This window comes from Paenibacillus lentus (genome assembly GCF_003931855.1).
GTDB lineage: Bacteria > Bacillota > Bacilli > Paenibacillales > Paenibacillaceae > Fontibacillus > Fontibacillus lentus.
On record NZ_CP034248.1, the window covers coordinates 5,075,093 to 5,132,763 of the forward strand.

At 47.0% G+C, this 57,671-nt stretch carries 12 protein-coding genes (2 of these 12 running past the window's edge); 2 read left to right on the forward strand and 10 right to left on the reverse strand.

What is annotated here, in order from left to right; all coding sequences use genetic code 11:
• A protein-coding gene (gene guaD / locus EIM92_RS22820; protein ID WP_246021136.1) for a guanine deaminase crosses the window boundary here: on the forward strand, positions 1 to 403 show its final stretch. It extends 815 nt beyond the left edge of the window; the window shows 403 of its 1,218 coding nt (coding positions 816-1,218); its start codon lies beyond the left edge, outside the window; it ends in the stop codon at positions 401 to 403.
• Between the two features lie 148 nt (positions 404 to 551).
• Positions 552 to 1,994, forward strand: a complete 1,443-nt coding sequence (locus EIM92_RS22825; RefSeq protein ID WP_164515195.1) for a serine hydrolase — start codon at positions 552 to 554, stop codon at positions 1,992 to 1,994.
• 103 nt (positions 1,995 to 2,097) lie between these two features.
• Here EIM92_RS22825 and EIM92_RS22830 read toward each other — a convergent pair whose 3' ends face one another.
• The 10 genes in view from EIM92_RS22830 to EIM92_RS22875 are tightly spaced (at most 59 nt apart) and all read right to left on the reverse strand, a layout consistent with a single transcriptional unit that may run on beyond the window.
• Entirely contained in the window at positions 2,098 to 7,362 is a 5,265-nt protein-coding gene (locus EIM92_RS22830; protein ID WP_125084814.1) for an SDR family NAD(P)-dependent oxidoreductase, read from the reverse strand.
• Positions 7,363 to 7,421: 59 nt separating this feature from the next.
• Positions 7,422 to 8,435: an aldo/keto reductase gene (locus tag EIM92_RS22835; RefSeq protein WP_125084815.1), complete on the reverse strand. Its 1,014-nt coding sequence runs from the start codon at positions 8,433 to 8,435 to the stop codon at positions 7,422 to 7,424.
• A gap of 49 nt (positions 8,436 to 8,484) precedes the next feature.
• Complete coding sequence (locus tag EIM92_RS22840) at positions 8,485 to 9,966, reverse strand: hypothetical protein (RefSeq protein ID WP_125084816.1); 1,482 nt, start codon at positions 9,964 to 9,966, stop codon at positions 8,485 to 8,487.
• A 15-nt stretch (positions 9,967 to 9,981) separates the two neighbouring features.
• The gene (locus tag EIM92_RS22845; protein WP_125084817.1) at positions 9,982 to 10,704 is read right to left on the reverse strand and encodes an ABC transporter ATP-binding protein; all 723 of its coding nucleotides are present in this window, start codon (positions 10,702 to 10,704) and stop codon (positions 9,982 to 9,984) included.
• Positions 10,705 to 10,758: 54 nt separating this feature from the next.
• Positions 10,759 to 18,243 carry a non-ribosomal peptide synthetase gene (locus tag EIM92_RS22850; protein ID WP_125084818.1) on the reverse strand — a complete coding sequence of 2,495 codons (7,485 nt, stop codon included), beginning with the start codon at positions 18,241 to 18,243 and terminating at the stop codon, positions 10,759 to 10,761.
• 27 nt (positions 18,244 to 18,270) lie between these two features.
• Positions 18,271 to 25,848 (reverse strand): non-ribosomal peptide synthetase, encoded by a 7,578-nt coding sequence (locus EIM92_RS22855; protein ID WP_125084819.1) that lies wholly within the window; start codon positions 25,846 to 25,848, stop codon positions 18,271 to 18,273.
• A gap of 27 nt (positions 25,849 to 25,875) precedes the next feature.
• On the reverse strand, positions 25,876 to 33,528 hold the full coding sequence (locus EIM92_RS22860; protein WP_125084820.1) for a non-ribosomal peptide synthetase: 7,653 nt from the start codon (positions 33,526 to 33,528) through the stop codon (positions 25,876 to 25,878).
• A 28-nt stretch (positions 33,529 to 33,556) separates the two neighbouring features.
• Positions 33,557 to 48,859, reverse strand: a complete 15,303-nt coding sequence (locus tag EIM92_RS22865; protein WP_125084821.1) for a non-ribosomal peptide synthase/polyketide synthase — start codon at positions 48,857 to 48,859, stop codon at positions 33,557 to 33,559.
• 17 nt (positions 48,860 to 48,876) lie between these two features.
• Positions 48,877 to 56,475, reverse strand: coding sequence for a non-ribosomal peptide synthetase (locus EIM92_RS22870; RefSeq protein WP_125084822.1), 7,599 nt, complete (start codon positions 56,473 to 56,475; stop codon positions 48,877 to 48,879).
• Positions 56,472 to 57,671 carry the 3' portion of a non-ribosomal peptide synthetase gene (locus EIM92_RS22875; RefSeq protein ID WP_125084823.1) on the reverse strand. It continues 717 nt past the right edge of the window, so 1,200 of the gene's 1,917 nt are visible here — the last part of the coding sequence; its start codon lies off the right edge, out of view; it ends in the stop codon at positions 56,472 to 56,474. Before EIM92_RS22875 ends, EIM92_RS22870 begins: the two co-directional genes overlap by 4 nt.

Below are 57,671 nucleotides of genomic sequence, written 5' to 3' on the forward strand. Positions count from 1 at the left end.
GATCGGTCTAGGCTCCGATATTTCGGGAGGCTTCTCACCTAGCCTGTACGATAACATCCGACAAGCGGTTATCTCTTCCAGAATGCTGGAGGATGGCGTGAATACCTCCCTTCCGGCAAATGAGCGTGGTGTGCCCGGATCACGTATTACAATCCATGAGGCATTCTATCTGGCTACCGCCGGCGGTGGTGAAAGCTTAAGCTTGCCTATCGGCCGTATTCAAGAAAACTATGCCTGGGATGTACAGATCATCGATACGAAATTACCTTCTGCCAAACTGCCGATCTTTAATGAAGACGAGAATTTGGACGATGTTTTTCAGAAAATGATGTACTTGGTTAGACCTGAACATATCCGCGAAGTTTGGGTACAGGGGGAGAAGGTACATTTGCGTCAGGAGTAAAACACCCAAGGCAATTTGAGGATGTATCTCCGTAATAACGAGCTGCCAAGTCATATGTCAGCTTAACCTTAATTATGATAAATTTGACATATTGTAAATGAATGTATATTTTTATAATAAAGAGCATTTTGCGATGGGAGAGGTGCGTATGAATTCAGCTGTATTCAAATTGATAAGCTTTTGGATTGATAAGTTAAGAAAAGAATGGCAAATCCCGGGGATTGCTATATCCGTGGTACAAAAAAATCAGGTTCTGTTTTCATCAGGTTTTGGTGAAAGAAACATCAAAGAGAAGCTTCCTGTAAATACGGAAACATTATTTCCCATTGCCTCTTCGACAAAACCATTTACAACGATGGCTCTCTCGATTTTGTTAAATGAACAGAATATGGATTGGGATACCCCCATTAAGCAGTACTGGCCTTCATTCCAAATGAAAGATTCTTATGCTACGGACCATTTAACCTTACGCGATATTGCCTGTCATCGTTCTGGACTGCCGAGGCATGATATGGTCCTTAACAATACTACCCTCACGCGAGAAGAAATTGCCGAAAGCATTCGATTTCTCGATCCCAATCTTCCCGCCCGCTATGTTTGGCAATACTCCAACATCATGTATATATTAATAGGCTTTTTTATCGAACAGCAGACGGGTATGACGTGGGAGGAATGGGTAAAGAAAAAGATCTTTGAACCGCTTGACATGAACTCCAGTCTCTTCTCCATCAAGGATTTGCAGCAACTAGACAATTACGCAACCCCCTATACTGCAGTTGGTGATGATATCATCGAGATTCCATTCAGCAATTTAGATATACAAGGTCCAGCCGGGTCTATTATCTCCAATGTAAAAGATTTATCTGCCTGGCTTTCTTTACTTTTAAACCATGGACAGATCCATGGAAATTCAGTTGTTTCAGAAGCACAGCTCAATGAAATGCTATTTCCTCAAATTGTAGTTGGCCCTGGAGAATTCCCGGAGATCCCGTATTCTCTTTATGGCCTAGGCTGGTTCGTTGAAGTGTACCGTGGCCGCAAACTGATTAGTCATGGAGGGAATACAACCGGCTTCAGTACCCATATTTCATTTATGCCAGATGACGATATCGGCATCGTTATTTTAGCTAACAAAGAAGTGACCCAGCTTCCGGAATGCATGGCTTATCATATGTATGATCAAATATTAGGTTTAGGTCCGATTGATTGGAATACAAGATTTAAAATCAAGAACGAGCAGCTTCACCAAGCTCTAGCCAGCATGCGCAATTCCGATTACTCTATCACAGATATTGATGATCCAGCACCTTCACATCCCACATCCTGTTATTTAGGGGAATTTAACCACCCAGCCTACGGAGGGGCCGTGATTTGCGAGCGAGAAGGCTCATTATTCCTAAAATACAAAGATGCCGAGTTGCCGTTATATCACTATAATCAGAATGTATTCAAAGTAGTCGACGAACAAAATGATGCCCAGTTTCTGATTGAATTTAACGTCAATGAAAATGGAAGATGCGAATGCTTGAACATGCCATTGGAGCCTACACCCGGTGTCAAGGACATTTCATTCCAGCCGGTAAAAAAGTAATACTTCGTTAAGAGAGGCACCTCCCGAAAGAATTTAGGAACAACATTTTGTTGCTCCCAATTCAATTGAGAGGTGCCTCTTGGCATGGCCGAATCAATCTTGTTTAGTTGCTTTGTGGAACTGAACGGCAATAATCCGCCGCTGACTCCGCCATATTGATATAATGCTCTAAGAACGCCTGCATCGTTTGTTCTGTAAATAAATCCGTATTATACTCCAACCTTAGTTGAAGATCTTCCTCTGTTTCATATACATGCAGGCTTAAATCATATTTAGATGTCATATTAGCTTCAATATGCAGCCGTGCTGTCCCTTGCTTCATGTTATAAATGGATTGCTGTGCATTTTGTACCGTAAATACTACCTGGAAAAGCGGAGAGCGAGCTGCATCAGGCTTAATTTTTAATTCACGCAGGATGATTTCCAGTGGAATACTCTGATGCTCATGCGCTTCCAAAACCACATTCTTAACCTGAGTCAGCAGTTCATCAAAAGTTGGTGCCCCGGTAAAGCCTATATCTAAAGCAAGCGTGTTGGCCAGGTAGCCGATCCATTCATCGGAGTACGGCCAATTTCTATTCGCCATGACTGTGCCTATTCGCAACCTGTCTTGACCCGAGTATCTGTATAGCAATGTCGCAAATATGGTTAACAAAAACATGTACTTCGATGTCTTCGTACAGCGGCAGGCATCGCTTATTTTTGAAGCAAGCTTTTCCCCGGTTTCATATTCGAGAATTGTCCCATTGTAGGTTTGTACCGGTGGGCGTGTATAGTTTAGAGGCAATGAAATAGGAGGTACATCTATTGCAAGTGCCTTCTTCCAGTAACCAAGCTGTTCCGTATACGGAGCATTACTATTTTCAAACCAAGATCTCTGGCCCTCGATAAAATCACCGTATGACATGATCTGCCCTTTCGGTTCAGGGATGTTCCCCTCGTTGAGTTCCGTATAATAACGAATGATTTCCTCGGTAAGGACATGAACGGACCAACCATCAGAAATAATATGATGCATAGAACCAAGCAGGACATGCCGATAATCGCTAAGTTTGATCATAGTAAAACGGGATAAGGCATCCTGAGTCAAGTTAAATGGCTTGTTCGCTTCCGCACGAATCAGTTCAGCTAAATGCTCCTCCTGAATTCCTGGATCTAAGGCTGAGAGATCCGTAACAGGGATCCCAATCACAACGTTATTCTCGATGCTGATCCTTGGATGATCGCCCTCTAATTTAATCAGCATACGCAGCGCATCTTGGTTTTTCACCAAGGCTTCAACGCTTTTTAATAAGGTTGAAATATCCAGCATCCCATCGAATCTTAGTGTAAAGGTGATGTTGTAACAAGGGCTGCTCGGATTCGCTTGATGAAGAATCCATTGTCCTAGCTGGGACGGGGTCAGTTCAAGATGCCTGTCATTATGTTTCGTTCGAGCTGGCGAATCAGGATGTGCAGATGAATTCTGTTCCGTAACCAAATGATTTCCTGCCGTCCGTATTCGACTTGCTAGGCCGCTCATCGTTGGGTTCTCCATAAAGTCTCTTAGTGATATGGATACACCGTAACTGGATTGTATGTTAGACAACAGCCGGGCAGCCTTCAGAGAGTTCCCCCCCACATCAAAAAAATTGTCATGAGCATTTACATGTTCCTGTTGAACAAGAGCACTTAACAGATGAACCAATTGCTTCTCTATTCCCTGTCCTTCCTCTTTAGTCTCGGATATTGCCAATTGTCTGCCTTCATCGAGACTCCCCAAGTGTCGCAGCTTCAACGTAATATCCTCTTCCGCCATATATCCACGGGACATACGTATAGAATCATACAACTCAGAAAGAGAGGAGTCAGAATCATGCGTAGTGAACTCCACTGTAATTAATATTTCCGTCTCTACGGCCTCTTTGCTCAACAAAACAATATCCGGTGAAGCTTGGTCAAGTCCTATATAGACTAATGGCTCGCCTAAGGAAAGACTAAACTCAAAGGAATACATCCCTTTTGAAGATGTTATCGGAATATGACCTCGTTTGTGCAGCATCTCCTGCATATTATTAAATTGTTTACCAAGACCGATTTGACTCCATAAACTCCATGCTAAGCAATATACATGCTTATATTTATCAGCCAAGTATTCTGTAAACCATTCGACGAACGTATTTGCAGAACTATACGCACTGATGCCATATCCAGAAGCAATACTACTTGTGGAAGAGCTTGTTACAAGCATGGCGTCCGGGTACTGTTCTAAAAGACGTGCCATATTATATGTTCCCCATACTTTTGTTTCATACATGAAATCCAAGAACTCTACCGATTGCTCGGTCATCAGCCTCTCCTCATAGATCCCAGCCAAATGAATCATTCCATTGATTTGATCCGTATTCATCATCACAAAGGCTTGTTGGAGAACAGCATTTAAATTGCTCCATGACGATACATCTGCTTGTGCGTAAATTACCTGATTCGTCCTAGTTCCTAGTTCTTGAAGCCTCTCCAGTGTTCGCCGGCGATCTGCATAATGCTCATTCGCTTGATGCTTTTCGTCAAGGCTGGTTTTGCCAATGATCACTATATTTGCGTCGTGGTGTTCTATAAGATATTGCGCTATTAACGCACCAACCCCGCCTAAACCACCAGTAATCAGATACATTCCCCCGCGTATCAATGGCATTTGGCCCGTATACTGTTGATTTGCCTTTAATTTGCGGAGCTTTGGAACATATCTCTGATCCTGACGATACATTACAATGCTTGAATCCAACTGCTGCCATTCCTTACTTATGATCTCCACCAATTGTGCAAGGGGCGATGATCCATCTATATCAATGAAGGTGGAAGTCATTTGAGGGTATTCATACCCCAAAGTTTTCACTAATCCGGGAAGCGTCGCATTCTCAAAAAACGGTTCATCGCCATGACGGAACCAGCTTGCATTAGGGGCAATGACTGTCATCGTAGACGGAAGTACTCCATGTTCATTCAGAGCCTGCATCAAATTCAGCAAGCTGTAGCTCCCCTTAAACTGAGCTTCTTTTAAATTCTCCAGTTCATTTCGCTTTTGCTGGTTATCCTGTTGGAATGCCCACAGATGAAATACGTGGTCAATATGTAGATGATCCAAAGAAAGATGTTCCATCAGCATATTATAATCCTGTGACAATTTTGGATTTATAATGTAATGATGGGGAGCCTTCTTTTCAAACCTCTGTCCTTCATCCACAATGATAACGTCACTGATCCTCTTAATCTGGGAAGCCCACGCCAGCCCCAATCCGAAGCTGTCGTTGAAAATAAGACAGGTGCCAGATGGCAAGCTGTTCTCAGGAGATGGACTAGCTGACCATTCCCGAGTATAAAACCATTCAGGCAGAGTCATATCCTCTTCTCGTTTCACTTCCAGAAGTCTCAGAATATCCTCGAATTCTCCGCGGTTGAACCGTTCCGCGAAGGCATTCCGCTGTATTTTGCCTGATTCAGTTCTCGAAAAATTCTCTCTCTTCACCGGAATAATATACTTCGGATTAATACCTAGACTCGTGCTTACAACTCTTCTGATTTGCATAATAATGTTTGAGATATAATCCAAATCCTTGTCATCCGCCGGGCTAAAAAACAAAATCAGCTCTTCCATGCCAGTCATAGGGTCCGTAAGTGGAACAGCGGCCGCATAAGTGGGAAGCACGCCATAAACATCCCCGACAATAGCCTCGATTTCGTAATTATAGAAATTGTTCCCATTTACGATGATGATGTCTTTCTGACGGCCTGTAATGGTCAATTTTCCATCTTTAATAAAACCAAGATCTCCCGTATCAAACCAGCCATCCTTCGTGAAGGCCTCCTCATTAGCTTCGGGATTCTGATCATAACCCGCCATAATCGTAGGACCTGATACTTGGACTCTGCCGATATGCTGCTCCTTCACTAGTTGACACATATCGTCTGTAATCCGAATGCTGACTCCCGGTAACGGCCCTCCCACCTCAGTAAAGCACATAACCCCGGTCTCTTCCTGTTCGCCAAATCGCAATCTTTTATGAAAGGATAACTTATCGACATAATGAACTCCATCCTTGGGGGCACTCCGAAAACGATGGGAATACACAATCCCTGAAGATGTTTCGGACATACCGAATGATGGGAAAATACAATCATCACGCAGCTTAAATTTTCTCAATAAGTTTAGAAACTGCTTCGCTGTTTTGGGTACAATCGCTTCTCCACCGTTCAAAATATGTCTGACACTAGACAAATCCCATTGACCTTGCTTCAAATCAGCTTCCAGTTCGTTAATTAATGAAAATGCAAAGTTAGGTGCCCAAGTCAATGTAACTTGATAGGCATCCATCCATTTCAACCAGTTTAACGGCTGAGAGATGAAAGAATCGATCCTCGGCAACAATTGTTTACAGCCAAGATTTACCCCTAGAATATGATACATGACTAGACCGCCTACATGCTCTAAAGGCATCCAGTTTAGTAACACCTCTTCAGACTGAAACGCATGCATCTGTACGGTTGCTATTGTACGCGAAACAATGCTGCGGTTTTTATGACGGACGCACTTCGGCTTCCCGGTACTGCCTGAGGTAAACAGAAACAATACATAATCATCTTCATCATATACATACAGATCCTGTTCCTCGCCGTGCTCCCTTAAATTTTCAGCCGCTGCAATTACTAATTCATCGACCGACCATAATTTCTTTAAATTCGTCACATCATCCACACTAGACGCATCCGTTAAAATCACAGGACGGTTGAGCATCTTCCAAATGTTGAGCAGCTTTGCAGTGTCCGCATTGTGTTCTTGATAGGACAACGCCGTACCAACCGGTACGGAGATAAAACCACCCAATACACATGCCCAAAAAGCAGGAACAAAATTCTCATTTTTGTTAAATTGAAAGATGACTTTATCCTGAGGCTTCAAGCCTAATTCCCTGAGACCACGAAGGATCCGTTTGGCGTCTGCCAGCAGCTCGGGGTAACTGATGTATTGCTCTGACCCATCTTCTAAAATATACATAATCCCAGTATCCGACTGTGCGGCTGCTTGAATAAGCATGTCAGATAAATTTATAGGAACGGTGGTGTCATTGCTGCCTTTGATGGGTTCACCATGACTGATTGCCCACGGCAAAGAATCATCTAATCTATCGATCGGGTTCTTCTGCTTGGCACTCTGAAAATTGGCCTCGCCCCTTTCAAGATGACTAGCCGTGGGGAGCCAGTCCTTAACATGAAGGACCTGGTTCCCCTTAAGATTTTCTTCTGCAGTAACTCGGAATTCTTTGATGAATTTTGTTTTTTTCAATGTTTTTTCAATATCAGAAATCAGGCGTATATGTTTTTTTGAATGCATAACGCTTCCCTCTTTCCTCAATCTTGTAATACCTCTCAAAATTCAGATGCCTGCAGCTCTTACTCTAAGTAACCCATCTCTTGAAGTTCCTTTTTAGTTGGTGGTGCTAACGAGGGATCAACAAACGGATCATGAATGGCTTTTTTTAGGATACGATCAATTTCATTCATGTCTTCCTTCGATAAATTCCAATCCATCACGCCGGATATATCATCCAATTGGTATTCATCTCTTGCCCCCCACAGAGCAACAGATACGCCCGGCTGATCGAGCACCCATCGAACCGCTAATTGAGCCACATTTTTGCCTTTGGAATGAGCTAATTGCTTCAAGTCATGAACAGCCTTTAAATACTGAGGGAAATATTCGCCTGTAAACAGCGGATACATATGGCGCAGATCATCTTCAGGGAAAGTGGATGATTCATCAAATTTTCCAGTCAATAAACCTTGTGCCAATGTTCCCCATGTTAATGTACCGATTCCTTGATTACCGCAATATTCAAAACTAGGTAGCCATTCGGATTGAAGAACGTTGAGTCGATTTTGACTGCTGTGGAGCGGAGCAACCTGACGCCATGCTTCAATCTGTTCAATCGAAAAATTACTAACGCCGATTGCGCGGATTTTTCCTTCCTGGAGCAATTGGGCAAAAGCTTCCGCGGCCGTTTCTACAGGTAAATTTGCCTCAGGATAGTGTAATTGATAAAGATCAATATAATCGGTTTGCAAGCGACGGAGACTATCTTCGCATTCAGCAATAATCCGTTGTTTGGAAGCATTGCACCAATACAAACCATGCTCACCCCACTCCACTCCAGCTTTGTCAGCAATAATGATTTGATCTCTCTTACCATACTGTTGGATCGCTTTACCGCAAATTTCTTCGGATAACCCAAAGCCGTAAATTGGTGCTGTATCCACAAGATTAATGCCCTCATCAAAAGCACGATGAATGGCCTTAATTGATTTGGCCTCATCGGTTCCTCCCCAGCCAAAGCCGCCAATAGCCCACGTTCCCAACCCAATACGAGAAGAAGTTAAATCAGAATTCCCCAGTTTGGTATATTCCATTTTAAATACCTCCATTAATTTAGTTTCGTTATTTTTTCTAAGGACTGTCCTACCTCTTACTGTATCGCAGCCCTGCAAATCCCAACGTCATCGTACCCAGAAATACTAACAAAATTACGAGGAGGCTCCCCTCCATAAAACTCACCCAATTCAAAAGCAGAATGTACAGCAATCCAGCTATAGCCGATAGAATTGGAATTGGTTTGCGCGGGGATTGCTCAAGCATCTTTTCTTCCTTGGATCCCTCCTGCAGATTAGTTCCCTTGGTCCAGGTCCGATCCATGGAGGCCAGTAGCAGTTGGACGATGATCGATCCAAAGGAAATGATAAATGCCAGCCCGCCTCCTGTGAAATAGTCTACAAAAGGCAGTTGGAGTATCGCTGCTGTTATCCAAACACCCAATATAGAGGGAACAACAAGCAGTAAAGAAGCTACAAATAGCTTAGCGCCAAATATCGTTTTACCCCGCACAGCCGTAACATAATACAAGATGTAGTTCTGTCCTTCCATCTGATATAGAGTAGATACCACCTCCCCAAAAATGAGACTTGATAGTAAGGTAACAAATAGAATTGAATAACCTGCCGAATTACTGCTATTAATAAAGGAATCAAAAACGCCATACCTTGTAATAAATGCTCCACCAATTATTGCAATCAGCCACAAGCCAAGCCTTATTCTTGTAAGTGGATTGCGGAACAGAAGGGTGATATCTTTTAGCACAATGGCATCATAAGCATTATGGACCAAGGTAGAAAGGGTTTGTTCCTCATGGCGCTGCTCACGCTGCTCGGACTCCAAATAATTCAACCAACTCTCGTAATATTGCTGGCCGATCCGCTCAGCGAACATCAATAGCACCAGGAACGATAGAGCAAACAAAATGGCAAAAGCATAAAGGAATATAACAAGCTTGTCCCATGTTTCTGCCGAGACAGAGTCGATACTCACAAGACACCAAATTAGCAAACCGATAAGTACGGCATAAGCGGCCGTAGAAATCCCTGCAAACGTTTTGGCAACGCTCGGAATATGTTTCATCGTAATAATTAGTAAAAAGCGGCTTAATATATCGGTTAACCAGATCATAATCATCGAGATAATTATGAACACACAGCCATACAACAACCTCAGTGGTATGGAGTACCCAATCGTTAACGGGATACTGACCATTAATGAAGACCAGGCGTACATAGGCAGGCTAGAAATCGATTGACCCAAGATCATTCGAACAGGAGATATACCCGATACATGGAACAAAGTAAGCAACCGATCTCCATACATTTGCTGCGGCAATGTGTTCATTCCTCTTAACAGGCCAACAAAAATACATTCTGTAATGATGAGCATCAGCCGCGTTCCCCAGTTGGCATTCCTCAGAATATCTCCGAAAAATTCGGACATATATCCAGCCACCAGCACGCTTGCCACCACGGCATAAATCAACCATTTCGTTTTACTGTGAAGGATAAATTTATTAACCAGAGGTCTGGTATAAAAAAAGCCAATACCCTGAATTTGTTTCCACATGGTGTCTCCCTTCTTCTACTCAACTGCGGATAGAAAAATGTCTTCTAGGCGGCTCTCGTTTCGCCCTCTCATTTCTCTCAGTTCATCCAAACTTCCAGACATTTTAATAACGCCTTTGTCCAAAATAATGATCTGATCCGCTAGTTCTTCGACAATACTTAGGACATGTGTTGTTAAAAAGACCGTTCCCCCATCACGTTTGGCAAATGAAAGAATATAATCCTTTACTTCACGAGTTGCCTTTGGATCAAGACCATTGGTTACTTCATCAAGCAGCAATATTTTAGGTTGATGAATTAACGAACAGCCAATTGAAATCTTCCGTTTCATGCCGAGGGAATATTCTTTAATCAACTGGTCAGCTTTATCCTCCAGTTCAAGCTGGTTAAGTATTTTATCAACCTGCTGTTGTAAATCTGTGGTCTTTCCATATAATGCTCCGACAAAACGAAGCATCTCTCTCCCCGTTAATCCTTCGTGCAAAAGCGGGACGTCCGGCACATAGCCTGCTAGCTTCCGAGCTTCGCGGTCGCTCCAAATGTCACGGCCGTAAAATAAGACTTTTCCCTCCGTCGGTTTCATTTGTCCAGTCATCATTTTCATGGTCGTTGTTTTTCCTGCTCCATTACTCCCGAGGAACGCAAAAACTTGTCCCTCGGGAACTACAAGATTCAACTGCTTGACAGCAGGAACGCCATTATAATTTTTAGTCAGATTATTTAGTTCAATGATATTCACACGCATGCTCCTTTACACGCTCTTACCGCCACTCGAGTACTCTGCCCCAGTTCATCAAGTCGCTGTCCCCTGCTCTTGTTTGATAAACCCTGTCTTGATGGTGTATGCCGCAAACATATTCAAATATCTGCTATCTGGCACAGGATATTCGAATCCGATTTCCTCCAACAATCGTAGAGTAGAACTATTGTCTACATAGACATTGGGCTTTGACTGCTGATCCCCTTGATCAAGCAGTGTCGTAATAATACCCGCCAGTAATTGCTTTTCCTCGTCAAGTGATTGAAATTGAAGAAGCTTCTCCCTCAGCTGTTCATATGTATTCTCATGTTGTTTGAAGCCGAATTTCTCGAAAGCTTTATAAATGTCACCATAGGTCACCAGATGAGGATTGGACAGATGAAACACCCGATCCGTGATTTTCTCTGATTGCATAATCGTGATGATCGCTTTCGCACAAATATCAATTTGCGTAAGATCGACAAGGCCTTGCAAAAATTCTGCATCACCGCCTTCGAGGGCTATAAGAGCTTTCAGTGTGAGATAAAACATGTTTTCAGCGATATTTTTCTGGAACCATCCGTCTACGTAACGTCCCGATAAATTACCAACCCGGTATATGAATACATCCAAATTCTGCTCAAGGCCTTCCATCAGTACGGCCTCAGCTTCAAACTTACTCCGTAAGTACACATTGGATCGGTAATCCTGTCCGATATAGAAGTCTTTCTCCGTAAAGATTTGAAGCTCTTCCTTGCCCATTACCGTAGTTCCCGCAACACTCAAGGTAGATACATAGTGAAGCGGTATATCATAAGCTTTACAAAATTCCGCGACTCTCCGCGTGCCATGAACATTGATTTGTTCAAACTCATCATAAAATCCGTAATGTTTAACTAGTGCAGCGGTATGAATCACTGTGTCTACCTTTGCACCCAGAGCAATAATCTCTGAATCTTCCAATCCAAATTGATCCTGCGTAATGTCGCCCTTCTGAACAATGACACGGTTAAACCATTCTTCTGAAAAAGACAGGCTGGACGACCCAGCGAAATAAAATTTCAGCTTATCCTTTACACGTCCCAAAGCATCTTCTTCATCGGATCCGCGCACAAGACAGGTCACCGCAGCTGTAGTCGAGGACAAAAGCTCATAAAGCATGTGAATTCCAAGGAAGCCAGTAACACCAATTAACAGTACATGTTGTAACTGGTGATCTTTCTTGACGACAGGAACAACTGGAACCTTTACGGGTTCCGAGAACTGGAAAGAATCCGTTTCGAGCCTCATAGCCTGCTTAGCCGCTGCATCATCTTGTTCACGAATTTTTTGCGCTATTTCACCAAGACTGCTATACGTATAGAAATCTTTCATTTCCAATTCCCAGTTCATAGCATAGGATTTACCAAGAATTTTCAAAATAGTGAGCGAGTGCGCACCTAATTCGAATAAATTATCTGTCATGCTTAGCTTCTTGGAATCAATACCCATGGCATCAGCAACCATGTCCAGCAAAGCAGCTTCCGTTTCATCGCTTGGTGCAACACGATCTCTCTGAATTTGCACCCCAACTTCCGGCTCAGGCAAGGCCCGCTTGTCCACCTTGCCGTTCGATGTCAGCGGCAGCTGCGGTAAACCAGTAAACGAGCTCGGGATCATATATTCCGGTAAGCTTGAGGCCAAATGACGATGCAGCTCCGCCGCGGTCCAGTCCCCGTCGGTCACGACATAGGCGCATAGACTCGAATGGCCCTGACCGTCCTGCCGCGCAATCAATACCGTCTCCCGCACGACCGGATGCTCCAGCAGCTTGGCCTCGATCTCGCCCAGTTCGATACGATGACCCCGAATCTTCACCTGCTGATCCATGCGCCCCAGGTACTCGATCGTTCCCCCCGGCAGCCAGCGCGCCAGATCTCCCGTCCGGTACATCATCGTGCCGGGCTCCCAAGGATTTGGCACGAACCGTTCTGCCGTCAATTCGGGACGATTCAGGTAGCCACGAGCTACCCCATCGCCGCTCACACATAACTCGCCGGCCACACCGATCGGCTGCAAGCGTCCCGCCGCATCCACGATGTGAATCACCGTATTGTTCAACGGCCAGCCGATCGGAACTATGCCGCTCTCATGCACACTTTGATCCACTGTCCAGGTCGCCGCAAACACTGTCGTTTCCGTTGGTCCATATCCGTTGACCAGCCGCCCTTCTCCCAGCTTGTCCAGCGCCTTCTGTACATGCTTAACCGAGGCCTGCTCTCCCCCAAATACCAGCTTGCGCAGACGCTCCAGTCCCTCTAGATCCAAATCGACCAGCGTATTAAATAACGCGGTGGTCATAAAGGTCACCGTAATCCCTTCCTTACGGATGAGATGAACCAGCTTCGATGGATCCAGCATTTCTTCACGGGAAACCAGCACGAGGGTTGCTCCATGGATGAGCGCTCCGTAAATATCAAAAGTCGATCCGTCAAAGGCGTAATTGGACAATTGCAGTAAACGATCCTCCGGCGTAATGTCCAGATAACCGTTATTTACAACCGTTCTAACGACATTCCGATGCGTCGTCATCACGCCCTTCGGCTGCCCTGTAGATCCCGAGGTGTACATGACATAAGCCAGATTGTCCGCTTTGGCGACCGGTCTCAGGTTCTGCCCTGATTCACCCTCCGCCTGAACTTCGGACAGGATGAGTATTTCGCCCGCATGGTCGAGCTCAGCCCGGAGCAGCCCGGAATGCTGAACGAGCAATAACGGCGCATGGCTGTCCTCCAGCATGTAATTTATCCGTTCATCCGGGTAGGACGGATCGATCGGCATATAGGCACCACCCGCTTTGAATATAGCTAGAATAGCGACAATCATATCGAAGGATCGCTCTGTCATTAAGCCCACAACTTGATCCGGCTGTACCCCCTTGCGCCGAAGTATGCGGGCCAGCTGGTTTGCACGCTCATTCAGCTCATGGTAGGTTAACTGTTGATCTCCCATAATCAGAGCTACGCTATCCGGCCGCTTCTTTACTTGCGACTCGAAAAGACTGTGCAGCGTTCTCCTCCGGGGGTAGCTGGAATAATCCCCAGAAATCTCGCGAATGCTACGTTGATCCTCAACTGTGGCCAGCTCAATGCTTTCCAAGGATCGATTAGGCTGGGCAATCACTTGAGAAATAAGGTGAGCAAAATGTACGCCCATCCGCTTAATAGTCTCCTCTTTAAAAAGGCTGGTACTGTATTCAATGGTAAAATGGAGACTCTCTTCCCCTTCGGCAATCATCCAATTTAAATCAAACTTGGCTTGGCACCAGCCCATATCAAACGATGAAATTTCTAGATTAGGAATACGTAAGGCCGATACCTCCATATTTTGCAAGGATAGCATCGTATCAAACAGCGGATGCCGACCTAAATTCCTGCTCAAGTTCAGTTTTTCAACGATCTGTTCAAACGGATACTCTGAGTTCGCATATGCTTCGAGTACCACATCTTTCATCTGGGAAAGGTAAGCCGTAAACGATTGACCTGGTTCTAGCTTGCCTCGCAAAGCCAGCGTATTTACAAACATGCCCACGACTCGTTCCAGATCTGCATGCGGTCGGCCGGCAATCGGCGATCCAACCACAATATCTTTCTGACCAGTATATTTCGATAACAACAATTGATAGGTTGCTAGCAAAAACATATATAGTGTAATTCCCTGATCATGACAAAAGGTCCTGATTTGGCGAAGCAACTCCGCGTCCAATTGGAATGTCCATTGATCACCCGCGAAATCCTGTATACTTGGTCGCGGATAATCCGTAAACAGATCCAGCGTTGGCAAATTATCAGCAAACTGGTTCTGCCAGTACTGCTCCTGCTGCTGCAATTGAGCTTGTTTCTCTGGCGCCTGTTGCCATACCGCATAATCTTTATATTGAAGCCGTTGGAAGGGAAGCTCCTCGTTCTGATAGAGTAGGAAAAGCTCACTCAACAATACGTTCGTCGATACACCATCCGAAATAATATGATGCATGTCCAATACGAATATTTTCCGATCCATTTCCGTTTCTACAAGACCTACTCTGAACAATGGGGCTTCTGTAAGCTTGAATGGGCGAATAAAGCCTTCCAATTCAGCTTTAAGATGCTGCTCAGTAGTATGGATGATTTCCAGCGGTGTCCGTACTTCTGAATGTATCTCTTGAACTAAATTCCCATCTTTCATATGAAATGAAGTCCGTAAAACCTCGTGCCGCTGCACTAGCTTCTCCAAGGAAGACTGGAGTTGCTGAACATCCAATTCCCCTTTTATTTCAAATAGAAGCGGAATATTGTAACTCGTCATCTCCGTATCCGTCATTTGTTGAACAACGTACATTCTTCGCTGTGCAAAGGATACCGGGTAGTATTTTTGGATAGGCGCTAGAGGAATGCTCTGGAAACCGGAGCTCTCTGCCTGACTCAGCAAATCAGCCATTTCTCTCACCGTCGCGTGCAGAAACACATCGTTTAACGGTATTTCTACATCCATTTCCTTATGAATCCTAGACACCAATGTCATCGCCTTTAAGGAATGTCCGCCCAATTCAAAAAAATGATCATCGATCCCCACTGCCGGTACTCCCAAGACCTCAGCAAATAAAGCGGCCAGCTTCTCCTCCGTCTCCGTTCGTGGAGCCATATAGACTCTCTCGCTCTGTATCATCGGTTGAGGCAGAGCCCTGCGATCGACTTTACCATTCGCTGTTAACGGCAGTTCCGCAAGCTCCATGAAGTGAGCAGGGACCATATATTCCGGCAAAGTTTGAATTAAATGCTTACGCAGCTCTGGTATCGTCCATTTCTCGGAAACAACGATATAAGAGCATAGATAGGTGTCTCCCTTGGCGTCATTCTGCGCAATCGTCAACGCCTCGCGAACAGCCGGGTGTTGAAGCAATTTAAAATCAATTTCCGCAGGTTCAATTCGATACCCGCGAATTTTCACTTGTTCATCAGATCGTCCCAAATATTCGATCGTTCCATCAGGCAGCCAACGAGCCAGGTCTCCAGTACGATACATTCGTTCACCGGGTAAAAGCGGATGCTGGATAAATCGCTCTGCCGTCAAGGCGGGCTGGTTCAGATAGCCTCTGGCTAGCCCTTCTCCAGAAACACATAGCTCACCCGGAACACCGACAGGCTGTAAGTGACCGGACAAGTCCAAAATGCATACCCGATGGTTTGCCACAGGCTTTCCGATCGGCAGTCTACGATCTTCTGCATCCAATACACCGCTTGTGGTCACCACGGTATTTTCGGTGGGCCCGTAGTTATTGACAACAAGGTACCGCTGTGAAGTCATATGATTTGCCCTGTCGCCACCGATTAGAAGAAGTCGCAATGATCGGTTATCCAGCTCCATAAATTGGGCAGCTAGCTGTGTAGGCAAAAAGCTAACCGTAATTCCATTGGTTTCAAAGTAATTCTGTAAAGCATAGATATCGCCTCGAATGGATTCATCCAAAATATGCAAGGCTGCTCCCCGAGTTAAGCTTGGGAAGGTCTCCCATACGGATGCATCAAAGCCGAATCCCGCCAGCTTTGTACAACGATCATCGGAAGTCATGTTAAACGCCTGATTATGCCAAACGCATAAATTAACCAGTGCACGATGTTCAATCATGACCCCTTTGGGTTGTCCTGTTGATCCCGAAGTGTATATTACATAAGCCAAATCCTCAGACTGGTGGACAGGTTCTACGTTCTCCTCCGAATATCCGTCCCAAGCTGCTTTCTCGAGCATAATCGCTGTCCCTCCAAATGAGACGGGAGCACGAAGCTGAGGGGTCATCAGCAGATATGCAGTACGACTGTCTTCCAGCATGTATTCAACTCTCTGCACAGGGTATGACGGATCAATTGGCATATAAGCTGCACCAGCCTTCAAAATGCCGAGAACCCCGATAATCATTTCCAAGCAATGCTCCACCATGAGAGCAACAATTTCATTAGGGAGAACCCCATGACTTCTAATCATCCGTGCCACTTTGTTTGCTTCTTGGTTTAACTCCCCATAAGTAAGACTGTTCCCGTTGAATACCACCGCCTGCTTCTCTGGAGTTGACAGCACTTGCTGCTCAAATAGTTCATGAACCGTCTGTCCCTCAGGCAGCTCTATATGGAAATCGTTAAATTCAAATAACAGCTGCTGCCGTTCTTCCGCTGTCACAATGGATATATCCTGAATTAAAATATCAGGATCATTAATGATTTGTTGAGCGATTGTAACTAAATGCCCGAATACAAGCGCAATACTTTCAGCCGTATACACTGCCGAATTGTAGGATAGTTTAACCATCAATTTTTCAACTAATTGTACCTGAACACTAAGATCATAATGAGTTTGCTCATGGTCATCCTCCAGACTTTGGATACTGATTTCACCAGTATCATCGGCCTGCCCCGTTTCTATGGATTCCACTACAGGCGAATCGGCCGAAGTAGGAACATTCTCAAAAGCAACAATATGCTCAACCAAACGTTTACTGGAGCCAGTCAATTCCTGCAGGTCTGCCAAAGTAAGATAGCCATACTTGTCCGTCAGCACCGAAAATTCCTGTACCTGACCCAGCAGCTGCCTGACAGTCATACCTCTGGTTGCTTGAATGCGCACAGGCACGGTATTAATGAAAATACCGACTATTTTCTCAACCTCCGGAATTTCCGGAGATCGGCCAGAGATGACCGCTCCGAACAAAGCTTCATTACAATTCGTGTATTTTTGGAGGAGCACGCCCCACATCGTCTGAAAAAGAGTGCTTAATGTGACTTGACAGCTTTTGGCTAAATTTTGCAGGGAATCCGTCAGCTCTTTGTCAAAAGAAAATGTGCTTTTCACGATGTCCTGCCGATCTGTAGCCTCTGCTAGCCGCTGAGGCAGGATCGAAGCTTCGCCTACATTCTCAAGATAGACTTGCCAAAACTGCCTGGCTTCCTCCTCATCTTGTTCCTCCAGCCACTGTATATATCTGCTATAAGGTACAGCAGGTTCTGTGGGATAAGGACTGCCAGTAATCTGAAGATGATATAGATCAAATAACTCTTTAAACAATATCCCGAGGCACCAGCCGTCCATAATAATATGATGAGTACTGATGAGGAGGTGGTAACGCACGGATGATAATTGAAAAACAGACAATCGCATCAAAACATCGCGTGAGAGCTCAAAGCCTCTATTCCGGTCGGTTTCTTTATAGTTTTGTAGATAGGCCTCCTGAGCTGCAGGCTCCAAATTTGAAATATCCTCGAAGTGAATGGCGGCCTCCCGTTCTTTCAAAACCACCTGCATCGGTTCCTTCACCTTCGTATATACAAATACAGTGCGGAGTATATCGTATTTACGGATGATTTCTTTGAAGCTTAGTTCCAAGGCTTTGTTATCCAAGGCTCCAGTAATTTGAAAACTAGTTTGATCAAAATAAGCCCTGCTAGCATGATCTTTCATATAATGAAATAACATTCCCCGCTGCATCGGCGACAAGCTGTAAATGTCTTTTACATTTGAAGGATTAAACATCGACTAGAACCTCCCTTCTTAATCAACTTATAGATTTCTCAAGGTTGCAAACACATCGTCCAAGTCATCGGAAGATAACTTTTTAGTACTGAAGTCACTCGGAGTCATTTCCGAGTTATCCCTTTGGTTGCAATGATTAATGATAACCACTAAATAATGGGAATAACTGTCGAACAAATGCTTAATCTCTTCTTCTTCGCAGAGATGAGGATTGTAAGTTAGATTGACTTGTAATTCTCCTCCCGAAACGATACAGGTCCACTCCATCGGGTATGGGCTATGATTGTGGAGACTAATTTGTTCACCCGCTTTTATAGGAGCAGCGATTTTTTCTTCACTTCCATCCCCGAGCTGTCCCAAATAGTTAAAGCAGATTGAAGGCTCATCCAAGCTGTTAAATATATCTGTGTTAGGTGACAAGTACTTTAAGATCCCATATCCTATGCCGTTAGAAGGGACTTTACGCAAAGTTTCCTTGACAAGTTTGATGACATCCGAGAGCGATACACTTTCAAGACGAAAAATAATCGGAAATTGGGTAGTAAACCAGCCCACAGTACGGGACAAATCGATCCCTTCCATAATCGTCTCGCGTCCGTGACCTTCCAGATTGATGCTGAAAACATATTCTTGCGTCCATTCCTGCAAAGCCATGACTAATGCAGCTAGCAGGAGATCGTCGGATTTTGTCTTATACGCATGATTTGCCCTAGTCAATAAATCTTCTGTCTCTTGCTTTCCAAGAGAGAAATTGAATTCCCGGTAATCCTTATTCGGACAAAGCGCTGCGTTCTTCTCTGTAGCCATCGGTAGAGGTGGTACCCGGACATTGGCTGCCTCTTGCCAATAGACAAGCTCTTTTTTCATTTTTTTGTGATTAGCAAACTCATTAAGGCGATACGCCCACTCATAAAATGATGTTGTTTTGGCAGGAAGCTCTCCCTGTTGGTTATATAACGTATTGAAATCCTCCAGTAAAATTCGCCAGGATACCCCATCGATCACCAAGTGATGAACGACGATCAAGAGGTAATCTCCTTTCGATGTATGGAATAAACCGAGCTTGATTAACGGACCCGTCGATAAATTCATGCTTTCCTGAAGCGCATTGGCTTCCCGTTCCAAAATGAGCTGAGCCTCATCCTTCTGCGACAAATCATACTCCGCTAGAGTGAACAATGCTTCCTTATCATCTCGGTTATATTGTTTGATGGAGTTTCCATGACCAACCTCTGGGTATACCATACGCAATGCATCATGATGAATGGCCAAATCCGTGAACACTTGCTCTAACCGCGAACGTTCCCAGCCTTGTTCGTTATGCAGCATCATCGATTGGTTAAAATGGTGCTGATGAACGAATTCCTGCTCGAAGAACCAGTGTTGAATCGGCGTAAGCGGCAATTCTCCTTCCACCATGCTTTGATCCGCCAAGGCGGTCGTAGACTCGATAAATGGGGCAACTGCGGCGATCGTCGGATTTTTGAACATATGCCTCGTATCTAATTTATAGCCTTCTTTACTCAATCGGGCGGCAATTTGCAACGCTTTGATAGAGTCTCCACCTAACTCAAAAAAGTTATGATGTACTCCGATCGGCTCAATCTGCAGCACTTCCTCCCAAACCTGAACGAGCATTTTTTCCTGCGGATTAGAGGCAGGGATAACCGAAGAGAAGCTGTTCTTACGGATGTACTCCAGCGGATCAGGCAGTGCTTTCTTGTCCACTTTTCCATTCGCCGTTAGAGGAATGAAATCTACCTCGATAAAATGAGCAGGAATCATGAATTCCGGAAGATATTCACCTAAATGCCTCCGTAATTCAGATATGCTCCAAGAACCTTCAACCGTTATATATCCGCAGAGTATGGTTTGCGCTTGTTCATCTTGGACAGGAATCACAACCGCATCCTTCACAGGCTCACAGTCAACCAAGCAGTTCGTTATTTCTCCAAGCTCGACACGGTTCCCGCGCACCTTCACTTGATCATCCATCCGGCCCAAGTATTCAACACGCCCGTCCGGCAGCCATCGTGCCAGATCTCCGGTTTTATACAAACGATCTTCTGGAGAAAACGGATGTTCAATAAACCTCTCATTTGTTAGCTCCGGCCTGTTCAAATATCCCCTACTAAGGCCCCGGCCGCCAATACATAGTTCTCCTGGAACCCCGATAGGCTGAAGCTGCTGTTGAGCATTTATGATATACAATTGTTGATTCTTAAACGGTTTGCCAATCGTCACCTTTAGAGAGTCTGGTGTAATCACCTCATAGCTCGCACAGACCGTTGCTTCAGTTGGACCATAAGCATTGATAAAGGTGCGATTCTCGCCCCATGTTCGGGCAATATCTACGGAGCAGGCCTCTCCAGCACTAATAACATATTGTAATTGTGGCAGCTCCTCTGCAGGCAATGCTCTTAAAAGCGAAGGTGAAAGTGTAACCGTAGTAATTTCATGTTGCTTCATGTACGTTAGGAGACCGGACAATAACTCATCCTTCTCCTCCATATATAATGTTGCTCCTGTTAGCAAGGACGGGAAGATTTCAGCCACAGATGAATCAAAACTAATGGATGCGAATTGCAATACTCGGCTGCCCGCTCTAATTCCGTATGGTTCACCAAGATAAAGCAAGTTGTGCAACGAACGGTGCTCGATCATTACTCCCTTTGGCTTGCCGGTGGAACCGGAAGTATAGATGACATAAGCCAGATCCTCAGGCCGATTAATCGGTTTAAGGTTAGAGATATCTTCATGCCGATATATATCCGCATCATCCATATATAGAATCGAGCCGTCATACTCATCTGGAATGTGAACACCCGTCTGGGTGAGCAGGCAGATTGCTCCGCTATCGGTCAGCATATGAGCAATACGGTCTTCCGGATATTGAGGATCAATAGGCAGGTAAGCCGCCCCTGCTTTGAGCGTTGCTAATATACCGATTAGCAAATCCGGTGATCGGTCTAGCATAATCGCAATGATTCGATCCCGGTCGGCCGCTTGTTCTCTTAGCAGCCGCGCTATTCGGTTCGCTTGGTTATTAAGCTCCTCATAAGTAAGCTTCTCGTCCTTATATACTACGGCGATGCTATCTGGAGTTTTTTGCACCTGTTCTTCAAACAATTCCTGAATCGTCTCATTAAACTCTTCAATTTGGGCAGGCTTATGGTTGAACTGTTCTAATATTTGCAGCTTTTCCGCCGCGGTTATCAGTTCAATATCCTCAATCAGGACATCTTCCTTCGTCAGTATTTGCTCTACGATCCGCTCAAAATGCCCCAGCATTCTTCGAATGGTCTCTTCGGAGAATATGGACGTGTTGTATTCCACACCGATCATTAAGCGCTCTGAATCAAATACCATCCAGGACATGTCAAACTTGGAATTTCTCCAGTTCAGCTCCAAGGGTTCAATATCCAGCCCCTGAAAAGTGAATTCAGGCATTTCTAGATTTTGAACGCCAAACATCGTATCAAACAATGGATGTCGACTAACGTCGCGGGTTACGCTAAGCTTCTCGCTCAATTCTTCAAACGGGAAATTCTGATGCTTGTACATATTGAGCACCTGATTCTTCACGCGTCTCGCGAAAGCACCGAACGGCTCTCCTGCATCAAATTGATTACGGATAGCTAGCGTATTAACAAACATTCCGACGGTATTCCGTAAATCCGGATGCGGGCGATCCGTAATGGGCACACCCACGATAATATCGCTCTGATTCGTATACTTATGCAGCAAAATATCATATACAGCTAATAAAACCATGTACAGCGTCATACGCTCTTTCTGGGCGTATTTCTTTAATCCTTTGCCAGCCTCTTCGTTGATCATATGGGTTATATATGCCCCGTCGAATGAACGAACAGGCGGCCGCGGGTAGTCTGTTGGCAATTCCAGTACAGGCAATTCTCCCGAATACTGCTCTAACCAGTATGCCTCATCCTCTTGATGTTGTTTGGATTCAGCTTGCTGCCACCACACATAATCCTTGTATTGCGCTGAAACCTCTTCCAGTGTCTCATTTCGATATAGACGGGCTAATTCATCAAACAAAATTCCTGATGAAATACCGTCCCCTACAATATGGTGCAGATCCATCATTAGGACATGTTCATCCTTGCCCAAGGAAACAATACTTGCGCGAAATAGTGGTGCCTGGCTGAGATCAAACGACTGAATAAATTCATTTTTGATGTCCTCTAGGGACTCTTCCCCAATAACTGCATAACTCAGGACCCAATCTACTTGCTGATGGACGCGCTGAACAATTTCTCCCCCGATCATATGAAATGATGTCCGTAAGGATTCATGCCTGTTGATAATTGTGAGCAATACTTCTTCGAGCTTCTTAATATCGATACCTCCCCGAAGTCGATAGAAAGAAGGCATATTATAACTTGTACCCGAATCCGTATCTTCAATTTTCTGGATGATGTAAAGACGTTTTTGGGCAGAAGACACAGGATAGTATTGCTGATTCGGCGCGCGCTCGATAGCAGAATATATCGTATTCTCGATACCATCGATATAACCGGCCATCTGCTTAATCGTAGTAAGCGCAAATATCTCCCGCAGCGGAACTTCTACCTGCAACTCCTTATGAATCTGCGTCGCAAGCATCATAGCCTTAATCGAATGCCCTCCCAGATCGAAGAAATTATCCTCGACACCTATGCGTTCGACCCCTAATACCTTTTGCCAAATACTTACCAGGGCCGTTTCCGTGGGATTGGATGGCGCCTCGTAATGCTGCTGGCCAAATCCAGAGTTTTCAGGCTCTGGCAGGGCTGCCCTGTCTATTTTTCCGTTCACATTCAACGGTATGCTCTCAACCTGCATAAAGAAGGACGGTACCATGTATTCTGGTAATGTCTCTCTTGCAAACTGCCTCAGTGCAGAAATATCTAATTCTCCTTCACTGACAATATAAGCGCATAAGTAGTCCTGAGCGTCACGCTGATGTGCGGCCACAACCGCTTGTATGACAGACGGCGCCTGATTTAAACAGGCCTCTATTTCACCAAGCTCTATGCGGAATCCGCGAATTTTGACTTGATCATCTATCCGGCCTAGAAATTCGATATTTCCATCAGCCAGCCAACGTGCCAGGTCACCCGTCTTATATAGAAGTGTGCCTGGCTCAAAGGGATTAGCTACAAATTTATCAGCCGTCAGTTCTGGGCGATGCAAGTAACCCCGGGCCAGTCCTTCACCACCAATGTACATTTCTCCCGGTACGCCTATCGGTTGAAGTGCACCAGCAGCATCTAAAATGTAAATTTTTTTATTAATCGTTGGTTTTCCGATCGTAGGCTTATTCATGCTCGGCAAGCATAAACCAATGGCGGCATCGACCGTTGTTTCCGTTGGGCCGTAAGCATTCAAAAAGCGGCGCCCTACTCCCCATGTGCGAACCACATCCGCTGGCAAAACCTCTCCACCCGTAGAGATTGTCGTCAATTTAGGCAATTCTCTGTAAGGCAGATGCTTGATCACTGAGGGAGTCAGAAAAGGAATGCTTGTGATTTCCTGCTCGTTCAGCCATTCGATAAAGCTTAGACCAGATAACAGCTGCTCCTTGCGGGATAAGACTAGTGTTGCCCCTGTCAGCAGCGTATGAAAAATATCTCCGACTGACGCATCAAAGCTTAAAGAGGCGAATTGCAGAACCTTGCTTCCCTCTTGAATTCCATATACACCCGCCGATAGAGTCAGGTTATGAAGTGCTTGATGCTCTATCATGACACCTTTAGGTGCTCCTGTTGAGCCTGAAGTATAGATCACATAGGCCAAATCAGTAGATGAGTTGACCATTTCAAGATTGGAATCATCCTCTGCATAAGAGGCCTCATCTTCCAAATTTATAATATGATCCATATCCTCCAAGGTCTTTCCCGCCTGTGAGCAGGTAAGTAATACGCGGGTTCCGCTGTCTTCGAGTAAATACCGCACTCGCTCTGGTGGATAGTCATAATCAATAGGAACGTAAGCTCCGCCAGCTTTGAGAATAGCGAGCACTCCAACTATCATTTCCATTGAACGTTCAGCCATGATGCCTACAATCTGCTCGCGCTGCACTCCTATCTCTCGTAGTCTCCTTGCGAGACGATTTACCCGCGCATTCAATTGAGCATAGGTCATCGATTTATCTTCAAATGTTACAGCTGCCAAATGCGGCGTTCGCTCAACCTGTTCTTCGAACAACTGTGGTATATTTTTTTGCTTATCGTAAGGTACGGTTTCTCCTTGAAAATCAAAGAACAACTGTCTCTCCTCTGCGTCCGTAAGCATCGTGTAAGAATGTACTGATTCATCGGGACTGGAGGTAATGGAATGAGCTAACTGACCGATATGTCCGCCAAGGCGTGAAATTTCTTCGATTGAGTAAATAGAGGAATCAAATTCAATTTTGATACTAATTTCTTCGCCAGGCCGAATGACTACATTAAGAGGAAATGTCGTCTGCTCAAACGTACTGATATTGTCAATCGTAAAATCCTGCTGGGCCATACCTTTCTGGCCAATCGGATAATTTTCAAAAACAAGAATATGATCAAACAACGCCCCCGAGAATCCAGTATCGGCCTGAATATCAGCTAGCAGCGTATATTCATATGACTTGGCTGCTAGGGAAGACTGATGAATTCTGGTCAGCAAACTCCCAAAGTTATCTTCCTCTTGAATCTGGACACGAACAGGCACGGTGTTAATAAATAGACCAACCATATTTTCGACCTGAGGAATTTCCGAGGGACGGCCAGATACAACTGAACCAAATACGATATCTCCTTTATTGTTGTATTTGGACAACAGAATCCCCCAAAGAGTTTGAAAGACGGTATTTAATGTGACGCGCCATTCCTTCGCAAGCAAAGATAATTTCTGCGTAAGCTCTCGATCCAAAGTAACCAGATGCTCCGCAGGTTCACCAGGTATATCATTATCTTTACGTTGCATAGGATGAATCCCCGTCAACTCCGAATACCCGGCCAAATACTGCTTCCAATATGCCCGTGCTTTTTCTTTGTCTTGCTTCTCCAGCCATCGAATATACTCACTGTATGGAGGAACTTTTTCCATAACCACGGGCAACCCAGCTTGATACTTGTGATATTTATCAAAGAAATCATTAAATATAAGTCCTAAACACCAACCATCCATCAAAATGTGATGCATGCTCCAAACGAGATGATACACATCTCCTTCCCGCAGCACAGATAAGCGGATAAGAAGATCTTTGGAGAGGTCAAAGCCCCTCTCCTGATCCTCCTTTTTGAAACGCTGAACATAGCGAGAGGCTTCTTCCTGATCTAGATGTGAAATTTCCTGAAACTCGACATTTGCATATCTTTCTTTGAGAACAACTTGCATAGGCTGGCTTAAATTTTTATGCAAAAATACTGTACGCAGCACATCATACTTCTGCAAAATATAGTTAAAAGCTTCCTCCACGTGCTCGCGATGAAGGGTTCCAGTAATCATAAAATGCATTTGTTCAAAATATGCCGCCGTTTTTTCTTTAAGGCTATGGAAATACATGCCTTTCTGCATCGGGGATAATGTATAAATATCTTTGAGATTTTCTTTATTCAGCATAACGGCCTCCTTCTTGAATGCCTAGGTTCACTCATCTAACAGTGCAAATACTGCGTTCAAGTCTTCAGTAGTCAATTCCTGAGTCGTAAAATCGCTTGGAGTCAGCTCTTTTTTATCCCGGTTTATACAGTGGCTGATAATATCCAGCAAATATTGACGATAACGCTGAATAAGCCGCTCGATGGTGTTATGCTCATATGATCGCCGATCATAAAACAATTGAATCGTGAGCTTTCCTTCCGTGACCATTCCGCTTACGTTAAGCGGGAAAATCCCTTCATTAGCCTGATTTATTTCATACCCCATCGGCATTTCCGACATTTCGTAATCCCCACCCGCACCGGAAGCTTCTATTTGTCCAAAATAGTTGAAACCGATCTCCGGCTGCAAAGGCAGTCCAATATTCTGTTGATCCGTTTGACGCAGGATTTTCTCTGCAATCAACCAGCCTGCCCCCTTATTAGGTAAGCGTCTGGTTTGTTCCTTAACTTGCTTAATTGCATGTGCAATTTCGTTGCTTTGAAGCTCATAAATGATAGGGAACATAGAGGTAAACCATCCGACAGTGCGAGAGATGTCCACCCCGGTTCCAAAATCCTCACGTCCATGTCCTTCCTGTGTAATGACGATACGATTCACTCCCGCCCACTCCTGAATCGCCAACACTAACCCGGACAACAAAAGGTCGTTAATCTGTGTGCTGTAAGCGAAATGAGCATCCGTGAGTAAATGATGGGTCTGTTCTTCCGTCAGCTGTATACTTGCATAACTTGTATCTTTAAGCTGATACCGGCTGTCCAAGTAACGATCCTTCGGTAATTCTGGCACATGAGAATCTATCATTTCTCTCCAATAAGACAACTCATTCTTCATCGATTCACTTTCCGCAAATTCAGTCACAGTTCGCGTCCAGAGTTGATAGGAATCCGTCTTAGCTGGAAACTTAATCTCTTCATTCCGCAGCACTTGCAGATAGCCAGACATTAAATCCTCGGTAAGAATTCTCCATGACACGCCATCTACGACAAGGTGGTGAATTGTAATTAGCAAATGATCGCCCTGAGCCGTCCGGAAAATGCCTATCTGTACAAGAGGGCCATTCTCAATATTGAGCATGCCTTGTAATGCATTTGCCTCCTCCTCCACCCGTCTCTCCACGTCTGTCTCTGCGGTTAAATCAAAACATTTTATACCGAACAACACGTCCGACATCCCGCGAGTCACCGCAACAACACGATCGCCCTCTTGCCTGAATAGCATCCTTAGTGCATCATGATGTTCCATGATGGCCGTGAACACACGCGCCACAGCTTGTTCTTCCCAGCCCTCCTGGCGGAAGAGCATCATCGATTGATTCCAATGATCCGAAATACTAAATTTCTGGTCAAAGAACCATTGCTGGACAGGGCTCAAGGAAGTCATTCCAGTAATCAAGCCTTGTTCTGCTGTATTCGTTTTTACCTGTATATGAGAAACTAACTCAGAAATCGTCTGAAGATGGAATATATCTTTCACATCGAGTTTCAAATTATGCTCGTTCAGTCGTGCAGATATTTGAATGGCTTTAATGGAATCTCCGCCTAATTCAAAGAAATTATCATGAATGCCGACGCGCGGCACATCTAATAATTCCATCCATAATTCAACCAATAACTTCTCCATTGGTTCCGAAGGAGCAACATAATCGGCAGTCGTTGAAGCCCGGTCATCCATGCTCATTTGAAGCAGAGCCTTCTTGTCCACTTTTCCATTGGCAGTCAACGGTAATTCGTTAAGCTCAACAAAGAAAGAAGGAACCATATAATGAGGCAGCTTTTGAATCAAGAACTGACGCAATGACGCAGCGTCATACCCTTGCTCGACTACTAAATACGCACATAAATAAGTTTGCTCCTGATGGTCTGTTCGGGAGAGAACAACCGCTTCGCTAACAAGCCCACTCGCTAATATCGCAGCCTCTACCTCGCCTGTCTCCACCCGATATCCACGGATTTTCACTTGATCATCCATCCGACCTATGTATTCTATGTTGCCGTCAGCCTTCCAGCGCACGATATCCCCTGTTCTATACATCCGATTTCCCGGTACAAAGGGATCCTCAACAAAACGCTCATTTGTTAAATCAGTACGATTGCAATAACCACGAGCAACACCCGCCCCGCCAATGCACAGCTCACCGGCTACTCCGATCGGCTGTAATTGAGATTGTGCATTCAAAATATAAGCACGATTATTTGCAATCGGTCGGCCAATAGGAATACGTTGATCACCAGGTTGAACTGTGTAGCTAGTAGCAACAACGGTATTTTCCGTTGGACCATAGTTATTTGTAATCCGATAACTCTTATTTTGAATAAACTGCGCTTTGTCCCCGCCGATTAACAACCAACGTAATGAAGGACACTCCAGCTTCATAAACTGCTCCGCAAACTGTGTAGGTAAAAAGCTGATCGTTATTTCATGATTGTTGAAAAACGAACGAACTTCCTCTATTTCATATCTAATCGCCTGATCAATGATATAAATGGTTGACCCTGCAACAAGATACGGGAATATCTCCCATACAGAAGCATCGAATCCTGAACCAGCATACTTCGTACTTCGATCTTTAGCCGTAACTTCATAATGCTGAATATGCCACAAGCTCAAATTAACCAATGATCTGTGCTCAACCATAACCCCTTTAGGCTGACCTGTAGAGCCAGATGTGTAAATGATATACGCCAAATCGGATGCTTCACTCACAAGTACTGGATTAGAATCATCCTTCAATTCAGCCCCTGCATCATCAGGAGTCGTTCCTAATACAAGTATTTCACCGCGGTAATGAGGACTCAGTTCCATGCCTTGCTGTACAATGACGAGCTTTGCCCCGCTATCCTCTAACATATATTCAACCCGTTCGGAGGAATAATCGGGATCTATCGGCAAATACGCACTGCCCGCTTTAAGAATCGCGAGTATACCTACAAACATATCCAGTGACGGCTCGCACATAATTCCAACCATTTGATTTTTCCCGATCCCTTTTCGCATGAGTATATGAGCGAGAACATTCGCCTTCCGGTTTAATTGGTCGTAAGTAAGGTGCTCGTTGCCGAATACAACTGCGGTTTGCTCTGGAGCCTGCATGACCTGCTTCTCAAATAGTTCATGGATCGTTACATGATCGGGAAAGTCAGCCTCCGTTGCATTAAACTGCTTCAAGATCTGTGTTTTTTCCTCATCGGTGGCTAGTTCGATCTCCTCTATTAAACCTTGGGGATTATTGCAGACTTGCTGCAAAAGATGTTCGAAATGCTTCCCCATTCGCTTCACGCTATCGCGTTGGAATAACTGCGTGCTGTACTCCACCGTTATTCTTAAACTCGAGTCCTCCACTAGCATCCACGTCAGGTCAAACTTAGCGTTTTTCCAATCTAGCTCACGAGGACTAAAAGTCAATCCGGCTATGCGGCTATCCGACATGTCGATATTCTGCAGCGCGAACATCGTATCGAATAGCGGATGCCTGCTTAGGTTGCGCGGCAAGCTCAGCTGTTCAACCAGCTCCTCAAACGGGTAATCCGCATGCGCGTAGGCTTGCAATACCTGCTCCTTGACCTGAGCTAAATACTCTTCAAACGTCAGCTCGCTTGCCGGCTGAGTACGGATCGCCAAGGTGTTAACGAACATCCCCACGATGCCTTCCAGATCCGCATGCGGTCTGCCGGCAATCGGTGTTCCCGTTATAATATCTTCTTGTCCCGTATATTTAGATAGCAGCACCTGATAGACAGCCAGCAGGGTCATATACAGTGTCGTTCCACGCTCGGCAGATAACCGCTTGGCGGATTCTAATAGATCCGCATCGATCTCCATATGCCAGGCGTCTCCCTCAGACTGTTGCACTGCAGGTCTCGGTTCGTCCGTCGGCAGCTCCAGCACTGGCAGCTCTCCTGCATAGCGATTCAGCCAGTACTCCTCCTGCTGTTGGAGACGGGCCGCCTGCTCCCCGCTTTGCTGCCATATGGCGTAATCCTTGTATTGGATGCGAAGCGGCGGCAGCTCGGCTCCTTCGTAAAGGGCGCTCAAGTCCTGGAACAACACGCCAGTGGATACTCCATCTGAAATAATATGATGCATATCCAGCATCAGCACATGACGCTCCGCCTCCACCTGCACAAGCTCCGCACGGAACAGCGGCGCGATTTCCAAGTCAAACGGAGCTATGAACAACCGTGCCTTCTCATCCACCGCTGATTCCGCCGCTTCCGATCGTTCCATATCCCATGCGATCTCATCATACTCATGCACCCGCTGCATGAGCTGATCCCCGATCATATGGAACGAGGTGCGCAATGACTCATGGCGCGATACCAGGCCCTGCAACGCGGCACGAAGCCGTTCCGCATCCAGTGCTCCCTCAATATTCAGCATAAACGGCATATTGTACGCCGTCGTATGCTTGTCGCGGATTTGCTGAACCGCGTACATCCGCCGCTGCGCATACGATGCCGGATAGAACTCCTGCTCTGGCGCACGTTCAATGGCCGTATACGCCGCCGAATCACCACCCTGCCCTTGCATGTCCTGTAGCCTTTGCCCCAGCTCCTGCACGGTCGGATGGGTAAAAATATCCCGCAGCGGGATTTCCACGCCCAGCTCTTTGTGGATACGCGCTGCCAGCGTCATCGCTTTGAGCGAATGGCCGCCGTGTTCGAAGAAGGAGTCCTGCGTACCGACTACTTCTACCCCAAGCACCTCGCCAAACAGAGCCGCCAGCTGCTCCTCCAGCTCATTGGCTGGCGCCACATACACCCCGTCCAATTGCTGCTCCGGTTCAGGCAAGGCCCGCTTGTCCACCTTGCCGTTCGATGTCAGCGGCAGCTGCGCCAAGCCGGTAAACGAGGTCGGAATCATATATTCCGGTAAGCTTGTGGCTAGATGACGACGCAGCTCCGCCGCGGTCCAGGCCCCGTCGGTCACGACATAAGCGCATAGACTCGAATGGCCCTGATCGTCCTGCCGCGCAATCAATACCGTCTCCCGCACGACCGGATGCTCCAGCAGCTTCGCCTCGATCTCGCCCAGTTCGATACGATGACCCCGAATCTTCACCTGCTGATCGATGCGTCCCAGATACTCGATCGTTCCCTCCGGCAGCCAGCGCGCCAAATCTCCCGTCCGGTACATCATCGTGCCGGGCTCCCAAGGATTTGGCACGAACCGCTCCGCCGTCAACTCAGGTTGGTTCAGGTAGCCTCGCGCTACCCCATCGCCGCCAAGCCACAGCTCTCCGGCCACACCCAAGGGCTGCAGAGCCCCCTCCTGGTTGAGAATGTAAGCCGTCGTATTGTGAATCGGCCGGCCGATCGGCAGCGTATAGCTGTCCTCCTCCAGCTGTCCCACCTCATAAGACGTGGCGAATACCGTCGTCTCCGTTGGGCCGTAAACATGAATAATGCGTTCTGGGCCTAAACGCTTTACAGCCCGCTGAACATGACGAACCGATACGAGTTCGCCGCCGAACAAAATTTTGCGTGTATGTTCCAGACAGCTCAAATCCAGATCCACCAACGTGTTGAACAGAGCTGTCGTCATGAAGACTACACTCACACTCTCTTCCCGCAGCAGCTGACCGAGCTTCCGAATATCCAGCACCGTTTCCCGGTCAGCCAGAATCAAGGTCGCTCCGTGCAGCAGCGCACCGAAGATGTCAAAGACAGAGCCGTCAAAGGCATAGTTGGATAATTGCAGCAGCCGGTCCTCCGGCGTAAGTTCCAAATAGCCGTTGTTCATGATCGTCTTGACGACGTTCTGGTGGGTGGTCATCACGCCCTTCGGCTGCCCGGTTGAGCCCGAGGTATAGATGACATACGCCAGATTGCCAGGCTGTGCAGCCGGGTCCGGATTGTGCTCCAGCTCGCCCAGCAGCGGCTCTTCACCCATGATGAGCGTCTCGCCTGTATAGCTGTATTCCTCCCGCAAAAGCCCGGGATGCTGAGCGATTAAAAGCGAGGCTTCGCTATCCCGCAGCATATGGGCTACACGTTCAGCCGGATAGGAGGGGTCGATCGGCAGATAAGCGCCGCCCGCCTTCAGAATCGCCAGAATAGCTAGGATCATCTCCGGCGAGCGCTCGGTAATCAGGCCGACGGCCTGATCCGGCTTTACGCCCTTCCTGCGAAGCTCCTGTGCCCACTGGTTCGCCCGGGCATTTAGCTCACGGTAAGTCAGGCGCTCTTCCCCCATGACCAAAGCCAGCTTCTCGGGATATTTCGCCGCCTGCTCCTCGAATAGACTAGATAACGTACGATCCTGCGGATAGTCTGCAGCTGTCATATTAAATGAATAAAGTATTTCGTCGCGTTCATTCCCATTGGACAGCTGTAATACCTCCGGCAAAACATCGGCACGATGCATAACTTGCTCAGCAAGATTCTTATAGTGCCCCTCTATACGCTCCAGGATATTGCCTGAATAGACCTCCGGATCGTATTTTAAAGTGAACGCCAATTCTTCCCCAGGTACTACAACAACCGTTAATGCATAATTGGATTGCTCAAAGGAATTCGTATCCAGAAAGGTAAAACCCAACTCGTTAACTTCTTCATCTTGTTCCATCTCTACTGGAAAATTCTCAAAAACTACAATATGATCCAGCAGCTCGACATGATTAAAACCAGCCTGAATTTCGGCTAATGAGATATAGCCATATTTCTCTGCCTGCAGAGAAATTTGCTGAACATTCCGTAAAATATCAACAAATGTCTGACCGTTACCACTGGTGACTCGAACCGGAACCGTATTAATAAACAGTCCAACAATTCGTTCAACTTGATCTATTTCCGCTGGTCTTCCAGATAGAACTGCACCAAATAAAGCATCATCCGTCTGATTATATTTTTGCAGCAGCAATCCCCATAGTGTTTGAATAACGGTATTTAAGGTGACTTGATGCGTTCTAGCAATATGATTTAATTCTTTAGTCATCTGCTTATCTAGGTTAAATGTGAGTTCGTTTTGCTCCTGCAGTCCGGCTCGCTCTTTGTATCGCGGAATTCCAGTAGCGCCCTCAAACCCTTCCAGGTACTCCTTCCAGAAAGACATGGATTTGTGATGATCCTGCTTCTGCAGCCAACGTATATACTCCCCATATTGCGGAGCCGATTCCGATGAAGGCCGACGATGCTCCATCAGTTGGCGATAGGTTTGAAACAGATCTTCAAATACAATGCCCGTACACCAGCCGTCCATCAATATATGGTGATGGCTCCAAATGAATTCATATCGTGTTTCACCGATCTGAATGAGGGAAAAACGAAGAAGCAGATCCCGGGAAAGATCAAAGCCTCTTTCCCGGTCGTTCTTTTTGTAATTCTCTAGAAATCTCTTCTGCTCGTCTAAACTCAAGTGAGTAATATTCTCGTAGTGCAGTTTTGCTGTTCGGTCCCTAAGCACGACCTGAACAGGATCATTTTTTTTATAACGGAAGATGCTTCGAAATATGTCGTGCTTTCGGATCAGAGCTTGAATACTTTCCTCCAAATAGCGGGGATGAACCATGCCTTCCAACACAAATGATGTCTGCTCGAAATAAACAGAGCTTTCCGGGTCTTTGACCGTATGAAATAACATGCCTTTTTGCAAGGGAGAAAGTGAGTAAATATCCTGAATTTTCTCTTTGTTCAATTTCATTTCGTACACCGCCCACATTCTTAGAAAGTTATAAATCTGCTATATCTTCCAACAGATCTTCCAGCAAACTATCCAACTGCTCCTGTGTCATATCCTTCTGGGTGAAATCATTCGGCGTAAACTCGACTGTTTCTTTACTAGAACAATGCTCTATCAAGGCAAGTAGGTAATATTTGAAACGATCCATGACGAATTGAACTGTACTCCGATCTAATATCGTGGCATCAAAACGACAATTCATCCGTAACTGATTGCCACTCACCATCCCATTGAATGCCAACAAGTGTGTGTCATGGTAATGCGGGCTAACTGATGGTCCTGTCGGAATGGTCGAAGCATCCTCATCATTCTGATCTTCAAATACGCCTAAATAGTTGAAGCTGATCTCCGGTTCAATTTGGAATGGAACGGAACGCTTAAGACTTTCATCCGTCATATACTTAAGAATACCGAAGCCCATCCCTTTGTTCGGAATATTCCGCAGCGTTTCCTTGATCCATTTAATTTCGGTAGGGTAATCAAAGGACTTCAATTGCAAAATTACTGGATACATCGATGTGAACCATCCAACCGTCCTTGTAATATCAAGCGTTTCGCTCATCACTTCGCGTCCATGCCCCTCTAAGTGAATCGCGATCAAGTCTTCCTTTGTCCACTCCTTGACAGCTAGTCCTAGCGCGGTAAGAAGCAAATCATTAATTTCTGTCCGGTAAGCGCGATGCGACGTCGTAAGCAGTTGCTGCGTTGCCTCTTCAGATAATGACATCATCACGAAGTCACAATCCTGGAGCTGGTACACTTTCTTTGTAGGAGCCGCTGTAGGCAGCTTCTTAATGGACATCTGTTCTATCTCTTTCCAATAAGACATTTCCTCCAAAAAAGTTTCACTGTTGGCATAACGAGACAAGTTTTTCACCCAAGTGATATATGGAGCTGTTTTGGGCGGCAGAACAAGCTGCTGACCCTGAACGGCCTGCTGGTAGAGAGTATGGAAGTCTTCTAGCAATATGCGCCAGGACACGCCATCTACCACCAAATGGTGAATAATAATTAGCAAATAGTCGCCTTGATCCGTCTGAAAAATTCCTAGTTTTACGAGAGGCCCTTGTTCCAGCCCCATACCGCTCTGCAGCCCAGCTGCATGACTTTCTATCAACGATTCATTCGTACCCCTATCATCTTTGCAATCAAATACGTCTAAAGTGAATGCTTGTCCATCCTCACATCCCCGATTTCTTTGAAGTATCGCTCCCTCCGACATGTCAAATACGATTCGCAGAGCATCGTGATGCTCGGTCAGTTTAAGAAATACCCGTCTAACCGTTTCAGGATCCCATCCTTCAGGGCTAAACAATGTGGATTCCTGATTGAAATGATGCGGCTCCGCCTGTCCTGATTCGAAAAACCACTGTTGAATCGGCGCAAGCATGGCATCCCCTTCAACGATTCCCTGCTCCTCAACAACCTGCTTCTGCTGAACATGAGAGGCCAACTCCGCAATCGTCGGATGATTAAACAGATGATGAATGTCTAACTTCAACTCATAGCGATGCAGGCGGGCCGCAATCTGAATCGCCTTGATGGAGTCTCCTCCCAGTTCGAAGAAGTTATCATGAATGCCGATCTGGCTAACACGCAGCACTTCCTGCCATACTTCCGCCAACGCCTGCTCCGTCGTATTCGTCGGCGCCGCATAGACGGTTCTCGCCCGGGCCTCCACATTCGGCTCCGGCAGAGCTTTTTTGTCCACTTTCCCGTTCGGTGTTAGCGGCAGCTCCTCCAGCTCTACAAAGTACGCTGGAATCATATAATCCGGCAGCGATCTACCCGCATGCTTGCGCAGATCACTCACCGTCCACTCCCCCTCGGTCAGCAGATACGCGCATAGCTGGGTTTGTCCCTGGTCATCGCGCACCGCTGTAACTACAGCCTCCGTGACAACTTCATGCTCCAGCAGACAGGCCTCAATCTCGCCCAGTTCGATCCGGTATCCCCTTACTTTCACCTGATCATCGATTCGACCCAGGAATTCTATGGAACCATCCGGCAGCCAGCGCGCCAAGTCCCCGGTACGATACATTTTCTCTCCGTGTGCAAATGGATGAGGTACGAATTTCTCTAAAGTCAGTTCCTCACGCTGCCAGTAGCCACGCGCTAGACCGACGCCTGCGATGCAGAGCTCGCCCGCAACGCCAACAGGCTGTAAATGTCCGTCCTCGCTCAATATTAGAACCTGCTTATTCGCGATCGGAGTCCCAATCGTCAGCCGATCTGTACCTGGTTCGCATACCCCCAGTGTCGAACCCACTGTCGCTTCCGTCGGACCGTATGCATTAATAAAGCTGCGGCCGCTTCCCCATTGTTTCACCAGATCCGGTGAGCAGGACTCGCCTGCCGTAATGACCACTTTCAGATCCGGCAGTGGCTCCAGCGGGAGCGCACGCAGTACCGATGGCGGCAAGAGCATGGATTGAATTTTTCGCTCTCTTAGCCAAGCCACAAAGCCAGCCCCAGACAGCAGCAGTTCCTTGGATGCCATATGCAGGGTCGCACCTGTCAAAAGGGTAGGGAATATTTCACCGACCGAGGCATCGAAGCTAAATGAAGCGAATTGCAGCACATGTCCACCTGGCACGATGCCGTACGGCTCAGCAACCAGCGTGAAATTACAGACACCTTGATGCTCGATCATGACGCCTTTAGGCTGACCTGTTGAGCCGGATGTATAGATCATGTAGGCCAGGTCCCGAGCATCGTTAACAGGATCGGGATCGGTTACAGGCTCTGCACCTCCGATAACAGCCTCCAGGTTAACCCGTCCTCCAGTAAATTCGGCAGGCACGGCATACGTGCTGCGGGTCAGGAGCAACGAAACCCCACTGTCCGCCAAAATGTACTGCTGCCGTTCCTCTGGATATTCAGGATCAATTGGCACGTAAGCTCCCCCAGCCTTTAAGACCCCTAACAGGGCAATCACGGTCTGGATCGAGCGATCTGCCATAATCCCGACGAATTGATCACGTGCTATCCCCTTCTTCCGGAGATAATGGGCGACTTGGTTCGCACGTTCGTTCAGCTCTTGGTACGTTAGCGACTCTTCCTCCTGAGCGATTGCGATTCGATCCGGATGTTCACGAACCTGCTGCTCGAACAGTCCGTGGATCGTCTGATCATGCGGATAATCCGTCTTTGTATCATTGAAGTGACAGAGTAGTTCATCCATTTCCTCGTCACTTAAGAAATTGATTTGGTTCAAAGACATCTCCGGATTATCCATAACCCGGATCAGCAGATTCATAAAATGATCGGAAATAGCCTCCAGTGACTTGTGGTCATAGACCAACATGTTGTACTGAAATTTGATAATCATCTCGTGACCAGGTGCCACAATTACATTTAAGTCATAATTCGTCTGCTCTTCTGCTGAAAACGAATCAATCGTAAAACCGAGCTGCTCACTCCAATTATCTGCCTTGTCAGAATCGAAAGGATAGTTTTCAAAAATAACAATATGATTAAATAGCGGATTAGAGCCCAATGTGACAGATTGAATATCAGCCAATGCTAAGTAATCGTATTTTTCCGACTCCATGGCACTGCGCTGTACAACCTCCAATAATTCGGAAAAACTCTGCTCCTTCTGTTTCTGAATACGAACTGGTATCGTGTTGATAAACAAACCTACGATGCTCTCGACATTATTAATTTCAGCCGATCGCCCTGAAACCACGGTACCAAAAACGACATCGTCCGTATCGTTGTATCTCTGAAGCAAAATTGCCCAGAGGGTTTGAAACAGCGTATTTAACGTCACACGATACTTTCCGGCCAGCTGAGACATCTTCTCCGTTGTCTCTGCATCCAATTGACAAACCCACTCCGCCGATTTGTAACCTTGCACCTGTTCAGTATGCAGTTGTGGTAGCATTGTGATCTGTTCGAAGCCATTTAGGCTGCTTTTCCAGTATGCGGTAGCCTCATCCTGATCCTGCAGTTGCAACCATTTGATGTATTCTCGGTATGGAGTCGCAGAATCGAACGAAATCTGCTTGCTGTTCTTCCACTCAGCATACATATCAAACAAATCATTAAGCACTACACCAAAGCACCAACCGTCCAAAAGAATATGGTGATGACTCCAGAGCAGCGTATATTTCCCGCTTCCTGTCTTGAACAGAGCAAATCGGATCAAAGCATCTTTAGCAAAGTCGAATCCGCGCTTCTTATCTTTTTGCCGGTAGCTGCCAATAGTTGATGAGATCTCCTGTTCATTTAAGTCGCAAAGATCCTCATAATGAAACTCAGCCCTTTTCTCATTTAATATGACCTGCACCGGTTGATTCAGATTTTCATAAACAAAATTCGAACGTAATATCTCATGCTTTTGCATTAAAGCATGGAGAGCCGCTTCCATCGCCTCGGGATCTACCGTGCCCTGCAACTCAAATAGGCTCTGTTCAAAATACACGGTGCCATCGGTATCCTTCAGCGTATGAAAAAACATCCCTGTCTGCAGTGGAGACAATTCCACAATATCAGTAATGGCGTCAGGCCGAATAACCTGATAAATATAATTCAGTTCCTGCTGCGTCAATGATTGAATGCTGAAATCGCTTGGCGTGTATTCCGTTTGTTGCTTATTCATACATACTTCAATAATTTGGAGCAATCGCTTCTTCAGATATCCTGCGAACAAGAGAATGGCCTGTTTATCGTATTGAAGACCGTCATAAGCGATCTCAAGCTTGAGCTCGTTGCCAATCGTGACACCACTGATTTCGATCGGGTGCTGATAGTGGTTCGCATCACCGATGGACTTGCCAAGAGAATACGGAGAAAGACTAATTCCTTCCGTCATCTGTTGATCAAACTGCCCCAGGTAATTGAATCCGATTTGTGGTCGTGCTCCATTTTTCAAGGTCTCATCATTGTCAAGGTACCTTAAAACGGAATGGCCGAATCCCTTATCCGGAATAGATCTCAGTGTTTCTTTAACATTCTTGATCACCTGCGGCAGATCCGTGGATGTTACATCAAGAACTATGGGATAGATTGTCGTAAACCAGCCTACAGTCCGCGTTAGATCAATGCCTTTGTCCATCACTGACTCACGCCCGTGCCCCTCAAGGGTAACAGCCACATTCGTCTGTAATGTCCAATCCTTTACGGCCAGGGCAAGAGCTGCTATAAGCAAATCATTGATTTCAGTGGAATAAGCCTGGTACGTATTCATCAGTAAATTCCGTGTATCCGCTTCTGATAACGAAGTCTGAACAGAACTGCTATTTGCAAACCCGTGCACCCCTTGGGTATCCACGGTATCTCGCACAAGCGATTGGTCAATCGCCTGTTGTTGTTCATGCCAATAAGCCTTTTGTTTTTGCAATCTTCCACTTTGAGCATATTCTCGTAATTTGCGACTCCAAATCTGATAAGAGGTCGTTTTCGGCGGCAGCACGATTCGTTCTCCAACACTAGCCTGCTTGTAGCCGTCGACCAGATCCTCCAGTAAAATTCTCCAGGATACGCCATCTATAATCAGATGATGAATGGCTATCATGAGATGATCCCCAGCTACCGTTCTGAACAATCCTAATTTGATAAGCTGTCCATCAAAAATGCTCATCCCGGATTGCAAACGAGTTCCTTCCTCCTCGATCCGGCTCTCCAAATCGCTTTCCTGAGTCAAATCTATGACATCAAATGTGAAAAAGGCGCTGCTCGCATCAGCATTAATCTGTTTAATGCTCCCTGCATCATCTACGGTATACTTCATTCTTAAAGCATCATGATGCTGAATCAGTTCTGCAAATACCTGTCTTACCGTCCCCTCATTCCAGCCGTCAGGATTGTATAGCATGAATGCCTGATTGAAATGATGCGGGGCCGCCTGACCTGATTCAAAGAACCACTGTTGAATCGGCGTAAGCAGGACTTCCCCTTCAACGATTCCCTGCTCCTCAACAACCTGCTTCTGCTGAACATGAGGGGCCAACTCCGCAATCGTCGGATGATTAAATAGATGATGAATGTCTAACTTCAACTCATAGCGATGCAGGCGGGCCGCAATCTGAATCGCCTTGATGGAGTCTCCTCCCAGTTCGAAGAAGTTATCATGAATGCCGATCTGGCTAACACGCAGCACTTCCTGCCATACTTCCGCCAACGCCTGCTCCGTCGTATTCGTCGGCGCCGCATAGACGGTTCTCGCCCGGGCCTCCACATTCGGCTCCGGCAGAGCTTTTTTGTCCACTTTCCCGTTCGGTGTCAGCGGCAGCTCCTCCAGCTCAACAAAGTACGCTGGAATCATATAATCCGGCAGCGATCTACCCGCATGCTTGCGCAGATCACTCACCGTCCACTCCCCCTCGGTCAGCAGATACGCGCATAGCTGGGTTTGTCCCTGGTCATCGCGCACCGCTGTAACTACAGCCTCCGTGACAACTTCATGCTCCAGCAGACAGGCCTCAATCTCGCCCAGTTCGATCCGGTATCCCCTTACTTTCACCTGATCATCGATTCGACCCAGGAATTCTATGGAACCATCCGGCAGCCAGCGCGCCAAGTCCCCGGTACGATACATTTTCTCTCCGTGTGTAAATGGATGAGGTACGAATTTCTCTAAAGTCAGTTCCTCACGCTGCCAGTAGCCACGCGCTAGTCCGACGCCTGCAATGCAGAGCTCGCCCGCAACGCCAACAGGCTGTAAATGTCCGTCCTCGCTCAATATTAGAACCTGCTTATTCGCGATCGGAGTCCCAATCGTCAGCCGATCTGTACCTGGTTCGCATACCCCCAGTGTCGAACCCACTGTCGCTTCCGTCGGACCGTATGCATTAATAAAGCTGCGGCCGCTTCCCCATTGTTTCACTAGATCCGGTGAGCAGGACTCGCCTGCCGTAATGACCACTTTCAGATCCGGCAGTGGCTCCAGCGGGAGCGCACGCAGTACCGATGGCGGCAAGAGCATGGATTGAATTTTTCGCTCTCTTAGCCAAGCCACAAAGCCAGCCCCAGACAGCAGCAGTTCCTTGGATGCCATATGCAGGGTCGCACCCGTTAAAAGGGTAGGGAATATTTCACCGACCGAGGCATCGAAGCTAAATGAAGCGAATTGCAGCACATGTCCACCTGGCACGATGCCGTACGGCTCAGCAACCAGCGTGAAATTACAGACACCTTGATGCTCGATCATGACGCCTTTAGGCTGACCTGTTGAGCCGGATGTATAGATCATGTAGGCCAGGTCCCGAGCATCGTTAACAGGATCGGGATCGGTTACAGGCTCTGCACCTCCAATAACAGCCTCCAGGTTAACCCGTCCTCCAGTAAATTCGGCAGGCACGGCATACGTGCTGCGGGTCAGGAGCAACGAAACCCCACTGTCCGCCAATATATACTGCTGCCGTTCCTCTGGATATTCAGGATCAATTGGCACGTAAGCTCCCCCAGCCTTTAAGACCCCTAACAGGGCAATCACGGTCTGGATCGAGCGATCTGCCATAATCCCGACGAATTGATCACGTGCTATCCCCTTCTTCCGGAGATAATGGGCGACTTGGTTCGCACGTTCGTTCAGCTCTTGGTACGTTAGCGACTCTTCCTCCTGAGCGATTGCGATTCGATCCGGATGTTCACGAACCTGCTGCTCGAATAGTCCATGGATCGTCTGATCATGCGGATAATCCGTCTTTGTATCATTGAAGTGATCCATGATTAGATTCACTTCTGACGATGTCGCAAGTTCTATTTCCGCAAGTGTCAAAGATGGCTGATCAATGACTTGCTGCAAGATATGCAGTAAATGCTGTCCCATACGCCGTATAGTTTCTTTCTTGTATAAACTCGTACTATACTCCACAGAAATATGAAGATTCTTGTCTTCTACCATCGACCAGGTCAGGTCAAACTTGGCGTTCGTCCATTCAAAGTCATAGGGCTTGAGGGTCATTCCCTCCAACTCCATAGTTGACAAGTCCAAATTTTGCAGCACGAACATCGTATCGAATAGCGGATGCCTGCTTAGGTTGCGCGGCAAGCTCAGCTGTTCAACCAGCTCCTCAAACGGATAATCCGCATGCGCATAGGCTTGCAATACCTGCTCCTTGACCTGAGCTAAATACTCTTCAAACGTCAGCTCGCTCGCCGGCTGAGTACGGATCGCCAAGGTGTTAACGAACATCCCCACGATGCCTTCCAGATCCGCATGCGGTCTGCCGGCAATCGGTGTTCCCGTTATAATATCTTCTTGTCCCGTATATTTAGATAGCAGCACCTGATAGACAGCCAGCAGGGTCATATACAGTGTCGTTCCACGCTCGGCAGATAACCGCTTGGCGGATTCTAATAGATCCGCAGCGATCTCCATATGCCAGGCGTCTCCCTCAGACTGTTGCACTGCAGGTCTCGGTTCGTCCGTCGGCAGCTCCAGCACTGGCAGCTCTCCAGCATAGCGATTCAGCCAGTACTCCTCCTGCTGTTGGAGACGGGCCGCCTGCTCCCCGCTTTGCTGCCATAGGGCATAATCCTTGTATTGGATGCGAAGCGGCGGCAGCTCGGCTCCTTCGTAAAGGGCGCTCAAGTCCTGGAACAACACGCCAGTGGATACTCCATCTGAAATAATATGATGCATATCCAGCATCAGCACATGACGCTCCGCCTCCACCTGCACAAGCTCCGCACGGAACAGCGGCGCGATTTCCAAGTCAAACGGAGCTATGAACAACCGTGCCTTCTCATCCATCGCTGATTCCGCCGCTTCCGATCGTTCCATATCCCATGCGATCTCATCATACTCATGCACCCGCTGCATGAGCTGATCCCCGATCATATGGAACGAGGTGCGCAATGACTCATGGCGCGATACCAGGCCCTGCAGCGCAGCACGAAGCCGATCCGCATCCAGTGCTCCCTCAATATTCAGCATAAACGGCATATTGTACGCCGTCGTATGCTTGTCACGGATTTGCTGAACCGCGTACATCCGCCGCTGCGCATACGATGCCGGATAGAACTCCTGCTCTGGCGCACGTTCAATGGCCGTATACGCCGCCGAATCGCCACCCTGCCCTTGCATTTCCTGTAGCCTTTGCCCCAGCTCCTGCACGGTCGGATGGGTAAAAATATCCCGCAGCGGGATTTCCACGCCCAGCTCTTTGTGGATACGCGCTGCCAGCGTCATCGCTTTGAGCGAATGGCCGCCGTGTTCGAAGAAGGAGTCCTGCGTACCGACTACTTCTACCCCAAGCACCTCGCCAAACAGAGCCGCCAGCTGCTCCTCCAGCTCATTGGCTGGCGCCACATACACCCCGTCCAATTGCTGCTCCGGTTCAGGCAAGGCCCGCTTGTCCACCTTGCCGTTCGATGTCAGCGGCAGCTGCGCCAAGCCGGTAAACGAGGTCGGAATCATATATTCCGGTAAGCTTGTGGCTAGATGACGACGCAGCTCCGCCGCGGTCCAGGCCCCGTCGGTCACGACATAAGCGCATAGACTCGAATGGCCCTGATCGTCCTGCCGCGCAATCAATACCGTCTCCCGCACGACCGGGTGCTCCAGCAGCTTCGCCTCGATCTCGCCCAGTTCGATACGATGACCCCGAATCTTCACCTGCTGATCGATGCGTCCCAGATACTCGATCGTTCCCTCCGGCAGCCAGCGCGCCAGATCTCCCGTCCGGTACATCATCGTGCCGGGCTCCCAAGGATTTGGCACGAACCGCTCCGCCGTCAACTCGGGTTGGTTCAGGTAGCCTCGCGCTACCCCATCGCCGCCAAGCCACAGCTCTCCGGCCACACCCAAGGGCTGAAGAGCCCCCTCCTGGTTGAGAATGTAAGCCGTCGTATTGTGAATCGGCCGGCCAATCGGCAGCGTATAGCTGTCCTCCTCCAGCTGTCCCACCTCATAAGACGTGGCGAATACCGTCGTCTCCGTTGGGCCGTAAACATGAATAATGCGTTCTGGGCCTAAACGCTTTACAGCCCGCTGAACATGACGAACCGATACGAGTTCGCCGCCGAACAAAATTTTGCGTGTATGTTCCAGACAGCTCAAATCCAGATCCACCAGCGTGTTGAACAGAGCCGTTGTCATAAAGGCTACACTCACGCTCTCTTCCCGCAGCAGCTGACCGAGCTTCCGAATATCCAGCACCGTTTCCCGGTCAGCCAGAATCAAGGTCGCTCCGTGCAGCAGCGCACCGAAGATGTCAAAGACAGAGCCATCAAAGGCATAGTTGGATAATTGCAGCAGCCGGTCCTCCGGCGTAAGTTCCAAATAGCCGTTGTTCATGATCGTCTTGACGACGTTCTGGTGGGTGGTCATCACGCCCTTCGGCTGCCCGGTTGAGCCCGAGGTATAGATGACATACGCCAGATTGCCAGGCTGTGCAGCCGGGGTCAGATTGTGCTCCAGCTCGCCCAGCAGCGGCTCTTCTCCCATGATGAGCGTCTCGCCTGTATAGCTGTATTCCTCCCGCAAAAGCCCGGGATGCTGAGCGATTAAAAGCGAGGCTTCGCTATCCCGCAGCATATGAGCTACACGTTCAGCCGGATACGAGGGGTCAATCGGCAGATAGGCGCCGCCCGCCTTCAGAATCGCCAGAATAGCTAGGATCATCTCCGGCGAACGCTCGGTAATCAGGCCGACGGCCTGATCCGGCCTTACGCCCTTCCTGCGAAGCTCCTGTGCCCACTGGTTCGCCCGGGCATTTAGCTCACGGTAGGTCAAGCGATCTTCCCCCATGACCAAAGCCAGCTTCTCGGGATATTTCGCCGCCTGCTCCTCGAATAGACCAGATAACGTGCCATCCTGCGGATAGTCCATTTTTGTAGTATTAAAACTATTTAGCAGCTTTATATCAGACGCTGTTGCCAATTGCAGTTCAGAAATACGGCGCTCAGAATTAGCAATAATTTGGTTAATCAGGTGAACAAAATGTCCGACCATTCGTTCAATGGTCTGTTCATTGAACAGGCTTGTACTATATTCTACTGAAAATTCAAGCGTCTCCGATTCAATGGCTGCCCAGGTTAGATCGAATTTAGAGGTGTCTGTCTCTGCATCCACGAGAGTAATCTTCAATTCTGAAATGTCCGGGAGAGCAGACTCCACATTTTGAAGTACCAGAACGGTATCAAACAAAGGATGACGACTTAAATCACGCCGTACTCCCAGCTTATCTACAAGCTCCTCGAACGGATAATCGGCATTTGCCTGAGAGTGAATGATCTGCTGCTTCACGTGGGCAAGAAACTCTTTGAACGTCATATTTTCTTCTGATCGGGTACGGATCGCAATTGTATTAACAAACATGCCCACAATAGGCTGCAAGTCCGAATGTGGACGTCCAGCAACAGGTGAGCCGACAATGATGTCCTCCTGTCCCGTATATTTGGAGAGCATGATATGAAAAACAGCTCTCATCCACATAAAGGTAGTAGTGTTCTCATTCATTACGCTGTGTTTGATTTTGTTCCACAGTATCTTGTCCAGCTTAAAATGATACAGGCTTCCCTTAGAGTCCTGTACTGCGGGACGTGGTCTATCCGTTGCAATATCGATCACTGGCAGCTCGCCAGACAGCTCATTCAGCCAGTACTCCTCCTGCTGTTGGAGACGGGCCGCCTGCTCCCCGCTTTGCTGCCATATGGCGTAATCCTTGTATTGGATGCGAAGCGGCGGCAGCTCGGCTCCTTCGTAAAGGGCGCTCAAGTCCTGGAACAACACGCCAGTGGATACTCCATCTGAAATAATATGATGCATATCCAGCATCAGCACATGACGCTCCGCCTCCACCTGCACAAGCTCCGCACGGAACAGCGGCGCGATTTCCAAGTCAAACGGAGCTATGAACAACCGTGCCTTCTCATCCACCGCTGATTCCGCCGCTTCCGATCGTTCCATATCCCATGCGATCTCATCATACTCATGCACCCGCTGCATGAGCTGTTCCCCGATCATATGAAACGAGGTGCGCAATGACTCATGGCGCAATACCAGGCCCTGCAGTGCGGCGCGAAGCCGATCCGCATCCAGTGCTCCCTCAATATTCAGCATAAACGGCATATTGTACGCCGTCGTATGCTTGTCGCGGATTTGCTGAACCGCGTACATCCGCCGCTGCGCATACGATGCCGGATAGAACTCCTGCTCTGGCGCACGTTCAATGGCCGTATACGCCGCCGCAGCGCCACCCTGTCCCTGCATGTCCTGTAGCCTTTGCCCCAGCTCCTGCACAGTCGGATGGGTAAAAATATCCCGCAGCGGGATTTCCACGCCCAGCTCTTTGTGGATACGCGCTGCCAGCGTCATCGCTTTGAGCGAATGACCGCCGTGTTCGAAGAAGGAGTCCTGCGTACCGACTACTTCTACCCCAAGCACCTCGCCAAACAGAGTCGCCAGCTGCTCCTCCAGCTCATTGGCTGGCGCCACATACACCCCGTCCAATTGCTGCTCTGGTTCAGGCAAGGCCCGCTTGTCCACCTTGCCGTTCGGTGTCAGCGGCAGCTGCGGTAAACCAGTAAACGAGGTCGGAATCATATACTCCGGTAAGCTTGAGGCCAGATGACGACGCAGCTCCGCCGCGGTCCAGTCCCCGTCGGTCACGACATAAGCGCATAGACTCGAATGACCCTGATCGTCCTGCCGCGCAATCAATACCGTCTCCCGCACGACCGGATGCTCCAGCAGCTTCGCCTCGATCTCGCCCAGTTCGATACGATGACCCCGAATCTTCACCTGCTGATCGATGCGTCCCAGGTATTCAATCGTTCCCTCCGGCAGCCAGCGCGCCAGATCTCCCGTCCGGTACATCATCGTGCCGGGCTCCCAAGGATTGGGCACGAACCGCTCCGCCGTCAACTCGGGTTGGTTCAGGTAGCCTCGGGCTACCCCATCGCCGCTCACACATAACTCGCCGGCCACACCGATCGGCTGCAAGCGTCCCGCCGCATCCACAATGTGAATCGCCGTATTGTTCAGCGGCCGACCGATCGGAACTATGCCACTCTCATGTACACTTTGATCCACCGTCCAGGTCGCCGCAAACACCGTCGTTTCCGTTGGTCCATATCCGTTGACCAGCCGCCCTTCCCCCAGCTTGTCCAGCGCCTTCTGTACATGCTTAACCGAGGCCTGCTCTCCCCCAAATACCAGCTTGCGCAGACGCTCCAGTCCCTCTAGATCCAAATCGACGAGCGTATTAAATAACGCGGTGGTCATAAAGGTCACCGTAATCCCTTCCTTACGGATGAGATGAACCAGCTTCGATGGATCCAGCATCTCCTCACGGGAAACCAGCACGAGGGTTGCTCCATGCATGAGCGCTTCGTAAATATCAAAAGTCGATCCGTCAAAGGCGTAGTTAGACAATTGCAGCAAACGATCCTCCGGTGTAATGTCCAGATAACCGTTATTTACAACCGTTCTAACGACATTCCGATGCGTTGTCATCACGCCCTTCGGCTGACCTGTAGAGCCCGAGGTGTACATGACATAAGCCAGATTCCCTGACTGTGCAACTGGGGCCGGGTTTTGCTCCAGCTCGCCCAGCAGCGGCTCTTCTCCCATGATGAGCGTCTCGCCTGTATAGCTGTATTCCTCCCGCACAAGTCCGGGATGCTGAGCGATTAAAAGTGAAGCTTCGCTATCCCGCAGCATATGGGCTACACGTTCAGCCGGATGCGAAGGGTCAATCGGCAGATAGGCGCCGCCCGCCTTCAGAATCGCCAGAATAGCTAGGATCATCTCTGGCGAACGCTCGGTGATCAGGCCGACGGCTTGATCCGGCTTTACGCCCTTCCTGCGAAGCTCCTGTGCCCACTGGTTCGCACGGGCATTTAGCTCACGATAGGTCAGGCGATCTTCCCCCATGACCAAAGCCAGCTTCTCGGGATATTTCGCCGCCCGCTCCTCAAATAGACTAGATAACGTGCGATCCTGCGGATAGTCGGCATATGTATTGTTAAATTTATGCAGTAACTGCTCACGCTCAGAATAGGTCAAGATATCAATATCCTGGATTCGAATTGCTGGATGACTAGTAACTGTTTCAGCAATTTTTAACACGTGAGCCACAACATTTTGTATAAACTCGTAGGAATAAACGAGCGAATTGAAGAGGATCTTTATAATGGATTCTTCTCCGATTTGAGCTTGAACACTTAAATCATAGTTCGTTCGTTCATGATTGTTCTCCGTCCATTGAATCGAAAATCCTAGTTCACTCGTATAACTGCTCTCTTCGAATTGCTTAACATCTATTTGATAGTTTTCGAACGCGAAAACATGATCAATAACATCGCCAATCCCCGATTGAATTTCAGCCAAAGATACATAATCATAAGGCTCTGACGACAGTGCCTGTTTCTGTACCTTAGCAATCAGCGTCTCAAACGTTTCATTTTCATCTGATTTTATGCGCACAGGGATCGTGTTAATAAACAGGCCGACGATGTCCTCCACATCCGGTACGGCCGCTGGCCTTCCGGAGACGACGGCGCCGAAAGCAACGTCATTTGTATCATTATATTTTTGTAAAAGAACCCCCCATATAGTTTGGAACACCGTATTCACCGTAACACGATGCTGTTTAGCGAAAGATACGAGTCTTTCTGCGATGTTCCGATCCAAATGAACGATATGCTGACCATGTTCGTAATCCTGACGATTTGATCTCGTCAGCTGTTCGGGTAAACCAGTCTTCTTCTCATAGCCATTCATTATAGTTTGCTGCCAAAACTCCTTCGCCGCCTGCATATCCTGCTTCTCCAGCCAGCGAATATGTCTACTGTACGGGACACCTTCTTGAATCGAAACGGGCATTCCCTTTAGAACATTTTTATAAATATCAAACAGATCATTCAAAATAATGCCCAAGCACCAACCGTCCATCAAAATATGGTGGTTACTGATAATAAACTGGTATTGATGGGTTGAATTCTGAAACAAAGCGAACCGGATCAGCAGATCCCGAGAAAGGTCGAAACCTTTCTCGCGGTCTGCCTCTACAAACCTTTGAATATAAGTATCCTGATCCTCCGGCTGCATATGAGAAATATCCTCGTAATGCATCTTTATGCTGCGTTCCTTAAGCACAATTTGAACGGGTTCCTTCATTTTCCGGTAACGAAAAATAGTTCGCAGACTATGGTGCTTTTGAATCAGCAGATTGCAGGCCTGCTCCAAACACTCAGGATTAACCGTCCCGTCTAAAATAAACACCAGTTGATCAAAATATGCCTGATCCTTCTCATTCTTGATGTGATGAAACAAAATTCCTTTTTGCAATGGAGATAATTTATACATATCTTGGACATTTTCTCTGCTCAACATTATCAAATCACCCCAGACTATTTGTAAATCCGCTCTTCTTCAAGGTCATCAAAAATATCGTTAAGCTCTTCAAGCGTCAGATCGCTCATAGTAAGATCCTCAAGTGCTAAACCTGAATCCAAATCCGCCTGGCAATGCTCAATGATACGAACTAAGTAGTCCTGGTAATACTGGACTAACTGTTCCATTTTTGATGTAGAAAACAGAGCAGCGTTGCAGCCAAAACGCATCAGCAAATGGCCTTCAGCAACAATTCCGTTAATATCAAGCAGCATTGGGCTACTGTTTCTAAGCCCGATCGGCTCCCCCATTAGCGGTGAACCGTCAGCATCTTCCGAATCAAAGGTACCTAGGTAATTGAAACTAATCTCTGGCTCGATGTTTAAGGGGTACCCTGCCAGGTATTTGAGGATGCCATAACCGATTCCTTTATTAGGTACGCTACGTAACGTATTCTTGACATGCCGGATAGTAGAAGCTAACCCGTCTTCAGTAAGATTAAACAGAACGGGATACTCCGAAGTAAACCAGCCGACAGTCCGTGATACATCGACCTGTTCAGAGATTTCCTCGCGTCCGTGCCCCTCAAGGTTGATTACAAACTCGGAGCCTCCTGTCCACTCCTTTAAAGCTAGTGTCAATGCAGCTAGTAGAAGGTCATTAATTTCAGTGCGATAAGCCTGATGTGATTGAGTTAATAGTTGATCCGTTTGTTCTGCAGTTAATTTCATGCTATAGGTAAGCATGTCTCCATATGTGCCTCGATCGACGGAAATTGTGTTTGATACAAGGCTTAACTGTTGTGATTGACGAGCTATTTCCTCCCAATACGGAAGCTCAGCAGCCAGCTCCGGACCACCTGCATATTCCTGTAAATGATTAGCCCATGCTTGGTAAGATGTCGTTTTCAGTGGTAAGACAGTGTTTCCTTCATATAAATAATTGAAATCTTCTATTAAAATACGCCACGACACTCCGTCAACAACCAAGTGATGAATCGCGATTAGAAGATAGTCGCCGTGATCCGTGCGGAACAATCCGATATTGACAAGCGGCCCTTTATTTAAATTCATCGATCCTTGAATACGAGTACTCTCCATGGTCATTCTCGATTCATAATCCTTCTGCCCGCATAGGTCGATTTGTTCCAGATAGAAGTACTCGTTCTCCCCCGTCTCTTGTATTTCCTGGGAGGTTATGCCATGAGTGCTGCTGTAGCGCATCCGAAGCGCATCATGGTGTTTTGAAATCGCCGTGAATGCTTCTCTCACCCGTTTGTCATCCCAACCATTCTCGTTATATAGAAGAACGGACTGGTTATAGTGATGAGGCTCTTCCAACTGCTGTTCAAAGAACCACTTTTGAATCGGTGTCAATGGAACACTGCCCGTCACTTCGAATTGCTCGGCTTCAGTGACATGCTCCCTTACATATTGACTAAGTTCAGCAATGGTAGGATTGGCGAATAAATCCCTCATTCTTAAACGCAAACCCTGTTTGCCTAGCCTTGCTGATATTTGCAATGCTTTGATGGAGTCACCACCAAGATCGAAGAAGTTATCATGTATACCAAACAACTCTGATCCAAGAACCTCCTGCCAAATTTGATGCAGCACGGATTGATACGGATCAGATGGTGCAACAATGTCTTCGCCCTGTCGTACCTGCATCTGTGGTTTGGGAAGCGCCTTTTTATTAATCTTTCCATTCGGTGTTAAGGGCAGCTCATGAATCTCTACAAAATAAGACGGAATCATATAATCCGGCAGTCGTGTCTTCAAATATTGCCGAATATCCGAGTGATGAAGTGATCCATCAAGGACAACGTACGCACAAAGATATTTGGAACCCTGATGATCCGTATCCGCCACTACGATTGCTTCCTTCAGGGAAGGATGTTCCAGCAGCCTTTCCTCTATCTCGCCAATCTCGATCCGATGCCCTCTAATCTTCACCTGCTGATCTATTCTTCCGAAGTATTCAATTGTTCCGTCTGGCAACCAGCGAACCAGGTCACCTGTTTTATACATTCTTCCACCAGCGATGAATGGATCTGGAACGAACTTCTCATCCGTCAGATCAGGACGGTTCAGATAACCAACGGCGACGCCTTCTCCCCCCAGACACAGTTCTCCCAATACGCCGATCGGCTGCAACTGGTTGTATCCATTCAAGATGTAAGCCTTCCTGTTCTTGATAGGCCTTCCGATATGCATTCGTCCATCGGCAGTGCATAACCCGATCGTTGCATCCACTGTCGTTTCAGTGGGCCCGTATGCATTAAGGAATTTTCTATCCCGCCCCCATATGCTTACCAAGTCAGCCGGGAGGGGCTCTCCGCCCGTAGAGATATACTCCAGGTCGGGAAGATCCTCATACGGCAAAGCTCTTAATGCCGAGGGCGAAATAAACGGAATGGATGTGATTCTGGATGTTTTCAACCATTGCATAAAATCAGGAGCGGACAATAGCATTTCCTTCTCAATTAGATACAGGCTCGCACCATTCAGCAGCGTATAAAAAATCTCACCTACCGATGAATCGAAACTGAACGAGGCAAACTGCAGCACTCGGCTTCCAGAACGGATACCAAAGGTTTCGCTCATTAATTGCATATTGAGTATGGAACGATGATTAATTAATACTCCTTTAGGCTTCCCAGTCGAACCGGATGTGTAAATGATATAAGCCAAATTGTCCGATGGAGCGGCCAGTTCAAGATTGCTAGTATTGCCTTGGTATAGAGTTTGATCGTCAAGCGAAAGAATGTTTCCAGCAAAGCCCCCCGGTGTTTGAAGCCGCTCCTGTTTTAGAAGGAGCTTTGCGCCGCTGTCTTCCAGCATGTACTGAATCCTTTCCGGCGGATAATCCGGATCGATGGGTAAGTAAGCTCCTCCCGCTTTAAGAATGGCCAGCATACCAATAATCATTTCAAATGATCGATCCACCAGCAGCCCTACAAAATCGTTATTTCCTATACCAAGATTGACCAACGATCTTGCCAAGCTATTCGCTCGTTCATTCAATTGATGGTAAGTAAGGCTTTGATTATTAAAAACGACAGCATTATTGTCAGGAGTGCGCTTGACCCATTCTTCGAATCGCTCATGAATGAGCTGATTCTTCGGAAAGGGAACTTCCGAGTGATTGAAATCTAGCAGAATCTGCTCTTTTTCTATTGGCGTAATCAAGTTATATTTCCATAATTGAAATTCTGGACATTCCACCACTTGCGATAGTAAATGAATGTAATGTTGCGCCATTCTTTCTACCGTTTCGTCCTGAAATAAACTAGTGTTATATTCAACCATGAACTGGATCGTTTCTCCTTCTACGGCAGTCCAATCCATATCGAATTTAGCCTTTTTCCAATCAAACATCTTCATATGAAATGCTGCACCCTCAACCTCAACAGGTCTTGGAAGATCTTCGATGGAGAACATAACATCAAACACCGGATTTCGGCTTAAATCTCTGGCAACATTCAACTTGTCCACTAACTTCTCGAACGGATAATCCGAATTTTCATAGGCACTAAAAATCGTAGTTTTGACATCCGCCAGGTATTCCATAAATGTTTGCTGTGCCCGTGGCTGGCTTCTAATCACCAATGTGTTCACGAACATGCCCAATACATGCTGCAAATCCGCATGGGGACGTCCCGCGATCGGCGTACCGACTACAATATCTTCTTGGGATGTATATTTGGATAGCATGATATTAAACACAGCCAATAGAACTGTATACAAAGTCGTGTGCTCCTGAGCAGACAAGGTTCTCAACTGCTTTGTCAGATCATCAGGTAGACCGAACGTATATAATTTACCTGTCATCCTTCTAGTAGCTGGACGAGGGTAATCGGTAGGGAGCTCCAGCACAGGCAATTCTCCTGACAATTGATTTAACCAATGAGCCTCCTGTGTCTCTAAACGCTCTTCCCATTCCTCCGTCTGAGTCCAGACCGCATAATCCTTATATTGTATAGAGAGCGGCTGAAGCGGTAAGCCTTGATAGGAGCGTATGATTTCCTGGAACAATTCCTTAACTGATAGGCCGTCTGAAATAATATGATGCATATCCAGCATCAAAATGTGTTGATTCTCCGTTAACTTAACCAGATTGGCTCGGAATAGAGGAGCACTGCTCAAGTCAAAAGGAGCCATGAAATCAAACATCGCTTGTTCAAGATCCTGCTCAAGGATTTGCCCGCCATCTTCTAGGCTCCACTTCACATCCCCATGAATACACTGAACTAACTTTTCATCTATCATATGAAAAGAAGTCCGTAGTGCCTCATGCCTTTGTATGATCAAATCCAAGCTCGCTCGCAACGACTTCTCTTGCAGTTCTCCTGAAATTTCTAGCAATAATGGCATATGATAGCTACTAGCTGTATCCTCATCTTCCATTTGTTGAAGAATATACATTTGCTTTTGTTGCGGGGTAGTCGGATAGTAATCCCGCTCCTCAGCCTGCTCAATAGATAAATAATGGTTTACTTGGCCGGTTCCCCGCACTTCCGATACCAACTCTGACAGCTTCTGTACTGTCGGGTTGTCAAACATGTACTGAAGCGGCACGTTCACGCCAAGCTCTTTATGAATTCGTGCGGCCAGTGTCATCGCTTTGAGCGAATGGCCACCGTGTTCGAAGAAGGAGTCCTGCGTACCGACTACTTCTACCCCAAGCACCTCACCAAACAGAGCCGCCAGCTGCTCCTCCAGCTCATTGGCTGGCGCCACATACACCCCGTCCAATTGCTGCTCCGGTTCAGGCAAGGCCCGCTTGTCCACCTTGCCGTTTGATGTCAGCGGCAGCTGCGGTAAACCAGTAAACGTGCTTGGGATCATATATTCCGGTAAGCTTGAGGCCAGATGACGACGCAGCTCCGCCGCTGTCCAGTCCCCGTCGGTCACGATATAGGCGCATAGACTCGAATGGCCCTGATCGTCCTGCCGCGCAATTAATACCGTCTCCCGCACGACCGGATGCTCCAGCAGCTTCGCCTCGATCTCGCCCAGTTCGATACGATGACCCCGAATCTTCACCTGCTGATCCATGCGCCCCAGGTACTCGATCGTTCCCCCCGGCAGCCAGCGTGCCAGATCTCCCGTCCGGTACATCATCGTGCCGGGCTCCCAAGGATTTGGCACGAACCGCTCTGCCGTCAACTCGGGACGATTCAGGTAGCCCCGGGCCACCCCATCACCGCTCACACATAACTCGCCGGCCACACCGATCGGCTGCAAGCGTCCCGCCGCATCCACGATGTGAATCACCGTATTGTTCAACGGCCGGCCGATCGGAACTATGCCGCTCACATGCACACTTTGATCCACTGTCCAGGTCGCCGCAAACACCGTCGTTTCCGTTGGTCCATATCCGTTGACCAGCCGCCCTTCTCCCAGCTTGTCCAGCGCCTTCTGTACATGCTTAACCGAGGCCTGCTCTCCCCCAAATACCAGCTTGCGCAGACGCTCCAGTCCCTCTAGATCCAAATCGACCAGCGTATTAAATAACGCGGTGGTCATAAAGGTCACCGTAATCCCTTCCTTACGGATGAGATGAACCAGCTTCGATGGATCCAGCATTTCTTCCCGGGAAACCAGTACGAGGGTTGCTCCATGGATGAGCGCTCCATAAATATCAAAAGTCGATCCGTCAAAGGCGTAATTGGACAATTGCAGTAAACGATCCTCCGGCGTAATGTCCAGATAACCGTTATTTACAACCGTTCTAACGACATTCCGATGCGTCGTCATCACGCCCTTCGGCTGTCCTGTAGATCCCGAGGTGTACATGACATAAGCCAGATTGTCCGCTTTGGCGGCCGGTCTCAGGTTCTGCCCTGATTCACCCTCCGCCTGAACTTCGGACAGGATGAGTATTTCGCCCGCATGGTCGAGCTTAGCCCGGAGCAGCCCGGAATGCTGAACGAGCAATAACGGCGCATGACTGTCCTCCAGCATGTAATTTATCCGTTCATCCGGGTAGGACGGATCGATCGGCATATAGGCGCCACCCGCTTTGAATATAGCTAGAATAGCGACAATCATGTCGAAGGATCGCTCTGTCATTAAGCCCACAACTTGATCCGGCTGTACCCCCTTGCGCCGAAGTATGCGGGCCAGCTGGTTTGCACGCTCATTCAGCTCATGGTAGGTTAGCTGTTGATCTCCCATCGTCAGAGCTACACTATCCGGCCGCTTCTTTACTTGCGACTCAAAAAGACTGTGCAGTGTCTCAACCTGCGGATAATTTATCTTGGTATTATTAAATGCCTCTATTGCCAGCCGTTCTCCTTCATCAAGCAGCGTTAACTTGTCGAAAGGCATGTCAATTTGATACACAATACTTGCTAATGCGGATTGAAAGTGTTTAACCATCGCTTTGACGCTTTGTTCTGGAAACACAGATACCACACGGATAATATAGTGATCTAAAGTCGCCGAGACACTAAAATCGAATAATGTATTCGTTCTTTCATAGCCATCCATCCAAAATTGCAGCGGATGTTCCTTTACATTTTCAAATACATGAAAATCAACAAAGTTGAAAATTACATCGAATAGCGGATTATGATCGACCCCGCTCTCTCCAACACTCTCTGCGATTTTAGCAAAGGTTAATCTTCCGTATTTTTTAAGATCAACCTGTTTTTGATATATTTGAGCAATCAATTGCTTCCAATTTATTTGTGGGTCAACCGAAATACGGAAAGGAACTGTATTAAGAAAACAACCTAGTATTTTATCGGCATCTTCCGTAATCGGACGGCCATTTTCCACTAATCCGACTGTAATATCCTCTTCATATGAGCGGGAATACATCATAGCCAGAAATGCCGCAAGGCAAAGGGTCTTCACGGTAACACGGTTCTCACGGGCAACCTTCTTACATTGCTCTATGACCGTTTTATTTATTTCTTCAGTATGTATTGTAATATCAGGACTACTGCGGGTTGTAGCGAGCTCCGGCAGCTCAAGCCTCTTGTATCCTGCAAGTTCTTTTTTCCAATAATCGAATAATTCTGACTCGTCCTGGACTAACATTTGATCAATGACATAATCTTTGTATGTCGACTTTAGCGGTACCAGAGGCACAGAGCCTTCCTTCAGGGCGAAATATACATTTACAAGCTCCGTTATAAACGAGGCCGCGCTCCACCCATCCAGTATCGCATGATGGAATATCCAAATGATTGCAACCTGCTGCTGGTTCAGCCTCATGATCTTCATTCGCCATAAGGGAGCTAAAGCTACATCAAAAGGGGACAACCGCTCCTCTGCGAGGTAATTATAAATGTACTGTTTCGGATCACCCTCAATTTCTGATATATCCATCTCTTCTATATCTATGGGCACTTGCTCATGAACCATTTGAACTGGTGTTGAGAACTCCTGGATATGAAAGCTGGTCCTCAACATTTGATGTTTGGTGACCATATAGGTCATCGCCTGCCGCCATAACTGAGTATCAAAAAGGGGATCATCCAATTGGTATACAAACTGGTCATGGTACATGCCTTCATGCTTCATATAATGAAAGACCATTCCCAGTTGAATGTCGCTCATAGGAAATACGTCGGATACATTCTGTAGTAAATTAGATGTCATCGCTTTCCACCTCCGAGTATTTGCTCCTTAAGCTGATCAAGCTGCTGTATCTTGGACTGTTTAGCATCATCAGAATGTGTATTAAACGGTTTAATTTGTTGGCTGATGGTTCGAATGGAATCATAGCGATATAAATCGCCCAGCTGAAGATTAGAATTAAATTCGCGATTCATAGAGTGAAGTAACTGTATAGCCCTGATAGAGTCTCCACCTAGGTCAAAGTAACGGTCATCCATACCGATAGTGTCAATTCCGATATTGGATTTCCACAACTCTGCCAATCTCTTCTCCATATGCGTTTGCGGTGGGGAGCAGGTTGTTTTTTCCCCATTTTGAGGTTTATATTCCAGCAACGCTTGTTTATCGACTTTTCCATTGATGGTCATGGGTATGCTTGGTACATAAATAAATTGTGCAGGTATCATATAAGAGGGTAAAGCTTTAGATAATTGACTGCCAAAATCAACGGTTGCACGATCTGCGACAATGTAAGCTATTAATTGAGGTAGCTGTTCTTCCTCCTGTTTTGTCAGTACAATCGCTTCCCTTACACCGTCCAGCTTCATCAGCTCGACTTCTATTTCCCCAAGTTCTATTCGATAACCACGAATTTTTACTTGCTGATCCGCTCGGCCTAAATACTCCAATTCGCCATTGGGTAGCCACCTTGCAAGATCACCAGTGCGGTACATCATTGTTCCTGGTTCAAACGGATTATCAATAAACCGTTCCCGTGTTAAGTCAGGCCGATTCAAGTAACCGCGGGCTACTCCCTTACCGCTAACGTAGAGTTCACCTTGAACTCCTACAGGCAGCAAATTCATTGAAGAATCCAGGACGTAAACTTTCAACGTTGGAATCGGTTTTCCAATATTACTAATAGAAGTGTCCATATCATCAAGGGTAATTTCTTTAAAAGTAACATGTACAGTCGTTTCTGTGATTCCGTACATATTAATGAGCTTTGTGTGAGGATACCATTGTTTCCATTCTTTTAATTTGGATAGCAACAAGGCTTCTCCGCCAAAAATAATATACCGGAGAAATAAATCCCGCTCCCTACTCGACGCTTCTGCGACTAAAAGCTGATAGAAAGCAGTTGGAGTTTGGTTTAAAATGGTTACTTGATGTTGTCTAAGTATTTTAAGAAAGGCGTGGGGGTCTCTTGCGGTATCTAGCTTAATAACAATCAATTT

Coding starts and splice junctions, on each gene's coding strand:
- EIM92_RS22865 (WP_125084821.1), bottom strand. CDS start 48,859: ATGTTGAGCAGAGAAAATGTCCAAGATATGTATAAATTATCTCCATTG.
- EIM92_RS22850 (WP_125084818.1), bottom strand. CDS start 18,243: ATGTTTAATCCTTCAAATGTAAAAGACATTTACAGCTTGTCGCCGATG.
- EIM92_RS22835 (WP_125084815.1), bottom strand. CDS start 8,435: ATGGAATATACCAAACTGGGGAATTCTGATTTAACTTCTTCTCGTATT.
- EIM92_RS22830 (WP_125084814.1), bottom strand. CDS start 7,362: ATGCATTCAAAAAAACATATACGCCTGATTTCTGATATTGAAAAAACA.
- EIM92_RS22860 (WP_125084820.1), bottom strand. CDS start 33,528: ATGAAATTGAACAAAGAGAAAATTCAGGATATTTACTCACTTTCTCCC.
- EIM92_RS22840 (WP_125084816.1), bottom strand. CDS start 9,966: ATGTGGAAACAAATTCAGGGTATTGGCTTTTTTTATACCAGACCTCTG.
- EIM92_RS22870 (WP_125084822.1), bottom strand. CDS start 56,475: ATGACATCTAATTTACTACAGAATGTATCCGACGTATTTCCTATGAGC.
- EIM92_RS22855 (WP_125084819.1), bottom strand. CDS start 25,848: ATGCTGAATAAAGAAAATCTCAAAGATATTTATACATTATCCCCGATG.
- EIM92_RS22825 (WP_164515195.1), top strand. CDS start 552: ATGAATTCAGCTGTATTCAAATTGATAAGCTTTTGGATTGATAAGTTA.